Source organism: Leptothoe sp. EHU-05/26/07-4 (assembly GCF_043421015.1).
GTDB classification, from domain to species: Bacteria; Cyanobacteriota; Cyanobacteriia; order Phormidesmidales; family Phormidesmidaceae; genus Leptothoe; species Leptothoe turfae.
This window is the reverse complement of the sequence record NZ_JAXSQV010000005.1, coordinates 460,666-518,336: the sequence shown is the minus strand read 5'-3', so window position 1 is coordinate 518,336 and position 57,671 is coordinate 460,666. Positions and strand designations below refer to the sequence as shown.

Below are 57,671 nucleotides of genomic sequence, written 5' to 3'. Positions count from 1 at the left end.
GCACATGGGCAAGCTACCAGACACCTGCATATGCTGCACATCTAGCAAAGGAACAGTATCCCAGTCAGGGCGCTGCCGTGCGATCGCAGCTGGAAAAATTGCATCCAAATCAGACGTCACTGAAAACGTAACGCTAATCATAGAATCAGGTGTAATTGGATTTTTGGCTTCCAAGGCGTCGAGTAGTTCAGTGACTGCATTCGCGATCTCAGCTATTGAATTCTCAGGTACGGTAGTCGCACCTCGAATGGCACGCACTCGCCAGTCACCTATCTCTCCTTGCTGCATGTTGCCTATCCCTTGTACATTGCATGGCTGGCTCGCACCATCCCCTTAGATAGAGTAGCCTTTTCTAGGTCTGCTAGAAATCCATGCCCAGATTATCCACCAAACGGACCAGGCAATGTATTGCCTGGCGATTGATAGAGCCATAGGGGGACCCCTTGATAGGCAAGTTCAAACTCTAACCATCCCTGCATCCGAGGACTCATCCAAGGAAGCATCGCCTGACTATTACCCGGCAATAGCTTATTCCAAAACGGCTTACGCTCTTCAATGTTATAAATTTCAACCTTCTCTGGGTCCAAATCAGCGAGTTCAGCGGCCCACTGCTTGGCGTCAGCTTCTGTACCCACCCGATCGACTACACCTAATTCCAGCGCCTGGGCACCGGTGAAAATACGTCCATCTGCAAAACCGCGAACGACATCTTCATCTAAGTTACGTGCAGTTGCTACGGTCGACACAAACTGTCCATAACTGACATCAATCAGCTCTTGTAAAATTTTCTGCTCAGGCTGAGTCAGCTCTCGATCAAAGGACAAAATATCTTTGTAGGGGCCAGACTTGATCACCTTGAATGACACCCCAACCTTATCGAGCAAGCGCTCCAAGTTATTTCCCCGTAGAATAACGCCAATACTGCCAGTAATTGTGCCGGGATTCGTCACAATATGCTGAGCACCCATGCCAATGTAGACACCCCCAGAAGCAGAAATATTGCCAAAACTAGCGACAATTTTGACGGTTTCCTGGAGTTTTTTTAACGCACTATAAATCTCTTGAGAATCGCCCACCGTGCCGCCTGGGCTATCGATACGCAGCAACAGTGCCGGAAATTTCTTCTCTTTGACCTCTTCAAGGGCCTCCAATACTCGCTTCCGAGTTCCACCTGCAATTGCTCCAGAAATTTCGATACGGGCAATCTGTTTACGGAAACGTGGCTTGAATGGCCAAATCATAGACATTGACTGAATAAACGACGAACGTTCAGATGATTACTATAACCCCCTGCCGTAGGCTATTACAGCTTGATAATATCGAAAAATTGCTCAACAGCTTTGCAGGGAACGCCATCAGAACTTAACATAACTTTATAGTAAGGAACGTAGTTTTTCAGTCTCACCCATTCTTTCCCCGCTGCATGGCATCCCCCTTCAACCAGGAAAATACACCAGCCCTAGTTTTGATTGCCCCCTTCTTTTTGTGGGGTACGGCCATGGTGGCAATGAAGGGGGTGATTGACACGACTAGTCCTTTATTTCTAGCCACATTACGATTAATGCCCGCCGGCATACTGGTCCTAATGGTGGCGGCTATTTTAGGACGTAAACAACCGCAAAGCTGGCAGGGATGGGCGTGGATAGGGGGCTTTGCATTAGTCGACGGCACCCTATTTCAAGGTTTTTTAGCCGAAGGATTACAGCACACAGGGGCCGGTCTTGGGTCGGTCATGATCGACTCTCAACCCATTGCAGTTGCCTTAATGGCTCGTTTCCTATTCAAAGAAATCGTTGGTCCTTTGGGATGGATCGGTTTGATATTAGGCATTCTTGGCATTAGCCTACTCGGCTTACCCGACGAATGGATTCTTCGTGCAGTCTCAGGCATGTCGACGGGTTTTACCACCGGTCACTGGCCCACCCAGACAGAGTTTTTTGGTAATCAGTTACCCATCGGTCAAGAGTTAATCACAATCCTGTTAGGGCATGGGGAGTGGTTAATGCTATTGGCAGCGTTGTCAATGGCGGTAGGGACAGTCATGATTGCCTATGTTTCTCGCCATGTAGACCCAGTAGTTGCCACTGGCTGGCATATGATCCTAGGTGGTATTCCCCTATTAGGCCTCTCTGCCTATACTGAAGTCAATCAGTGGCAAGGTATTACCATCACTGGGTGGTTAGCAATTCTTTATGCCACGGTGTTTGGTAGTGCCATTGCCTATGGCATCTTTTTCTACCTTGCCGCCAAGGGCAATCTCACAAGTCTGAGTGCCCTGACATTTCTAACCCCCGTATTTGCACTGACGTTTAGCACATCATTACTGTCAGAAAATCTCAGCACTGTTCAATGGACCGGGGTTGGATTTACGCTCATTAGTATCTATCTAGTTAATCAACGGGACGTCATTACTCAGGGACTAGTCAACATATTAACGGGGCCATCCGTCATCGGTTTGGCCAAAGCCATTAACCCTGAGCTAGCAAAATCCATGGAAGCCTGGCTCTACTCCCAAGGGGGTGTGGACCCGTCCTCGGATTAAGCATTATTACCATAGAGTGAAGCCCACAAGACCTTGACCACATCTGGTCTTCACATAGGTTGACCACATACTAAGAACTCTTGATAAATCAGCTCTTAGATTACTTAGTTATTTAGGTTAGTATTGGCTGCAAGCTGTCGAAACCTGTTGCGATCGCAAATGTCTCACATCAGTTGAGGTTTTTGCGACTCGATTGCTCTATTTTCTGGGGCTTTGGGGATTTTATATCATGTTGACGGGGCCAGAGCGAATGCTCTGACGACTGCAAGCTCAGCCAAAATTTTTAGGAACTTGGGCACATTTAAGCCATGGACTTGAACATGGCAATCCAAAATTTGGGTAAAGTTAGGAGAAAGCGCGGTGCTATTGCCGTTGGCTAGAGCGGTAATTTAATTCTTACAGGCTTCTACATGGCGATGCCATGGTGTTTTAATCACTGGTTAAGAAGCCCTTTCAAGATCAGAACGACCTGGTTGTGATATGGATTCAGCAGGAATCTGCCATTCAAAGCATTGAATAGTCGGTCTGTGCCGTGAACAGAGTGACGCAGGTACTGGATACTAAACTGATATGATTTGGCGCTCTACTCTAGTATTTTTAACAAGTCTGACAGCTTTCACGCTATCTGTGACAAGTCTGCAAGCCAAAGGTAGTCCCTCACTGATAGCGCAGTCTCCGAGCGTTAACCCAGATGCGGCGGTCAACACAGGTGAGCAAACTCCTGATTTTCGCAATAACTCCTCCAACTCTCCATTAGAAGGTGCTACTTCTGAGGAGCAGAAAGAGGAAATCAAGGCTTTACAGCAGGAGCTTAAAGAGCGCGGCTATTACAATGGGCCTATTGACGGTATTTATGGCCCCGTTACCGCTGCAGCTATTGAAAAATTACGTGGGCAGCAAAGTGAACAATCTGATGCTGCACCGCGCCTATTTTCACAATCTGATGTAATTGAAGCACCTGCCGACCCTGAAGCATCGGATGCGGCTGATCCAGATGCTGAAGATGGCGCTGTAGGCACTCCAGAAGGCGAAGCAAATTCTGTGCGCATCAACGCAGAGAACGCAACGGTAGACGGAGAAGACATCAATATCGGTGATGAAGTTTCACCGGAAACAGGCATCAACAGTGGGGCTCCGAATACGCCTCCTGTAACATCTGCCCCTACTGCGACTACTCAGCCTGAGCCATCACCAGGATTGGGTAGGCTATTGTGGCCGGGCTTAGCGCTCATTGCAGCCCTCGGCAGCTTTGGCATCGGTTTTGTTCTGTCTAATCGGACCCAATCCACTGGTGACGATGAGCAAGATGCCCCCTGGGGAGCCGTCCCTAAAGAAGTCTCCCAGCCGACAACAGCTAATACGTCTTTGAATGGGCATACGACGGCTAATGGGACTGGCTCTGCGGCAGATGTAAATCATCTCGTTACGCCACAGCCTCCTAGTGGAGTCAACAATAGCTTGCCGATCGTATCTAGCCCCGTGAGCGCGACTACTCGCCTGGCAAAAGTCGATGTAATTGATGAGCTCGTGGCCAATTTGCAGGTGGCCGATCCAAGCAAGCGTCGCAAGGCCATTTGGGAATTGGGTCAGCGAGGCAATTCCTCTGCTGTGCAACACCTGGTAAATAGCATGGTGGATGCGGACTCCAAAGAAAAGAGTCTGATTCTGGCAGCACTTTCAGAAATTGGCATTCGTTCTTTGAAACCAATGAATCGCGCCCTTGCGATCGCACTACAGGACGATAATCCGGATGTGCGCAAGAATGCGATTCGCGATTTAACTCGTGTCTACGATTTGGTCACTCAGATTAGCCAAATGTTGGGCCATGCCACCGAAGATGAAGATGCAGAAGTCCGTCGCACAGCAGAGTGGGCTTTAGAGCAGCTAAATCGTATTCGTGAAGCTCCTAAGATGCAATCCTCCTTAAATACGCTGGAAGCTTCGCGGGCCACTCCAGAACTGCTGCCCGATGAAGTGGAAAATATAACTAATTAGGCAGGCAGGAGCCAATTGGTTTGCATTGAAGCCTAGCTATATAGGCAAATCTATATTGTATCCAGCTCAAAATCTATCCACAAATGCTAGAAGTCAGTGAGTTGATCAAGCAGCACCCATAGTAGGGTCATAGGGCTGAGTTGATGCGGTTACATGGCACGGTGCTTAAGATTACTCTTTGTATCCACTCCCGTAGGCCCCCTAGGTTCAGGTCTAGGAGGCGGTGTTGAGCTGACAATAGTCAATCTAGTCAAAGCCTTGACCCAGCAAGGTCATCATATTGCGATCGCAGCGCCCGACAATTCCCAGATCGAGGGGGCGCAGCTGATCCAAGTTCCTGGTGCCCTGCAGTCCACAGCCCACACCCAGGGGCGGGATACACCGACCATCATGGTAGAGAATGCGGTTTTAGCTAACCAATGGACCTATGCACGTCAAGTGCAGCAGAGCTACGACCTGATTGTGAACTTCGCCTACGATTGGCTACCTTTTTACCTGACGCCGTTTTTTGATACCCCCATTGCCCACTTTGTCAGCATGGGCTCCCTCAGCGGCATCATGGACCAGGCCGTGGTCGACATCAATACTAAATTTCCCGGCACATTGGGGGCCTACACCCAAACCCAAACCGATACCTTCCCTGGTGGCCTGACCTGGGAAATTCTTAGCAGTGCCATTGACCTACAGCAGTACAGCTATTGCGACACACCAGAGCCGGAGTTGGCATGGTTAGGGCGTATTTCACCAGAGAAAGGGCTGGAAGATGCCGTTGCCGCTGTCCAGGAAACGCAAACTCCCCTGAAAATTTTAGGTAAGCTGGAAAACCCAGAGTACTGGGATACCATTCAGCGGACCTATCCCAATGCACCGATTGACTACCTGGGCTTTGTCAACACTCAGCAGCTACAGTCAACTGTCCGTCGCTGTCGAGGGTTACTGATGACACCTCGCTGGGTAGAAGCCTTTGGTAATGTAGCTATTGAAGCCTTAGCGTGTGGCGTCCCTGTAGTTGCCTATCGTCGCGGCGGTCCTGCCGAAATTATCGACCATGGTCAAACGGGCTGGTTAGTCGAGCCTGATAATGTCGCAGGTCTAGTCAATGGTATCGAACAGCTTGACCACATCGACCGTCGCTACTGCCGCCAGCAAGCAGAAATGAAATATTCTTTAGCCGCCCTCGGCAAACGTTTTGAGCACTGGTTTGAAGCGATCATTAAGACAGCCTAACTTAGGACACCTTTATGGGGTCTAATACGTTTTTCTCCTTAGCTGGGGCAGATACCACCACGGACCTACGTATCTGTCTCGGCTCTACTACCTGCTCCTGTTGCTTACCCTTACCCGTTGCCCATGCTCTCAATCCCCTTAATCGAAATCACTCAACTGGTTGAACAATTGGCTGACTACCCTGAAGCCTTGCGATCGCTTCAAGAAATCGAAGACTGTGATGGCGATTTAAACGATGCCGCCCTATCATTAGCCCTTAGAGCTGGGTTAGAACCGACCGAAAACGACGGTTGGCTAGAAGGCTTTGCCAAACGCTATCGCCACATCGCTTGTTTGCCAGAATTTCGAGCTAATTTGACAAAGCAGCAGATCGTCGGTTTGATCCAACACCTCACCCACAATAGCCAGTGCCCCAATCTGTTAGCCGTGCCCGTCGTGTTATACATCAGCAAAACTGGGGTAGATCATTTTTGCCAGAGTTTTGACAATAGTCGAGTCTAAGCAGAGTATGGGGCCTTTTAGCCTGACCTATCGGTATTTTTCCTTAGAAAATGCTGGATCAGCGCACTATTGCACAAATTTTGTGTAAAGCAACTTTTATAAAAGCAAGGGAATTATATAGCAGACGATAAAATCAAGCCGTTGTCACAGAGGCCATGGGGCAGAGATACCTCACTGCCATGATTAAGACCACCTATGGTTTAACAGTCCATACAAAGTGACAACGGAATTTGATCTCTATCCTATGTAGGTATCAAAGGAACCGTCACTGCAATGGGTGACTGGACGCTTTTTCACCCATAGGCAAACTACTGTAATACTGTAATTTAATTACTTATCGGAGCTTTGGAATGACACGCTCAACTGCTCGTGCAACGAACATTACCCTGACTAATCTAGAGGGTGTACCGGGCAAGGAAATTATCGAGCACTATGGCCTAGTACAAGGCAGCACCATTCGCGCTAAGCATGTGGGCAAAGATATCCTTGCAGGATTCAAAAATATTGTTGGCGGCGAATTGAAAGCCTATACAGAGCTGCTACAAGAATCCCGACAAGAAGCCGTTAATCGGATGGTGATGCAGGCTGAACAGCTGGGTGCAAACGCCGTTATCAATGTCCGATTTGCCACTTCATCCGTTGCCCCTGGTGCAGCTGAGCTTTTTGCCTACGGGACTGCTGTCAAAGTTCAGTAACCCCCCTCAACATAGGCAAATATAGGTAACACCATGGATCTTCTTGTTTTTTTGATTTTGATAGGGGTGGGTTACTTCATCGGTAATCGCCGCGAGCGTAAACACTACGAAGACATTAAACGCCGCGAAAAGCAAAGCCTCCACGTACCGGTCATGAGCTGGGGAGCAAAACAAGACCTGCCCTATGCCCATGAATCCGAACTATTCGTAGGGAGTGTCGTTATTGCCAACGATTATTTCAAGACGGTTTCCGCTGCTTTACGCAACCTCGTAGGCGGTCGGGTCACCGTGTATGAAACCCTGATCGACCGAGGACGGCGAGAAGCCATGCTGCGCATGAAAGAATCCGCCATGGAGTGGGGAGCCTCTCAGGTACTTAATATCCGCTTTGAAACCTCTAACATCGCGGGTCAGAGTTCAGCCGGCATGGGAGCCGTTGAGATTATGGCTTACGGCACTGGCATTCGTTAACCCAGCAACCCAGCAACCATAACCCAGCAACCATGAAATATACCCCGCGCGAAATCGTCGATGAGGTCAATATTACGCCGGTTCATCCCCTCGTTAATTTTGGCTATCTCATGGGCACCGTCGTTACGGCGGGGGTAACTCTTTATGTAGGTCTTGGGATAGCTGGCGCTCAAATTGCGGCACGCATGGGTCCCAAGGCCGAAACTCAGGTGGGAAAAGTGGTTTTTGATAGCCTATTCACTGGAGTTTCTTTAATCCATGAGGGGCAACAGTTTGAGTATGTTGAGGACCTAGCAGAATCGTTACTCACTGACGAATTAAAACAGCGCCCCGAACTCCAGGTTCACATCATGGAGGAGTACAGCCCCAACGCCATGGTGATTCCTGGCGGTCATGTATTTGTCACCACAGGGCTGCTCGACGACATCGAAACGGAGAATGAGCTCGCATTTGTACTGGCCCATGAGCTTGGCCATTTTGAACATCGAGATACACTGCGGAGTCTGGGGCGCTCCCTCGTATTTTTAAGTTTGAATAGCCTGTTGGGTTTTAGCGGTGTACAGCTACCGCCGTTTCTAACTAGCTCCATTAGTCTGGCAGATTTACACTACAGCCGCGAGCAGGAAGAGCGGGCCGATATCTATGCCATTGAAATGATGCAAGAGCGCTATGGCCATGTAGACTATTCCCTTGACTTTTTTAAGCGATTAAATGAACAAGAATTAGACCTGGGTGTCGCTAACCGTTTACTGGAATGGCAGTCCACACATCCGCTGACGGAGTCACGGATTGAACAATTAGAGACCCTGGCCACTCAACGAGGTTGGGCTTTGGAGGGGGAACCAACCCCATTACCCAACCAATTAGATTAATCAGACACTAGTAGGTTTTCTCCCATAGCTAGCTTCAAGATAAAGACTTAAACCTCAACTACTCCCAAATAGGTTATTAGGGAGTGTAGGTTCGCCCGAGATGGCTGGTGCTTATAACTTCGTAGATGCTCAACTAATACTGACTTGCTAACACTGGCAAACCATGGTCGCAAAAGCTGGGCAATCTGGGTGCTGATAAACAGCCCCTGCACCAATGTCGTAACATTGGCCGGGCGTCGCTCCAAACTAGTCTTATTAAAATCTATGAGTACCGGTTTTTGAGAACACATCAGGGCATGGGCTGTAATGCAGCGCAGATCGCCATGATCTATCCCAGCCTGATCTAAGCGGTAGGCCTGATCAATAAGCTGTGACACCAGGCTACGAATGTCCTCAGCCGGCTGTGGGGTTTGTAGCCAATCCACCAGCATAGGACCGTCGATGAAGTCCATTAGCAAGAAGTGATCGCTATGGGCAAGATACTTTGGGCCAACATCCACTGCATTAGCCCGTTGCAACATATCGGCTTCTGTACGTAAATTGGTTTGTGGGGCGGGCGCTCGCAGAATTTTTAGCACGCGATCGCATCCTTGATGGCGCACCCGCAACACCACGCCACAGTAGCCCGAGCCTAGAATTGCAAAGTCCGCTAAGGTCTCTGGGCCATAGGAATATATCGCATCAATCCCGCAGGTCTGTAGCTCAGCCCAGCGGTGGCTCAGCATCTCCTGATTACCGCTGGGATAGGCCAACAGCTGTCGAGCTGGACTATCCCAAAATTGCCCGAGGCTGAGGGCAGTCGTCACAGACACCTAAGCGCACAGCTGACGGGCTACGTCCACGGTGAAGTAGGTTGAATCACCGGCGCTGCCAGCTAATACATTGAAAGGAGTATCGGGGGTACCCAAATCGCTGAGCACCAGCTGAGCGCCAGTAAAATCTTGCGCTTTCGTATATTCATTGACGGTGACGACGGTTTTCAGTCCCGTCGGCGTAGCCGAAAGCAAACCGTTGTTGGTATCCTCAAATGCCAAACAGTTTTCTGCAGGCAAGTCGATATGTTCTAGGGCATATTCGTAAACATCGGGGGCAGGCTTTTTCTTGGGCACCATGTCGCCTGCGGCAATCACGTCAAACCAGTTTAGGCTATCGGCACCGAGGGTATTTTCGAGTAATGCCTGGACATTGGCTGGAGTGGTGGTGGTTGCGATCGCAAGTCTCACCCCTTCACTGCGCGCCTCATTGAGAAAACGTTCTACACCAGGGCGTAGGGGAATTTTGCCCGCTGCCGCATACTGCTTGTAATAGGTTGTTTTAGTCGCATGCAGATGCTTGATCATGGCATCTAAATCGCTAAACTCTGAGGGTAACTGGAAATCACCGAGATAGTCCTGCACATAGGCACGAATACGCTCTTTGCCGCCTGATACCTTGAGCAGTTTGCCGTAGAGTTCCGGTGTCCAATCCCAATCTAGACCTATATCTGTAAATGCTTGGTTAAAGGCGGGCCGATGGCCATCCCGCTCAGTTTCCGCCAAGGTGCCATCCACATCAAAAATCAAGGCCTTTAACTCTGCCACAGATTTCTCCTATCCACTAAAATCTCCAAACCTGATTTTACCGTCATTGGGAAACGGCCCATAGAACGCAAATAACATCCCAAGGGCTACAAATTTTCAACTCGTAGATTTTGCTACAAACTTGCAGCCAACCTGCTTGATATGTTGTATCTGAATGATGTGATCAGTGCAGGCCAATACACAGTTGGAGCTGCATTTCGATTCAACTATCGTTCACATACTCATGTGCCTATTCAGGCATTTCTCGAAGCGTTTCAACAAGAGACTCAACCACTTGGTTGGGCTCTTTTTTTATTTTATTTTCTCTATCAAAAAGATAAAGATGCAGAGAGCATGATGAGACCAGGCAGTATTAATATCCACGTCGAATATCCACCTGATTTAGCAATGGTTGTTTCTGTTGCATCCGTCGATAGTTTTCAACGATCTGTGGAGCTACAGAAACAGGATGGGTCAAGCTAGCAACGTGGGGAGTTATCGTAATTTTTGGATGACTCCAAAAGGGATGATCCTGGGCTAAGGGTTCTTGACGAAACACATCCAGGCAAGCGCCAGAAAGATGATTTTCATTTAGCAGTGAGAGTAACTCTCCCTCAACTAAATGATGACCTCGGGCCACGTTAATAAGGTAGGCTCCCTTGGGAAGCTGGGCCAATGTCTCTGTATTGAGAATATTTTCAGTTTCAGTGGTCAACGGCAATAAACAAACAAGAATTTCACTAGCTGCTAAAAAGTCCGATAGCTGTTGTTGCCCAGCAAAGACTTGCACATTGGCAATGGACTTGGGGCGACGTGACCAGCCGACCACCTGAAACCCTACCTGGACCAGGCGAGTGGCTACAGTGCTCCCAATTTGCCCAAGGCCCATGACACCAACGGTGACGTCATCTACATTACGTGGTGGTAGGGGCTGCCACTGCTGCTGTTGTTGATGTTGAGCATAGTCAGGAAACTGACGCACATGGTTGAGGGTGGCCGCTAAAACGTAGTCTCCCATCTGGCTCACCAGCCTTGGATCAACCATGCGCACTACGATCATCTGCGACGAAATGGAACCATCCTGCAACAGATTATCCACCCCTGCTCCCATGGAAGAAATCACCTTGAGGTTGGGATATTGGGAAAAAATGCCCTGGGGTTGAGCCCAAACGAGGGCAAATGTGACATCAGCTTTATCCCCATCGTCAGGCCACACCCGCAGATCTATCTTTAGATCGATCGCTTGAATAGCAGCCACCCAAAGTGCAGGATCTTTAGTTGGACAAATCAGACTCAGAGTCATGGCAGCCTTGCTATTGGTCTACATTATCGTTAACGATTAATTGTAGAAGCGCAAACGATGCCACCCTCCTAAAAAGATTAGCCAGATGGCTACAACTATCCAATGCAATCCCACCACAGTCCACAGAGAACCGGTATTTACATAAAGCGCCACACAGCTCAGCCCCAACAGAGCAGTTAATCCAATAAACAGGGGTCGACTAAATAAGGCCACTAGATGACTTCTAAACAAGATTGCCTGAAGGGGATGACTAATGCTAAAGAGTGCCATGCTTAACACCGCCCACAAAAGTAATGTGGTGGATAAGACCCCTTCAGTAGGATGGGGTAACAGTAATACTCGAAACAGTAGTTCTTCTATGAGGGCAGGGACAACAAGAGCGCGTAGCAGCCGTAAAACTAGTTGCCCAGGGGGCACACGACCCAAAATGTTTTGCAACGACAACAGTTTGCCCCATAGCCCCAGCGGGATAGCGATCGCACCATAACCAACAGCTACAGCTAATGTCATCAACCAATCACTGAAACTAGGCACTCTTAGAGCTTCAATCAGGCGAGAAAATGCTGTCGGGATAAAAAAGTATTGACCAAATAATTCCGTAGGAGCTAAGGGCAGAATTGTTGGATCGTTGCCTCCAATCTGATTGGTTCTCAGAAACCGTAGTGTGGCCCCTTGCTCATAAAAGATGATGGCCAGATGATCGTAGGCCACCCGAGGGATAATCGTACGCCAACTAAGCAGCTGAGTGATTAGATTATTTTTGCGATCGAGGGACTGATCGCGTGTACCGGCTAAAACTTCAGAATTCTGCTGCCAGTCCGGTCGCACAATGCCGACGGGCACCAGCGCATTTTCTAACCGTTTCCCTAAAACGGCCAGTGGTTGCAGCTGTTGGGGATCAACCGGCGGTTGATGGCGCACCTGGGTTTCAATTTGCTTAATGGTTTTATAGAGAGCCTGGCTAGAATCTTGAATACAGGATTGGGCAGGCGTCACCACGGCAGCGCCGGTCCCATCCCCAACTCGATAGCGGGCAGTCATAATCTGTAGTTGCTGCGCCAGCATCGCCAAAGGCTGAATGCTGGCCCCTGCCTGGCCATAATCCTGGGTTAATGTATCAAGCCTGACGATGACATCAGAAACAGGACGTGTGCCCATCCAGCCCCGTTGGAGATTGCCCATGTACTCTTCCCAGCTGAGTTTGCCAGACACAATCCCATTGGGGTTATGGGCATAGACCTGATGATAATGAATGTTAAATCGTAGCTTTTGCGTGATGGCATCACGCACCACGGTGGCAATGCCGTAGGAGAAATGTCCCGTTACTGTACCCACCACCGGAGGCTTTTCTGCTCGCTCGCCACCAATACCGCCAAAAATATGCAGCACTAAGCCCTGATCGCCCTCCTGCCAATCGGTTTGGCCTAGTTGTACAGTTTCGATGGTGCCTTTGCGATCGCGAGTCCGTCGCCAGTTACCAAAGTTGATATAGTTCAGTCCATCATCAGGGGCCGTAATTGTGGCATCGGGCTCCAACTCAAACAGGGCACGGGGAGCCAGGGCCTGCACCATAAATTGCCCTTGCCCGTTGGGGCTGCCATAAACATACCAACCACGTTCACCCGCAGGTGATTGTTCTAGCTGTTTCAGGCTAAACTGCCGTACCCCATTAACAGCCGGAACCTCTGGCAAATAAATAGCGTCTAACGCCCCATCGAATTCCTGGGAATCTGGATTATAGTGGTGTACCTGAAACTGCCGACAGACTGCGGGGCATGTGGTTTTCACCGCCGCAGTGGATGCTATTTTGACTAAACCATAAAATCGCTCAGCTATTTGAGTTGGCTCTTGAGCAATAGTGAGACCATCTTCCTTTCGCCTGACGCCTGCTAGAGACACCATTACATCATCCTGAGGGCGGGCCCCTGCTAAGGACTGCAATGGTCCCACAGTTTGCCAACCATCAAGCCTTTGGGGATGTACGTTACCCGCTTGCTGGCTTTCATCGGCCTCAGCGCCAAAGCGGAGATCCCGACTGACCAAGTTGACAGAGGCAGCCAGACTGGCATCAGCTTGCCAGGTTAAGGCAACGGTTTGTCCGACCAAGTCCTGATCAGACGATGGCGTGTGAAGTAACTCTATCCAGGCCCAGTCTCCAGGTTTGGCTTCAACTTCGTCTAATTGGGGCAAAACCAAGCGCCCTATCCAGTCAGCCACTGGCTGATAACGCTCGGGGGGGTTAACCACCTCTATGGAACTGGGGAGAGCGTTGATCAGAATGTCATAGTTAGACAGCCGCTGCACGGTCTCTGCTCTAGTACAACCTGAGACACCCAGCAAAAGAATCAGGGCCATGCTGAGCCCTAGGCTCCATGACCCTACCCAAAGATTCGATAGTCCTCGCCAAAACCGTAAATTTACAGGCACATTTGGGCTCCCGTACACTGTTGCCTAGGAGTACATAACTATAGAACGCCTTTCCTTACGATTTCTAGGTTTAGGCTGACCAGAACTAGCCTGCCATGCTCTGTACCGCTCTCTGCGGTGCATCTGCATCGCAAATCTGCATCGCAGTCTGCACCGCTCTAGCATGCTTATAAGGACCCCTAGTACAACAAGCAGGCAGTGGGGAAAATCAGGTATTCGATAAACAATAATTTCCAGATGAATTGGTAATACTCTCTGTGACTCATATAGGCACCGCTAGCATTACCAGACTCTAGCTGCACTTGACGGCTCAGATACCAGAAATAACCCAGTGCCAAGCCATGGGTGACCGCTAAAAATTCAGTATTGATGGCCAAAATCAATGGCGCGGTCAGAATGAGGCTAATGTAACAAACCGTGAGCAGCCACCAGACACTCCGCAATATCTTGGCTATTCTCCAATCGTCGATAACGTAGGATGCGTCTTGCAATTTTTTTAGTAGTGCGATCGCACTACTAAACAGCAACACCACCAGCGTCAACACCCATACCCGACCAGGTACCTGGGGCAGCAATCCCAGCTGGCTTGCCACATGCAAATAGATCCCTAAATTCACCACTGCCCCCCTCACCAACAGGGTGCAAAATGAAGCCAGCAGAGGGAATCGTTTTAATCGCAGCGGTGGCAGTGAATAGGCTGTACCAATCGCTAGACTGAGCCAAACAGTAACCATTAAATAAAGGCTCTGGGATAACACTGCCAGCAAGATAGCACCACTACAGGCAATGCCCACTAGCATCTTGGCCTGGGCAGACGAAAACTCTCCTGTTGCGATGGGCAGATAAGGTTTCTCGACATGATCAGCGGCAACATCTTCAATCTGATTGAGACCAACAATGTAAATATTGGTACACATACAGACCAACCAAGTCAGCCAGAGAGCACTGATCCCCTGCCACACATCAAATGTCCCAGGTGATAGCCCTGCCGGGTGGCGAGTCGCCCAGGCAATGCCAAACAACCCCAATACGCTCAGGCTAGTGCCCACAATCGTATGGGGTCGAGAAAACTTCCAAAACGCCCGCAACCATGGGATAGGGCTTTGCAATAGATTTAGAGATGGAGGACTAAGTGCAGATTTAGTCATCGGCATTATGGGGAACCTCTCAAATCACCATGCCGAGTTTTCCCGAGACCGTCAACAGATTCCGAGCATTGTTGAAATGCTTAATAGATCTGCTAAACATTTGTATCTTCCTAGGCAGAGGGCTCTCATTTTTATTGTTTGCAGGAGCGTTCCATAGAATGCCTCTAAAACATTCCGTTACGTCGACCGCCCTTTCAGTTCATCCACATCCAATAGGCTCACAATCACCCCAGCAATAGGAATTGCCAGAAACACCCCCAGTAACCCCGCTACTCGTACGCCAACAATCAGGGCAAAAAACATGACCACCGGATTAATATTCAGAGAGTCTCGCATCACATGGGGTAACAACATATTCTCTTCGACTTGTTGTAACAAAATACACACCACAATGGATTGCACAGCCATACCCAATCCTTGTGACAACAACAACAATCCTATTAATCCCACCCCCAATGTGGCACCAATGCCAGGTATCAGGTCAAAAAGCCCCGCAATAACGGCTAAAACCAGAGCATAGGGAATCTTCAGCAGCAAAAAAACAACAAATGTAGACACTGCAAAAAAGATGGACAACAGCAGTCGTCCCCAAAAAAATCCAAGAAGATTTTGCTGAATGGTTAAGGTTAATCGCTTCTGTTGATTGGCAGGGATCGCCTTTAAAATCCATCGCCATAGGCGGGGGCCATCTAGCATCATAAAAAAAGTCACCACAGCAATAAGAATTGCATTGATGAAATTTTCCAGCAGTGTCTGCACCAACCCCAAGCCAGATCCCAAGAGGTTAGTTGCCTGCTGCTGTAGCTGTTCTCCCAGGGCTTGCAGATCTACCTGCACATTCCACTGCCGTAGTGCAGTTTCAACAAATTCTATGATCGGCAGCAAAGCATTGAGAAAATCAGTGCCATTGTCTAGCAAATTTTGGCCTTGAGCAATCACAGCTAACGCCAGTGTGGTTGCCATACCACCAACCAATATCAAAGCCACCATAAACACCCCAAAGACTGCCATGCCATGGGGTAAAAATCGGCGACACCATCGCACTGGATAACTGAGCAAAAACGCTAAAATCGTGGAAATCACAAAAATGACCACCACGATTTCAAAATACGTCAATAGCTGCAATACGCCCCAGCCACTCGCTAAAAGCAGGAGAAATCGCACAAGCACCGAATTGTCTAGCTGAGCTAAAACGGTCCGTACTGTCTCCAGCGAGGGCTTTGTCTGCGGGTTAAGTCGAGGAGCCACTATTACTATTGGTGTCCGCTACTTGCAAAATCTCTTGGACTAAAACATAGGGCTGAACAATGAGAGACTGCAATCGATTGGGAGGGCCATCCACACCCCAAGTCTGTAGTTGCTCCCTGGAAGGTTTGGTAATTAGCTGCTCACCAATCCAGCGTTGCACAAACTGTACATTGTCATTGGTCAAGGCCATGCCCACTTCCACTAGATCAAGCTGAGGATCTACAAAGACAACCGTATCACGGGCAATGTGAGGTTTTAGCCAATTCCACTCGGTAGGACCCACCATATTCGCTAGATCTTGTCTTAAGTTTTGGGTCATTTTCTGGCTCCGCTGGACAGTGGTAGGTCAAAAAACTATCACTCTGATTGAAGAATTATTGTAACCTTTGCATCACCGCCCAAGATCGTGCATGGCATGGATGCGATCGCAACAATAGTCGGTCAAAGTCCGTAGCGCCGCCTTATCCTTGGTAGACTCTGGCGGTGCAATGGACGGGCCAATGCGCACAGTCACCGGTAAAGGCTTGGGAAATTTGCCCCCCCGGGGCAAAATGCGATGGGTTCCCCATAGACTGACGGGCACTAACGGCACTTGAGCCTTAGCAGCAATCATTGCCGCCCCCAGTTTTGGCTCCGGGATACGGCCATCACGGGTGCGGGTTCCCTGTAGAAATACACCCACGGCCCACCCTTTTTCCAGCTGTTGCAAGGCCGCCTGAATCGCCCCACGAGCTGACCCACCACGCTTTACTGGATAAGCCCCATAGGCACGAATTGCAGGTGATAAAACCGGCACCTTAAACAACTCTTGCTTCGCCATATACGAAACGGGACGGCGCACGCAGGAGGACACAATCGGTGGATCAAAGTCACTGGCATGGTTAGCCACCACCAGCACCGGGCCTGTTTTGGGCATATTTTCTGCACCATAGATGCGTCCACGAAAATAGCCCCTAAACATTGGATTAACCACCGACCACTTAAACAGGTAGTAAAGCAGCAAGCTGAGTCTAGGTTCCCGCTGTCGTGGGTGATGATTCACTGGCTTCAAAACGCTTCAACCTGCTCTAAAGTGGCGATGTTTTTCAGCCCTAAGCTGCGGCAAGTACGCTTGATCAAGCCGGTAAGGACTTTCCCTGGCCCCACTTCAACAACAGTGTCTATGCCCTGGTCAGGCAGACTCAGAGAGATTTCACGCCACCGTACTGAGCCCGTCATCTGCTGCATCAGACGCTTTTTCAATATATCTCCATCGGTGGTTGGTGTGGGATCCACATTGGAGAGCACGGGAACACTGGCATCTTTGAAGGGCACATCAGCCAGTATCTGATCAAACTCATGGGCAGCAGGGGCCATCAACGGAGAATGAAAGGCTCCCCCCACATTAAGCTTGACGGCCCGCTTCACCTTAATGCCATGCATAATGGCTTCAACTGCCTGGGGACTGCCTGAGATCACCACCTGGCCAGGATTATTATCATTGGCCAATACCACGCCTTCAGTCAGCGCTAGTTTCTCCTCCAGTTCCTGGCGCTGAAACCCCATCAGAGCGGCCATCGCTCCATCATCAGCCTGGGCCATCAATTCTGAGCGCCGCTTAACCAGACAGAGACCGGTAATAAAATCAAACACCCCAGCTGCGTAAAGGGCAGAATACTCTCCCAGACTATGGCCAGCTGTCATGTCAGGGTGATGGCCTTTTTCCCCCAACAGGTCTACTAAAATGCATTCAATCACATAAAGACAGGGTTGGGTATACAGGGTGTTGGCCTGCTGAAATTCCTCACTTTGCGATTGGCCCAATACTGACCAACCCAAAACATCTTCAGCCTCTGCCAATCTGTCTTTGGCCACATCGACCAAATCATCACCCATACCTACAGACTGGGACCCTTGCCCCGGAAATACCCACACGGTCTTTGTCATTGTTATTAGCGTATTCGTCCGTTCTTCAATGTCTCAGTAAATGACGCATTCGAAAAGGGTAGGCAAGCAGCCGATAACGCAGGGTGGGCATCGTCTGCCGCACCTTGCAAATCTTATAGCCCCCATTCCAGCAAGGCTGCACCCCAGGTTAAACCTGCGCCAAAACCAGATATCGCAATTTTGTGGCCAGGCTTGACATTACCGGTGCGCACCCATTCATCTAACGCAATGGGAATCGAGGCAGCAGATGTATTGCCGTGCTTGGCCATATTGCTAACCACCCGATCGTTCGGCAGCTTTAGTCGTTTCGCAACGGCATCTAAAATACGCTGGTTGGCCTGGTGTAAGATCAGCCAGTCAATGTCGTCAGCCGCTAGACCTGCATGGAATAGGGTCTTTTCTAAAACCTCTGGCACTCGACTAACGGCAAAACGGTAGACCTCACGGCCATTCATTGTAATGGTCTTAAATGTCCCCTGTTGGCTGGTAACACCATCCATTAGAGCGTTCGATTCAGGCTGATAGGCGAGGCGCAAACAACCGTTCATCGAGCCATCGCTGTGCATTTCAAAGCCCAGTAAACGGTCGCGATCGCACGCCTGCATCACAACGGCTCCGGCTCCATCGCCAAACAGTACACAGGTAGTCCGATCTTGCCAGTCGACCCAACGGCTCAACAAGTCAGCACCAATAACCACAACATTTTGGTAAGTACCGGTGCGAATAAACTGAGCGGCGGTGACGATACCAAACACAAACCCTGAACAAGCTGCCGTCAGGTCAAAGGCAACGGCACGATTTGCTCCAATGGCCGCCTGTACCTGACAGGCAGTACCAAACAAATCGTCAGGGGTGGAGGTGGCCAGGATGATTAAATCAATGTCGTCAGGGGCGAGATTAGCGGCTGAGATCGCAGCTTGAGCAGCTTGAGCAGCCAACTCAGTCAGCGACTCGTTCATGCTAGCCAGATGACGCTGGCGAATGCCTGTGCGGGTAGAAATCCACTCGTCAGAGGTTTCAACCATTTGACTGAGCATATCGTTACTCAGCACTGTCTCAACCTGAGCACTACCGCTGCCAATAAAGGCCACACCGGCCTCACCTTTTATCATTAGTTTCTAGTCTCCGTTGGTCACTGATGCAGCAACCTTTTGGTACTGCCCCTGGATATGCCCAATCACACCGTTATCGACAGCCTCTTTAGACAGACGAATAGCATTAAATATGGAAGGTGCGTTAGAGCTACCATGACTAATTACAGCCACACCGTTAACCCCTAACAACAAAGCACCACCATGCTCAGCGTGATCAAGACGTTGTTTAATACGCTTGAGATTGCCTTTGAGAATCAGCACTCCCAGCTTTCCTAAAATACCGCGTGGTAGTTCCTCTCGGAGAATATTGACAGCAACCTCACCAACGGCCTCAGCAAATTTCAGTAATACATTGCCAACAAAACCATCGCAGACAATCACATCAAAATTGCCTGAAAGGACGTCTCGCCCTTCGGCATTGCCCACAAAATTGATAGTCGTTGAATCGAGCAGGGCCTGATGCACTTGCACAGCAACATCGTTACCCTTACTGGGCTCTTCACCAATATTGAGCAAACCAACCCGAGGATTTTTCGCCCCAAAGGCATACTCGGAGTAAACACTACCCATAAGAGCAAATTGCTCTAAAAATTTGGGTCGACAGTCAACATTGGCACCCACATCCAAAATTAAAACCGGCTTGCCAGCCACCACCGTGGGAAAGACTGCACCAATAGCAGGTCTGTCAATCCCCTTAATCCGACCTAGACGCAAAAGGGCAGCTGCCATAGCTGCCCCAGAATGACCTGCTGACACAACAGCATCAGCACGACCTTTCTTCACCATATCCATGGCGACATTGATCGATGCATTACGCTTTTTGCGTAGAGCGCTAAGTGGCTCCTCATGCATCTCAATCGTGCCCTCAGATGGCACAATCTCAATCCGACTTAAGCTGTCGGGGTTAGCCACAGAAGCCCTAATTTGGTCAGGATTACCGACAAGCAAGATTTCAACATCTAGCTCTTCCCTTGCCCTAATAGCTCCAGCAACGATTTCGGCAGGTGCATAATCGCCCCCCATTGCATCAACTGCGATCCGCGCTTGAGTTAAGCCCATCGAATTGAATCTATAGAAACTTTAAGAAATTCTATCAGACTGAAACCGAGTGAAAATCCACAACTACAGTTTTCTGACAAAAGCTCAACCCCAAGCTTCCAAATATTCGGGCATTAACCCCATATACAGATACATCCCCAGAGACACAAATCATTTCAGCCAATTAGCTGATCTGATGGAGACTACTCTTCGCCAGGCTCAACAATTCGCTGGAAAAGGTACCCCGTTCCCCGTGCTGTCAAAATCAACTCAGGATTGCTGGGGTCATCTTCCAACTTCGCCCGCAATCTGGAGATATGGACATCCACCACACGGGTATCCACATGACGCTCAGGCGTATAGCCCCAAACTTCTTGCAAAATCTCAGAGCGAGAAAAGGGCTCACCAGAACGACTAACTAAGAGCTCCAGCAAACTAAATTCCATACCCGTTAGCCGGATACGCTCATCACCTTTGTATACCTGACGCTTATTGGTATCAATTCGAATATTGTTGATGGTGATCACACCAGAACTGGGGATACCAGAGGTGCCAGTTTTCTCAACCCGGCGCAATACAGAACGGATTCTAGCCTCCAACTCTTTGGGGGAGAAAGGTTTCACCACATAGTCATCAGCACCCAATTCTAAGCCAGTAATACGATCCGCCACATCCCCCAGCGCCGTCAACATAATGATTGGGATATCAGATTCCTTGCGTAACTCTTGACAAACGCCATAGCCATCGAGCTTGGGCATCATCACATCAAGAACAACTAGATCAGGAATTTCATGCCGGAAAGTGTCTAACGCTTCTTCGCCATCCGCCGCAGTTACGACATCGTAGCCAATCATCGAAAGGCGGGTTTCCAGGATACGACGAATACTGGCTTCGTCATCGACAACCAAGATTTTCTCTTTTACGCTTTCCAAAGTTTCTTGAACTCCTACATAACGGCGACGGCAGAAGACTTCGACCGTTGAAGGGCAGAGCATATGGCTCAAACCCTTGAAAAACCGACAAATTCATCAACTGTTAGGTGTCTCAAAAAAGATCGAAACCCCATCAGTAATTGAAGGACTCCTGATTAAAGCTTTAATTAGAGCTTATTTAAGATACCTAACATTGTATTGCGTTTTTCAAGCCATCACCTTTTGTTGCTGAGGTTTTCAACGTTTCTTAAGGTTGTTCTCCAACAGTCAAAATTTGTAGAGTATATTATCGGTGATTTTTTCGTTAACAAGTTTTGCACAGATTTACTTAAAGTTGTTCGTCCGTCTCTAAGCATCTATCCCCTGGGTCCATTGGGTTTTTAGCCCCTGCCAATGTTTACCATATATCTATAGTTCATTTGTTTCAATAACAGGCATGGCTAAAACTCGCTCGATTTACGTATGCAATGAATGCGGCGCAGAATCGCGGCAGTATTTTGGCAAATGTGCCGTGTGTGGCAGCTGGAATTCCCTGGTGGAACAGGTAGTAGAGCCTGCATCTAGCAAAAGCCGCCCAGGGCATCGCAGTACCACCAGCAAACGAGGAGAGACTAAACCTCGTCTCTCTAAAACGTTTAACCAAATTGCCGATCACCCTCAAACGCGTATTACCTCTGGCTATGGCGAGCTTGACCGGGTGTTAGGGGGGGGCATTGTGCCGGGTTCTTTGGTACTGGTGGGTGGCGACCCTGGCATCGGTAAATCTACACTGTTATTGCAAACTGCCAATCAATTGTCAGCGCGGACGGCGGTCTTATATGTATGTGCTGAGGAATCGGGGCAGCAGGTGAAGTTGAGATCGCAACGCCTCGGCATCGCGGCTAATCAGGGAAAAACATCGGATAAAGTGGGCAGTGTCCAGCCGACAACTCAAAATTCCCCAGAATCGCTATATCTCCTGCCAGAAACTGATTTGGACACCATCCTTTCAGAACTGGAATCCCTACGGCCTCGGGTTGCCGTCATCGATAGTATTCAGGCATTGTTCTACAACCAACTCACCTCTGCACCGGGGTCAGTATCCCAGGTACGGGAATGTACTTCGGCGCTGATGCAGCTGGCCAAACGAGAAAATATCACGCTGTTTATCGTCGGTCATGTCACCAAAGAAGGGGCAATTGCTGGCCCTAAGGTGCTAGAGCACCTGGTAGACACAGTGTTGTACTTTGAAGGCGATCGGTTTGCAAGCCATCGACTGCTGCGGTCGGTCAAAAACCGCTTTGGGGCTACCCATGAGCTGGGGGTCTTTGAAATGGTCTCCCAGGGGTTAGAGGAAGTTCCCAACCCATCTGCTCTATTTATGGGAAATCGAGATGAACAGGTGCCAGGAATTTCCACAATTGTGGCCTGTGAGGGTTCACGGCCTCTAGTGGTGGAGCTTCAGTCCCTGGTAAGTCCCACCAGCTATAGCTCACCCCGGCGTTCGACCACCGGGATTGAATACAATCGCTTGCTACAGATTCTAGCCGTGCTAGAGAAACGGGTGGGGATTCCACTGTCTAAGCTGGATGCCTATGTGGCTTCGTCAGGTGGGTTGAGTGTCGGAGAACCGGCGGCAGATTTGGGAATTGCCATTGCCGTTGCTGCTAGTTTTCGCGATCGCATCGTCGATCCGGAGTTAGTCCTCATTGGAGAAGTGGGTCTTGGCGGTCAAGTACGCCCCGTTGCCCAAATGGAATTACGCCTCAAAGAAGCCGCCAAACTAGGATTTAAACGGGCATTAGTCCCTAAAGGCCAGAAAATACCAGGGTTGAACATGGAGATCACTGAAGTGGGCAGAGTAGTAGATGCGATCGCCACTGCCCTCGCATTTCAAGTTGATACAGACGAGTGAGCCATTGATCTCTGCCCCATGGATTTATTTTCAGATTTTCTTCAGCGGCTTAGCCAACTGTTCAACACCAAGCTAGTGGTGTTAGGCAACACCACCATCACACCCAAGCTAATCGTCAGCCTCTGCATTTGGCTAACCGTGATTTTCTTCACCATTGGGTTAGTCAAACGTGTCCTCAAACGGCATCTATTAGCAGGCATTGACGCCAATAACCGCGAGGCAATCGCCACCTTAGTGAGCTATGCAGTCGGTGTCATCGCCATTTTCATCGCCATTCAATACACGGGCATCAACTTAAGCTCCCTGGGCATTATTCTGGGCGGCTTAGGCGTTGGTATTGGGTTTGGTCTACAGCACATTGCGGATGACTTTATCAGCGGTCTGATCATGCTGTTTGAGCGCACCCTAAAGGTCAATGATCTCATTGAACTCGATGACCACCGCTTTCAAGGTTTAGTGGGTCGCATTATTGAAGTCAATCTTCGATCCACCATTATTCGCACCCTCGATGATGGCGATGTCGTCATTCCCAATAACCAGCTGATCAAAAATCGAGTTCTAAATTGGAGCTACAACACCTCCATTGCCCGTCTCAAAATTCCAGTAGGGGTGTCCTACGACAGCGACCCTATCTTGGTGACTGAACTGTTGCTAAAATCCGCCCACATGGAGCCGGCAGTGTGCAGTAAACCGATGCCCAAAGCCATGTTTCTATCCTTTGGCGAAGATGCCCTCGAATTTGAGTTATGGGTTTGGGTGGATGTGAATAAGCGATTCAACGTGCAAAGCTCGCTCCATTTCACCATTGAATATAATTTACGCCAGCACAATGTTGAAATTGCCTTCCCCCAGCGAGATGTATGGATTCGAAACTTAGCCCCCCAAAACAATGGGGATAGCAAGCCGCCCTTCTTTAATCGACAAATTGCCCTAGAGCATCGCCCTGTTGTCTCACCCACCCCCATCACCCTAAAAGACATGCTGCGCCAGGTGAGCTACTTTGCTAACTTTAACGACCTAGAAATTCGACAACTCATTGAGATTGGCCATCGTCAGCGCAGCCATGCCGGTACCACTCTGTTTCATGAAGGAGATTCTGGCAATTCGTTTTACATTTTGCTGGAGGGCAAAGTCGACATCTTAGCTGAAAAACTCAACCGTCATCTCGCCACCCTTGGACCAGGACAATTTTTTGGTGAAGTTGCATTGCTGTTGGGGGTACCCCGCACCGCCATGGCACGAGTTTCTGAAGACGCCCTGCTATTCGTTATTAATCAGCCTAGTTTCTCTGATTTACTGCGGCGATATCCCGACCTCTCAAACCAAGTGGTGCAAGCCATGGCACACCATCGAGACGAACTTGCAAAACGCCAACGGGAAATGCGATCGCTCAACTTAGTTGACTCCAGCGAGGACGATGCTAATCCCGTAATCTGGGCTAGAAAGCGTTTGAAACGAATGTTTGATTTGTAGTCAATCTCCCATCAGCGACTTAATTTAATTTTTGCTGTCACATACCAGGGCCACTGATAATGTTCAGCAATTAGCCACAGCACAATAGTGGCATGAGCCAACAGGGTAATTACCGTCCAAACAATAGAAAACTGATTCAGCCCAGCACCATCAATCGGTGGAAACATATAGTTCGACACCATTATCAGCAAGGCGGGCAAACAAGCAATAGCCAGGGCAAAACTCCAGACAACAGCTGTCACATGGCCATCAGAGTGACGGTTATGACGCCATCGATCCCCCGTCCAAAACCAAACCATAGGCTGAACGTTGTCCACCATTTGAACAGACTGAGCTTCTAAGTTAGCCGAGAAAATATGTCGACAAAAGTTACAGGCAAATGCTTCTGTCAATGTCAGCTCTGACAATTCACCATGACCACAAACCGGGCATTTGTAGGTGTCATGATAGTTTAGTGTACGCAGCGAGTTGTCAGACGGTGGGTTGAAAGTTGACAAAGGATAGCGCTGGTAGCTCATGAAATGCATACGAATGGATCAACATTTCCCTAACGTATGCGTTTTCGACGAGGTCCGAATCGAATGCGCTGCTTTTCTTAACACAGCACCCATCGTCTAAGCAATATGCCTTAACACGATGGCCCTAATGAACAGCTATTGACCCAAGCATTAGCCCTGAGCACCGCCCCAAATCAACGATGGGCATATCGCTAAAATTACTGGCAGCCCATAGCTTTGAGCTGTAATAGCAAAGCATCTGCCTCGGCTTGTAAGTGCAAGATTTCAACCTGAATGTCCGGCTGATACGGGTAAGATTTTAATTCAGCGAGGTAGATTTTTTTATCGTCAGACGCTGGCTGAGTCTCGCGGGTAGAAGCGCTTTTACTCGGCACAGACTCAGAAATCGCCTTGGTTTTAGAAACAGTTTTCATAATTATGTCGCTAGTAAGAACTACTCAGCGAAGTAGCATCGGAATTTTAACCCAAAAGTTCCCACCATAACTTAATCAAAAGATACCAATATTTAATCTATCCCTTGATATTTCCTATGCATAACGCATTGGCTAGACCTTAAGTCACCCAGTAAAAGCCTGAGTATCCTTTTACACAAAGGGTTATGGGCTTTGGGGACTATGAAGCTAAAAATTCCACACCAAGAAATATTATGGTCATCCAGGTTTTAGTGTGGGTTGACCACAGCTGCACATTGCCCCCAAGAACATCCACCGTATCGCTAATGGGCTTTCTAGGGCGGCTCCAGACACGGCTGTGGCTGCGCTAGCAGGCCCGTTATGCAGGACCGATATTAGCACCCGAGGTAAAGGGATAAATCTGAGCTAGGCCAAATACGCCTGCACATGCCAGAGGGATCATTAAACCGATGGTTGTCGAGGATGACAGGACCAGAATTCAGCAAGCATCCCACAAAGACAACACTGAACTACGGTATGGCTAAATTCTTTTGAGGTTGACTCTGTAGGGACATAGAGTCAATCTTCTGTTTTAAACAGATGAACGACAGGTTAATACGTTTTGAACTACTCTGTAGAATCTAACGATTCATCGCTCTGGGACGTTTGATCTTTAGCTAACAAATCAATGGTATCTCCAAGGGCTGTGGTCAAGCTTTGGCGAGTTTCTTCGTGGGCTACCTGCTCAGCTTTAAGGGTACTGGACAGCTGAGCACATCGGGTCAGAGCCTGAGTTAACTGCGATCTCAACTCATCTACCGACTCCAGATGTTCAACCTGGGCCAAAGCCTTTTGCAAATCACGAGAGACTTCACCGTCAGCAGGTGACTGTTTTAAATTTTCTAATTCATTGGCCAATACCCGAATCCGTGTTTGACTTCTCTCAGCATCGTTACGACGCTGCTCGGATTCTGACTCATACAACCTTCGCCAGTTAGCTGCACTAGCATAGGCCTGATCACGCTCTTGATTTAGAACATTCAATTGCTGCTGTAATGTCTGAATCTCCGCTAGCCACTGAGATACTTCGTTGACCATGGGCTCTGTCCGAGACAATTGGTTTACAGGATATAGCCTTTTTCTAAAAAATGTACAGGGTTCCTTAAATCTTGAATATAGAGGCAGGATCGTGCCATGGAACGCCCCTGCCAAGCAAAAAAAAGGCAGTGCTGCGCACTGCCAGTACATATGGGGTTAAATCTAAGAGCAACTCAATTGGATGACTGCTTATCCTAACGCAGCAGCACCCCCAACCACCTCAAGGATCTCTTGGGTAATGGCCGCCTGACGAGCTTTGTTATAGTCCAGAGTTAACGTCTTAACTAACTCACTAGCATTGTCACTGGCGTTGTTCATTGCAGTCATTCGAGCCGCAAGCTCACTCGCTGCGGACTCTTGCAGAGCTCGCAAGATCTGGTTATTCAGATACAGCGGTAACAGTGCATCCAAGATTTGAACCGGATCCTGTTCAAAGATCATATCTTGGGGTAACTGCACTTGCTGGGTCTCAACCGGTTCACGCTCTACCTTAAACTGTCCACCGCGAGTCGTTAGGCGAAAGATCTCATCTTCCTTATCCAGACCTTCGGGGTCCAGAGGCAATAACGTCTGAGTGACAGGACGAGAACTAACCAAGGATACAAACCTTGTATAAATCAACTCTACTCGGTCTACCTCTTCAGATAAGAACAGCGACAAAGCCTTATCGGCAATACTAGAGGCCTCTTCCGCTGTCGGAATCTGCTCCAGGCCATCGAAAGTTGAATCAATGGGGTAATCACGATTCTGAAAATACTGAATCGCCTTACGACCAATCAACACCATCTGATAACCAATACCTGCAGCCTTGAGTTCCTTGGCACGGGTCTCAGCACGACGAATAATATTGGCATTGTAGCCACCGCAAAGACCACGATCGGCAGACACAACAACCAAAGCAACATTGCGAACGTCTCTAATTTGCAACAGGGGCAAGTTAGCATCTTCAAACTTTAATCGAGTCTGAAGGCCGTAAAACACCTGAGCTAAGCGATCGGCAAAAGGGCGGGTTGCTTCAACCTGTTCCTGGGCACGACGCACCTTCGCGGCGGCCACCAGGCGCATCGCTTCGGTAATTTTACGAGTGTTTTTGACCGATTTAATCCGGTCACGAATCAGTTTGAGATTAGGCATATACGTTGTTCTCAGCCTAATGTCCCTGGTTGACTGAATCAGTCAACCAGGGACAGGCCAACCTCCTCCTATGCTGCCATGAAGGATTGCTTGCACTCAGCAATCGCTTCACTTGCCAATTCCTTAACCTTGTCAGTTAGTTTCTTACCTTCGTTGATTTCCTTAACCAACTCAGGCTTGCTGGTATTGATGTAGTTGCATAGCTCAGCAACTAAAGGAGCAACCTTCTCCACCGGTACATCATCAAACAGACCATTAATGCCGCCATAGACGACGGTTACCTGCTCGTGCAAGGACCGAGGAGCGTATTGAGACTGTTTTAGAAGTTCTCTTAGACGTACACCACGGGCTAGCTGAGCTTGGGTAGCTGCATCTAAGTCAGACGCAAACTGGGCAAAGGCCTGTAGCTCGTCAAACTGAGCTAGCTCAAGCTTGAGCTTACCGGCGACTTTCTTCATTACCTTGGTCTGGGCCGCACCCCCGACTCGGGAGACTGAAATACCTGCATTAATGGCAGGACGTAGACCCGAGTTAAACAGGTCAGATGACAAGAAAATCTGACCGTCGGTAATGGAAATGACGTTGGTGGGAATGTAGGCGGAAACGTCACCTGCCTGGGTTTCGATAATGGGCAGGGCTGTCATGCTACCTTCACCTAGCTCAGGGCTGAGCTTAGCTGCACGCTCTAGCAAACGAGAGTGGATGAAGAATACGTCTCCAGGATAGGCTTCACGACCGGGTGGACGACGTAGTAGCAAGGACATTTGACGATAGGCCTGGGCTTGCTTAGTCAGGTCATCGTAGATAATCAATGTCGCTTTACCCTGGTACATAAAGTACTCAGCTAGGGCTGCACCAGTGTAGGGAGCTAAGAACTGCAGAGGGGCAGGGTCGTTAGCATTGGCGGAAACAACAATGGTGTAATCCATAGCGCCACGCTCTTCGAGCACGCCAACTACCTGGGCGACAGAAGCTGCCTTCTGGCCAATGGCAACGTAGATACAAATAACGTCTTGGTCCGCCTGGTTAAGGATGGTGTCGATTGCGATCGCAGTCTTACCAGTCTGACGGTCACCAATAATAAGCTCACGCTGACCACGCCCCACAGGAATCATGGCGTCAATTGCGGTAATACCGGTTTGCATAGGCTCATAAACCGACTTCCGCGCAATGATGCCAGGTGCAGGTGCCTCTAGCAGACGGCTATCCGTGGTAGCGATATCACCCTTACCATCAATAGGACGGGCCAGGGCATCCACTACGCGACCTAGCATCGCATCGCCCACTGGGACCTCAGCAATCTTGCCAGTTGACTTAACAGTGCTGCCTTCACTTAGGTTGCGACCGTCACCCATCAAAACCGCACCAACGTTGTCCTCTTCAAGGTTAAGGGCAATACCGACAGTGCCATCCTCAAACTCAAGCAGCTCACTCGCCATTGCTTGGTCCAGGCCGTAAATTCGGGCAATACCGTCACCTACCTGCAGCACAGTACCGACATTGGATACCTTGACATCCTGGTCATACTGCTCAATCTGCTGCTTAATAATGCTACTGATTTCGTCAGGTCTGATGCTTACCATTGGAGTTGCTCTACTAACTCAGATATCAACAAAAAATCATCTAAACAATGTTCGATATAAGATTGGTGCTAAAAACAAGCATTCTCAACCAAATCGAACTCTAACACTTGATAAACGCTCAAGTGCCAAACACCCTAGCGAGAAGAAGCGCTACTCAACTGAATGCTGATACGCCGCAGCTGACCCCGCAAACTGGCATCTATCACCTGGGAACCAACCTTGATAATCACCCCCCCTAACAGCTCTGGATCCAGAGCTGTCTTAAGCTCGACAGAACGAGCACCGGTCATAGCAATCACCTTCTGGCGAATCGAATCTTTCTGGGAATCAGAGAGCTCAATAGCAGAGGTAGCTTCAGCTAGAACAGTCTGATTAATTTCCCGCACTAATTCTTGATATCGCTCACAAATACGTCCTAAAAATGCGATGCGTCCCCGATCAACCAGCAACATAATAAAGTTCAGCATCGTCGGATGCAGTTGCTCTGATGCCACTTGGCGCAAAACATTCTTTTTAATATCAGGATTGATAATCGGATTCTCAAGTAGCTGGCTTAGTTCAGAAGATGCCGACAACAACTCAGTCAACGCATAAGAGTCCTGACTAAAGCGATCAACCAAATCACCGTCTTGTGCAACAGACAACAATGCCTGAGCGTAAGGAGCAACCAAGCCCTCAATCACTACACTATCTTTCACAAGCTACCCCCCAAAAGACCAATACTCTGATCAATTAGCCTTTGCTGAAGCCCGTCATCCACCTGGGAGCGTAATTGCGACTCCACCTTCTCAACAGCAAGGGCCGAGATGCGCTGACGCAACTCAAGCACCACACGATCCCTTTGGGAAGAAAGGTCTCGAGCAGCCTCATCCTTCATTCGCTGAACATCCTTGGACGCCTGAGCTAGGATATTATCTTTGGCTACCTTAGCGGCGGCCTCACCATCAGATTTAATCTGAACAGCCGTTGCCTGAGCCTCGGCCAAATTTTTCTGCTGCTCACCCAGCGCCTTAGAAGCTTCCTTCAACCGTTTTTCAGCATCTTGAATGGCCGCCTCAATGCTGGAGCGACGCTCAGCCATGATGGAGCCTAAAAAGCTTCGTCCGAAGTAAACAATTAGGGCAATCAGAATAGAAAGATTAACAAGGTTGGTTTCTAAAATATCGAAATTTAAACCAAACCCACTCTCTTCTGTCGCCAGTAGCCAAAAATTTTCAACCATAGCTATCACTGCGCGCCAATAATCCCTTTATAAATGCAGCTTCTCAAACTCAAGCGAGTCAGAAGGACAAAATAATTTAGCCTAAGCAGCCGAAGCACCCAAAAGCTTGCCTAAAATCTGTTGACTCAGAGAATCAACTTGCCCCTCAAGAGCCTGCAAAGCCTCCTGTTTCTGCTGATCCAACTCCCTCTGAACCTGCTCACGCTGCTGCTGCGCATCTGCCTGAGCCTGAGCGATCTGTTTATCAACAGTCTCTTTTGCTTCTGCCTGGGCCTGAGCAATTAACTGCTGAGCCTGTCTCCTACTGTCGGCCAACTCCTGATCGTATTGCTTAGCAAGCTTTTCAGCTGCCTCTAAATACTCTGCAGCAGAGGACTTACTAGTTCGAATATAGCCATCACGATCATCAAGCGTCTTTGAAATCGGCTTGAAAAAAACTGCGTTCAGAAGAAACGTGAGTAACACAAATTGCAAAGCCATCAAAGGCAGCGTTGCGTCAAAATCAAACATTTTTCGATTTCCCTAAACCTGAGAACCCATCAACATTCAAAAAAGTTGAAGAAACAAATAGTTATTGGCCCAACTCAGGTGTAATCCAACACAATGTAGTTACTAGGGCGTTACCTGCAAAGGGTTCAATCCCTATGCGGACCATGAACACAGATAACGCCCCTAAAGCCAACCTTCTTTAAGCAAGGGGGTTTGCAAACAGAAGTACCAGAGAAATAACCAGACCGTAGATGGTAAGAGACTCCATAAATGCAAGAGTCAGCAGCAAAGTACCGCGAATTTTACCTTCTGCTTCGGGCTGACGAGCAATACCTTCGACAGCTTTACCAGAAGCATTACCCTGACCAATACCAGGGCCAATTGCGGCTAGGCCAACTGCTAGAGAAGCGGCGATAACTGAAGCAGAAGCAACTAACGGATCCATAATGTATTTCCTTTTCGGTATATACGAAACAAACAAGACTGAGAGTCAGTAAAAGCAAGTAAACAAAGCCACTTGCAGGTTAGAAGCGCTCTAGCAATAGGGGCTAAGCATGCTCCTCGTGACCTTCGTCACCATGCCCTTCCAAAGCCTCGTGAATATAGGCTGCCGCTAAAGTAGCAAACACCAATGCCTGGATGGCACTAGTAAACAGCCCCAACATCATAACGGGCAGGGGGACAAACAAAGGGACCAATAGCACCAGAACGGCAACTACAAGTTCATCTGCCAAGATATTTCCAAAGAGACGGAAGCTCAGTGAAAGTGGCTTGGTGAAGTCTTCAAGAATTGCGATCGGTAGCAAAATTGGAGTTGGCTCAATGTATTTCGCGAAATATCCTAAACCTCGCTTTTTAAATCCTGCATAAAAATATGCTAAGGACGTCAGTAAAGCCAGAGCAACCGTTGTATTGATATCACCGGTTGGAGCAGCAAGCTCTCCTTCAGGAATTTCAATTACATGCCAAGGGAGAAGTGCCCCCGACCAATTAGACACAAAGATAAACAGAAACAATGTGCCTACAAACGGCAGCCAAGGACGATATTCCTTTTCGCCGAGCTGATTCTTCGCAATGTCTCTGACAAACTCAAAGACATACTCCATCAGGTTCTGCATACCCTGAGGCACCCTTTGCATATTTCGGGTAGCCAGAACAGAAGCTATAAGAAGCAGTCCAATCACAAACCAAGAGGTCAAAAAGACCTGGCCATGGAGTTTAAGTCCTCCCAGATGCCAATAGAAGTGATGACCTACCTCTAGCTCCGCTAACGGCAACACATCAAAGTGCAGCAAACTTAGCATCTTAATTCAGGTTAGGTTGACCAAAAAGACAGTAGGCCAAATGATTAGCGGCTAATTCAGCCAGGGCAAAATCACAGACTGTTTAGGTCGTTGACAATGACTTGAGCATGTATGCGATGAGGGCAGCTTTGTAGGTTAGGAAACCTAAAAAAATTGGGACGATTTGCAATTGATCCACCTGGGATGCAACTACTATTAACCCAATAAAAAGAGCAAGCTGATTCTTGCCCACTTTAGATTTTTCTCTACCAAGTTTCTCAACGCTTTTAGCCAGTAACTTCAAGTAAACCACGCCCGAACATGCCCCAATTAAGTAATTTAGGGCTGTGTTGAGGGAGTAGGCCATCCAAACCGAAATGAAGGTTACCAACATCAGCAAGAGTGTCCACAAAAACAACTCGTTTTGAAGTTGGTAGTACTCTTCCATAGAAGAGTGAGGCTCTGGAGAAACTTCTCCAGTCACCAAGGCTTCGGAATTAACATCCGTTGCACCATCATTTTCATCCATAGATGAGTCTCTAAGAGGTTCGTCTGGCAAATTCACAGAAATCACTCAAACTAGCCTAGGCAAACTTGCAATAGGGGCCGAAGCCCTTCCTGCAAGCCGAGGTCAATCATATCATTTAAAGCTAACAATACTTAATACGAATCCCCTGGCGTACCACAGGTAAGCATTTTTTTACCACTCATATATAAAAATAATATTTAGCAAAAGCGATACTTGACTCAACTAGTTGAGTCAAGTATCGGCGTTCCTATCCTGATGCTATTCGGATGGTTCTAGCAGAATCAGTTGTCGTGATTGTAATGAGCGCACTTCCGACAGCTCTAAGGGGGATTTTGCCAACACATCGGCTACGGTTTCTTTTTTGCCCGCACTTGCTTCACAAGCCTGCAAAAATTCATATTCGCTATCACTGACTTGAATCAGCTGATAATCGGCATTAAAAAATGACCGGCTGGGCCAACCAGACAGACAGGGGGTCAGCGTTGGATAAGCAGCTAGCAGGCGCTGATCATCGGACCAGTCCATACAAAGGAGGGGGGGACGAGCCAGGAAAAATTCATAGTGGGTAAGTTCAGGATCAAGCAGCTCAATCAATCGATATTGGGCTCGCCGATCTAACTTTTGAGCACGTTCCATCACGTCAGGAGCTTTAGCAATCAGACGTTCTAGGCTCCAATATTGAGGGTTAGAGAATCCCACAAACTCTAATCCAGAAGCATCGATCAATTCAAATAGAGTATCGATGGTATAGTCCACCTCCTGGGGATGGACATACATATCAGCAAAGCATTCGTCCTGATGATTTTCTAAGGCCCAGCGCTCTTTGTCACGTTTGACGATGCGGTTGTTTTCAGGCAACGCCTCAAAGAGTTGACGGCCAACAGATACGCCATCACGATAATCGCCACGGTTTTCGCCCTGAAGCATGGCGATCGCTTCTTGCATCAAGGAGATTTCCCATCGCCCTAACGCTGCATAGACAAAAATATGCAGTAAACCGCCTGGCGCAACCTTAGCAGCTAACGACTGAATGCCCTTAATCGGATCGGGCATGTGGTGGAGCACACCTACACAGTTGATCAGATCAAATTGTCCTGCAATCTGGTCAACATCATAGATGCTGAGATTTTGAAACGTTACTCGATCAGCCCCTGAACGCTGGCAACGCTCACGAGCCACTTTCAACGTGCCGGCACTCAGATCAATTCCGGTAACCTGAGCCTGAGGGTTTAGGTGAACCAAATATTCAGTACCTACACCAGAACCACAGCCTGCATCTAGAATCCTGACCTGCTCAGTTTCAGGTAATCGGCCGGTGCAAAAGTTGTAAGCCGTGGGCCAATACCATCGCCAGTTATAACCAGGAGGGGGTTCATCAATCAGGGGTTCGGGTGGAAATGGGTATGTGTCATACAGCTTGGCAACCGCTGCACTAACAGCAGCTTCGTTTTCGGAAGTCATGGGAGACATAGTTTAGGATTCTCAGTTTCGAGTTTTGAATGCGTCAAACTCCATAGCTCTACCCAGCCATGTTTCCTCACCGCAAATACCTAGAGTTCAAACCTAGGCACGCAAAACTCAAAACTCTAACCCTTTAAGGGTGCCACTTTTCGAGAAATGCTTCGTAAATTCAAGTAACAAAACTTATCTTTCTTCTCATCCACTGACACGCCTTCTTTTATGATGACTCAGTGGGCTAATAACAAGATGTTACACAGTCTTTAGACAGGCATCTTAGTGTCCGCAATCGATTTAATCTGGAACTGTCACAAGAGCCTATCGGCCCATCGCGCTGCCTGATGGTATTAACCAATGCTCTGGATCATTTTTAAGATCTGGAGTTGCTCGGCGCTGAGGGAGGGGTCTGATGCAATCACCTATTGCAATCAAATTTTAGAAGGGAGCCTTTGAAAAGGAATGACTGTAACTGCTAGTGGTGGAAGCTCCTTAGTGCGGCCACAACTTTATCAAACCTTGCCGGTTACCGCGATTACTCAGGCCGAGCAGCAAGACCGCTACATGGAGCGGGGTGAGTTATCTGAACTATCTGACTTCTTTAAGTCGGGTCGGAAGCGTATTGCGATCGCACAGATTATTACTCAATATTCCGAGCTGATCGTTTCTCAAGCCGCCAACCGTATCTTTACTGGGGGCTCCCCCCTGTCTTACCTGGAGAGAGTTGCACCTGAGCCGGTCGACATGGCTATGGCAGCTCAAGGCGATTCAGGTACAGAAACCTACATTGAAAAGGGGGACAGTGGTGGTCTGTTTTCTGGATTAAGGGGCTTGGTTAGTAGTGCTGGCGACCTTGGTCCAATTCCCCCTGGATTTCGCCCCATCAACGTAGGTCGCTACGGTCCCAGCAACATGCAAAAGTCCCTACGAGACATGAGCTGGTTCCTGCGCTACCTGACCTATGCCATCGTTGCTGGCGACCCTAACATCATTGCGGTTAACGTTCGTGGATTGCGGGAAATCATCGAAGACGCCTGTTCTTCCGCAGCTACCTTGGTCGCTCTCCAAACTATGCGCGCGGCAAGCATCGGCTACTTCAGAGGGGACACCGAAGCCCAAGAGCTGATTCGGTCCTATTTCAATCTGTTGATTGATGAATTTAAGGCTCCCGCCCCCTCCAATAAGCTACGTCAGCGTCCATCCAAGGATCTGCAAGGTCTGCAACTACCCCAAATCTATTTCAATGCGGCTGAGCGTCGCCCCAAGTTCGTAATGAAGCCGGGCCTCTCAACTGCTGAAAAAAATACAGTGGTGAAAGCGGCCTATCGTCAGGTCTTTGAGCGCGATATTAAGCGAGCCTATTCCTTAGACATTTCTAATCTGGAATCTCAGGTTAAAAATGGCGAAATCGCGATGAAAGAGTTTATTCGTCGCCTAGCGAAGTCGCCTTTATACCGCAAGAACTTCTTTGAGCCTTACATCAACAGTCGTGCTCTAGAATTAGCATTTCGTCACATTTTGGGCCGTGGTCCCGGCTCCCGTGAAGAAGTTCAGAAATATTTCTCCATCGTTTCTGAAGGCGGTCTCCCCAAACTCGTAGATGCTCTGATCGACTCTGATGAGTACGGCGACTACTTTGGGGAAGAGACGGTACCGTATCTCCGGGGTTTGGGCCAGGAAGCGCAGGAATGTCGCAACTGGGGACCTCAGCAAAACTTGCTGAACTACAGTGCACCTTTCCGCAAAAACCCTGAGTTTTTGACGACGTTTGCCTCCTATGATCAGCCCTTACCCGATCAGCACCCTTATGGCTCTGGTAACGACCCGCTAGAAATTCAGTTTGGTGCGATCTTTCCTAAGGAAACTCGTAATCCCAGCAGCAGCCCTGCTCCCTTCAGCAAAGATACCCGTCGTATCCTAATTCGTCGGGGTGCCGGTATTGATAGTCAGGTGAGCAATCCTGGTGCTCGTCCTAAATCTCCAGGGAGCTTAGGACCCAAGGTATTCAAATTAGACCAGATACCAGCGGGTAATGGGGCCAATATCAAGTTTGCTGAAAGCTCCACCCAAACAATCATTCGAGCCGCTTATCGTCAGGTATTTGGTCGAGATGTTTATGCGGGTCAAGAGCTTAAGTCCGCTGAGAATCGCCTCGAAAATGGTGACATCTGTATGCGCGACTTTGTGCGTGCGATCTCAAAATCAGAAGCCTTCCGCAAGACCTACTGGTCTTCTCTCTATGTTATGAAGGCTGTTGAATACATTCATCGTCGTTTGTTAGGCCGCCCCACCTACGGTCGTCAAGAAACCAACAAGTACTTCGACATTTGTGCTAGGCAAGGATTCTATGCCCTGGTGGATACGCTGATTGATAGCCCGGAGTACACCGAGGTCTTCGGAGATGACACCATTCCCTACGAGCGTTACGTGACTCCAGCGGGTCAATCCCTCAGGTCCTTCCGTACTGGGACCGTTGATGCTACTGGTCTTAAGCCTGTATCTAAGCCCCAGGTTCCCCGCTTTGTTGAACTGGGTGCCGTTAACTCCTCTCGAGGCGATATCGAAGTTCACAAGCGCATGGGCCAAGGCGTTAATTTACGTCGTGTTCAGTCCAAAGTCTTCAAGCTCACTAGTCTGTATGACAAGGCCAATATCAAGCTGGTCACTCAGGCAGCCTACCGTCAGGTCTTTGAGCGTGACATTTCTCCCTATGTCATCAAGACCGAGTTCACCTCCCTTGAGAGTCAGCTGAGCAACGGCGAGATCAACATGAAGGAGTTTATTGAAGGCCTAGGCTGCTCTGATCTCTATCAGAAAGAGTTCTATGCCCCCTATCCCAACACTAAAGTGATTGAGCTAGGCACCAAGCACTTCCTAGGACGTGCTCCTCTAAATCAGATAGAGATTCGGAAATACAACCAGATTTTGGCAACCCAGGGCATCCGTGGCTTTATTCAAACCATGGTCGAAACGCCTGAATATGCTGAATTCTTTGGCGAAGATACGGTCCCCTATCGTCGCTTCCCAACATTGCCAGCAGCTAATTTCCCCAACACTGAGCGCTTATATCAGCAGCTCACTCGTCAAAATGATGATGTTGTCGTTCCCAGCTTTGCGCCTTCAGTCTCACCAACAGCATCTATTGACACCTAGTTAGTTTGTGCGTAGGTCCCATTAAGCAGCGTCTAAGAACACCCAACAATAGCTAAGCCGATTTAAAGCTTGGCTATTGACAGGTGTCATATTAGTTTTAGATAGCTTGATGTTAGATAACATAGAGCAATTCTGAGGGATACTATTACAAAATATTACGCACTCCCTAAGAAGGTCAGCCGAATACCGGAAAATACTCTCGGAAGGTAGCTAAGCTGATAAAAGATTTCTCGAAATCTAAGCTGATATTTGGCATGCTTCAATCGTCGAATTAAGCATTGAATCGGCCCATAGGTTGCCTGCTTGATTTGATTTAGAGTGGAAATGAGACTGCTGTTACTTTTTAAAAAGGTGATATCAGTTTTTTCAAGGTGAACAGTGATAGTTTCACCTGAATATATTCTTTCGGAGGAATCCATAGATGAGTATTGTCACGAAATCAATCGTGAATGCCGATGCTGAGGCCCGTTACCTTAGCCCTGGTGAATTGGATCGAATCAAGGGATTCGTTACTTCTGGTGAGCGTCGTCTCCGCATTGCTCAGGTTCTAACTGAGTCCCGTGAGCGCATCATCAAGCAGGCTGGTGATCAGCTTTTCCAAAAGCGTCCTGACGTTGTTTCTCCCGGTGGTAACGCCTACGGTGAAGAAATGACCGCAACTTGTCTACGTGACATGGACTACTACCTACGTCTTATCACCTACGGTATTGTTGCTGGTGATGTGACTCCCATTGAGGAGATTGGTCTAGTAGGTGCTAAGGAGATGTACAACTCTCTAGGTACATCCATTCCTGCTGTAGCTGATTCAGTTCGCTTTATGAAGGGTGTTTCATCTTCTCTGCTATCTGGTGATGATGCTGCTGAAGCCGCTTCTTACTTCGATTACGTTGTTGGCGCGATGTTGGGTTAAGCGACTCGGTTTTCCCATTACGCTATTTAGCCACATCGTCAAATTTCACTAAGGAATTCAAATCATGCAAGACGCGATTACTTCTGTAATTAATTCTTCGGACGTTCAGGGTAAGTACCTTGATCAGTCTTCCATGGATAAGCTGGCTGCTTACTTCCAGACTGGTGAGCTGCGTGTTCGTGCAGCTACTGCAATCGGTGCAAATGCTTCCGAAATCGTTAAGGATGCTGTAGCAAAGGCTCTACTGTACTCTGACATCACTCGCCCTGGTGGCAATATGTACACCACTCGTCGCTATGCTGCTTGCATCCGCGACTTGGACTACTATCTACGCTATTCCACCTACGCTATGTTGGCTGGTGATCCTTCCATCCTGGATGAGCGTGTGCTTAACGGTTTGAAGGAGACTTACAACTCTCTAGGTGTACCCGTAGGTGCCACTGTCCAAGCTATTCAGGCTATGAAAGAAGTAACTGCTAGCCTTGTTGGCGCTGACGCTGGTAAGGAAATGGGTATTTACTTTGACTACATCTGCTCTGGCCTTAGCTAGGTCAAGCTCATGTGGTTTAGATTGGTAAAGCCAATCTAGCGCTATTTCGGAAGTCTGAAGCGAGTGTTAGCTGATCACAATCTGTCTATGCTGAGGGATTATGACAGCTGGTCATTGGTTATCGGACTTCCGAATTTTTAACTCTATGGTTAGCATTTGGGTTCTTGTTACAAACATCCTAAGGACTAAGTCATAGACACATCCATCTATTTGGGCAGTTTGAGACTGAACACCTAGCAACGTTAAGCAGTGCTAGTTTGACTCTCACTCAGCTGATAGTTAGCCCAATTAATCTAAAGCAAAATAAACATTGCTCCAGTTAATGGGCCTTTCGCAATTGATTTGAAAAATTAGTTTTTGTTTAAGAGTAGGAGACATCTCTGCTATGCGTATGTTTCGGATTACTGCCTGTGTGCCGAGTCAATCTCGCATTCGCACCCAGCGCGAGCTACAGAATACTTTTTTTACTAAGCTCGTTCCCTACGACAGCTGGTTTCGCGAGCAGCAGCGAATTCAAAAGATGGGCGGCAAGATTGTCAAGGTAGAACTGGCAACTGGTAAGCCTGGAGCTAATACTGGTTTAGCCTAAGGTCATACACCCAACAGCTTCTATTACTAACTAAAAAGGGAGCAACTTAAGTTGCTCCCTTTTTAGTTAGTAATGTTTACGTAAGCGGTCGGGAAGCTCTTGTGAAATCTTATCTGGGGTTACCGGAATCGTTTGATAGTTACGAGTATCTTATAGGAAACTTCCCCTTCTGCTGAAAAAGCAATGACATCCATTTTTCTGAAATCCTTTTCAGGTGTTTTAGCCTGCACCCTGGGTCTAAGTGTTCTTGGAAACACACCGTTTACCTTGCACCAAGGGATTCCTGCAGCACAGGCTCAAGGATTTAATGAAGAAACGAATGTCCGGGTATATCAACAAGCTAGTCCCGCAGTCGTGGCTATTGATGCAGGCAACAGTACTGGCAGTGGCAGCATTATCACCCAAGACGGTTTAGTACTTACAAACGCCCATGTGGTTGGCACTGCCAGCCAAGTTACTGTCAGCCTGGCAGATGGGCGTCAGTTTCCAGGTCGGGTAATTGGATATGCTGATGAGAATTTGGACTTGGCCGCTATTCAAATTGACGTTGAAAATACAACATTTCCCACTATTCCTTTAGCTAATAGCAATGCTCAAGTAGGACAGCAAGCGTTTGCAATTGGGAATCCCTTTGGGCTACAAGGAACGTTTACAGTGGGCATCGTCAGCCGTATCGACGCAGAGCGCGGATTAATTCAAACAGATGCGGCCATTAATCCCGGTAACTCAGGTGGCCCTTTACTCAATCGCAACGGCGAACTCATTGGCGTCAATACATCTATTTTTACAACGGGGGAAAACGCAGGCAGTATTGGTATTGGTTTTGCGATCGCAACACCCCAAATCACCCCTTTCATTGCGGCTGTTAGAAATGGCACGGCTAACACAACTGCATCTCGCCAAAATCGAACGATGCAAGAGCCCTCACCCATTGCCATTGACGGCAGGGCGGTGCTAGGTCGCCTTGATAGCAACAGTAATCTTTTACCGGACAATAGCTATTTCAATGCCCATACGTTTGAGGGCACAGCCGGTCAGCGCATTAGCATCGCCATGAGTAGCAATCAGGTTGACGCTTACCTGTTACTCTATGGCCCAAATCAAGAATTTTTAGGCGAAAACGACGACGCTGGCAATAGTCGTAACGCCCGTTTAGATATTACCCTCCCCGCCAATGGCACCTATTTTGTATTCGCCAATTCTTATGGAGCCAGTGAGCAAGGAGACTATCAGTTAAGCATTAGCAATCTGACAAATAATGGAACCAGCCATAGCAATACCTATCTATTGAGCGAGAATGGGAGCTTAAGCACGCAGGATGATCGGCTGACGGACAACAGTCTCTATGATGAATACTATTTCAATGGTCAACAGGGACAAGATGTGACCATTACCCTCACAAGTCAAGATTTTGATGCATATTTACTACTCATTGACGAGCAGGGTAACAAAATCGCTGAGAATGACGACACGGCACAAAACAACAGCGATGCAGCGATTCAGATAAAACTACCCTATACCGGTGAGTATCGAATAATTGTTAATGCTTATGACCAAACTGGACAGGGGCAATATCAAATGAGAGTTCAGTAGACTCTAAGGCAACCCTATCCAGGTAAAAAAATCTTGGCGTGTAAATAACTCCAGCAACAATAGGGCCAAAAAACCCACCATTGCAAAACGACCATTAACACGTTCAGCATAAGCAGTCCAACCAAAACCGGGCGCATCGGCGGATGTCTCTGGAGTCGATTGTGACGTATCGGGCTCTAGTGGTTTAGACATATCACAATCAGAAAAATAAAAAACAAACAAAAGGCCAATGCTACAAATCTAGAAAACATTGGTCAAAAAGCTTCACCATTCTATCGAAATGATAGCCAATTCCATAGCACCCAGTAACTATCACTAGTGTAGCTACAAATCAATTACCTTTGTAGGGTAGAGAAATTAGTTGCTGAACTATTAACAGCTAGCACATTATTACAGTTGATAGGCTTCGTTTATATCTTTAATAAAATCCAATCAACCTCTTAGCAAAAATTAGATTAAAGCTTTTTAGCCAAAATTAGACATAGCCAAACTAGTTTTTTTCTAGATAGAATAAATACGTTTTAGAACAACACAGTTAAAAAATTCACGTCAAGAACCTATCAGAGGTAAGATGCAAAGAATATACAATGACAATAATTTGTTAGTATCACTAGAGTTTGCATATTAGATGCAACTGTAGTCAGAACTGTAGTTTTTTGTAGAGAAAACTCAGAGTTTCAATTTAGATGGAGCTTGGGGTTTAAGTACTCCTAGATAAACAGGTTTTACGTCTGTTATAATCAGGTCCTCTCACTAATAATGAGATCTACACAACTCGAATATTGAGAGTTATATAGTTCTAATCCCATTAATTCACCGACATCGCCTCTTTCTAGATCTAACCATTAATTCTTCAAATCCGATGGCTGATACTAAAACCACGCCACTGACAGGGAAAGCGCTGCTTCAGAAAATGAAGGAAATCACCCATCTACCAAAGCGAGAGAAAGCTAAGGAGTGCGGGTACTACAGCATTACTAAGGACAATCAAGTCAGGGTAAATCTGACTGATTTTTATGATGCTTTACTAGCTGCTAGAGGGATTCCTCTAGGACCAGAAAGTACTAAGGATGGTCGCGGACGTGAACCGACTTATCGAGTGAGTGTACACAAAAATGGTCAAATTGTTATTGGGTCTACTTACACCCAAGAAATGGGGTTAAAGCCAGGAGACGAGTTTGAAATCAAGCTGGGTTATAAGCATATCCACTTGATTCAGTTGGGTGATAATAAGGATGAAAATGATGAGGATGAGGATTAAGCATTGAGCATAGGTTTAAATTAGAATCTAGGCGTGTATTCAGTGTTATTCGTATCCGACCGCATACACCTGTTTAACAGTTTGCAAAATATTTAGCAAAAGAAACGGAGTAATTAGCTAATTACTCCGTTTCTTTTATTAGGATTACAAGCACAAAAAACATTTCTACAGATTTTGAGACCAGATGCTTGTTTTTATCTAAAAAGTTGAAATAGTCAAGATAAAATCATTACCCTGCACAAACTATTACACCCGTCATAGCTGCTTGCCATAGCTGGGAAAGGGGTATTCAATCAGCTCAATGACTGCTGTTCTTACCGTCTGCTGTTGCGATCAGGGACGGTTTAAGCCAAGACTTCAAGATGAGCAATCAACGGCTCGTCAAGGGTTTGTACCTTATTAACCAGTAAGCGATTGACGTAAGCACGCAGCTGTTCAGCTTGCACTTCATTAGGAATATACATCTGCCCACCTGACTCAGTAACAGTTTTACTAAATAGCGGAGTTTGTAGCAGTGCACGATAGGTAGGTAAATCAGCAGTGCGATCGCAAATCAACCCTCGATCTGCCGCTGTCGGCACCAACCCAGGAGGCAAGTGGCCTTCTAACAGGGCCAAGATATGCAAGTGACAGGCTTGGGTATTGATACCGCGCTGTTCTAGCAAATGCATAATGGCTCCGACAGGCAACGGCTGCTGTGGAAAGACCCGTAGCAATTCCATAAGCAAAAAGTAATCGCTGTACTGCTGGCGCGTGACATTGAGCACCTGGGGATAGCGAGCCAGATTCACCAAGCCATAGGCAACACGGCTACAGCTATGGGGAAGCTCACTGGCATAGGTATCTTGAATGATCGTGGCATTGGGGAATTTTTGTCGCAGCCAACGGGCAATGGCTGGCAAAGATGCTGAACCACCAGTGCAAATCACCTGTTTAATGCCTTGGCTATCAACACTATGATGACTCAATAAAACATTCAGATAGCGATTAATGCGCTGAATGTAAGGCAAAAAGATGAGGTTCTCAAGATGACGGCGTTTAATTAACCAGTGCTTCCCAGCCAGGGTTATTTGCATTTGGTTTTGCTGCTGTAGGGTCAGCTTGAGATGACGTGCCGCCGCTAGCAAACTCTGGCCTAAACTAGAGCCTAACAAACGCTGCTGTAAGCTATAGCGCTGAGCCCAATCAACATGTCCCACCGCCGGTAGCGTTAGATTGTCGAACTGCTGCCAGTCCGCATCCTCTGCCAGATGGCCCTGCCAATCCCAGGCAATGGTTGCATCGGCTTCAGACAAAGGTTGCCAACGCTCTTCTGGCAATAGAAGCTGACAGACAATATCTTGGTCCAGGGCATCCCCTGCATAGGCAAAACCGCGCAGAGCAAAATCAGCATAGTTGAGATGAGTCAGATCCTTAGGTAGGCTAACTAAGCCTAATTCGGTCATAACGGCTCCGCCGCTGATGACCACGGTACCTTCCTGCCACTTACAGTTGTACAGGCTAGGTTGGCGCGACAGCGAAACTGTTTCTGTTAAGGATATTTCCTTGGGGTCTGGCAGGCCAGAAAGAATGGTTGCGATCGCATCCTCAACAAACACAATCTGCTCAGGTTGGTCAATCAACCCAGCGGCCAACACAGCTTCTCGTAGATTAAAGCTGTAAGTATCCGGCCAATTGGTAGGGTAACCAACGATGACTCCCTGCAATTTTTGCCAAATCTGCGCGAGACCCTCATCCTCTAAACCGACAGCCTGGCCTTGATCCACAACATATTTCAGGAGCGCCACCATCGCCTGTAAAACCTGCAGCATAGGTAACTCAACCGTATCGGACCAGCGTAACCAAGGATCAGAATTAGGGAGAGTTTGACCATGGCCTACGGCCACCTTGAGCAATGGCTTGAGACGATTAAGACCCACCAATTCTGCACCAGATTGATTGAGCAACCCCTCCAAATCTCCCAAGGCGTTATAGCCCACAGCCACGGTTTCCTGAGCTGCCGTCACAACCGCCATGGCGGGCAACCGAAAATGCTTAGTCTCTGGATCAGCGCCTTGGGCCTGCCAATAAATGGGATAAACCTGACCAGTTTGACGGTTCATGAGCACCGCAGACAGACCGGTTGAGCCCACATCCAGTCCCAAGAACCAATGCCCTTCCAGATCCATTGCAGACACTGGCTCGGGAGGCATAGTGATGGGTGCCTCTGGCATCTCAACCGCCTCTGACGTCTCAATGGTCGAGTCAGCAATGGGGTCAATCGTCATGCCCACATCTAAAAGTTCTGGCACTTCTGGTATCAGACCCTCAGGGGATACATCAGGGGATGTCTCAGGAGATATATCCGCATCTAGACCCAATGCCGCTAATGGGTCAACCGTCGTCTCCTCCTCTTCGCTCCCCGGCATGGCTTGATCAAGCGCTTCTAACTCGGGCACCGACTCTCCAAACAGCTCATCTAAGCCACCTAAATCAAGACTTTCCTCTGCCACCATTTCCTGACTTGGCAGAGGAAACTCCTCATCTAGTCTGAGTAAGCCATCTAAATCATCCACAGAAGATATCGAAGCAGCATCCAACGGCATATCAGTCACATCAGCCGCTTCCTCAGGTTCATCCAACATTTCTTCAATGTCTGCATCCGATACCTCCGGACCAGCCACTTGAGCCGCCAAGGATTGAGGGCGCTCCTCGTCAGCCATAGTCTGCCAAAAGGCTTCCTGTTCCTCTTGTAAAAAGTCATCGTCAACCGGTGGCACCGCATCTAGATCGTCATCATCCAAAGAATCCGGAGGTAAATCTGGCATAGAAGCTGAATCTAGATGCGGCTCCGTGGAATCTACAGTAGGCACGATTAAGGGGTCATCTGGCTGAATGACAGGCTCTTCCAAATCTGAGAGGATTTGATTAACCACCTCATCCGTAATCGGTTCTTGGGATAAAGCATTAGAGCGTTCGCTAAGACCACCCAGCTCATCAGCAAGAGAGTCAGTTAATCCATCATCAAAATCGTCAAAATCACTCAAATCATCGGTCATGGGCTCTGCCATTAGCCCCAAGAGATCTAAATCTTGAGAATTAGCTTCAGAACCTGTGGCTGTAGATGAGGTGATGGCAGCTACATCTAGCTCATTGGCCGATGGATCGTCAACATCATCATCTGTGGCAAACCCCTCAAATAGGTCAAACCCTGACCTTTCGTCACTGGGTGGTTGCACCAGCGAGGCAGCCGCTTCATCAACACTTTCAGCATCAGGTAGACTGGATGCTGAAAGCTCTGACGCCTCTATATCTATTGAAGCTACTGGCTCATCTTCGCCACCAGCCTCGGAGTCAGCATCAAAATCTAAATCCTCTAAATTTAGATCTCGAACAATGGTTTCTAACGTTGCTTGATCTAAGGGTTCAAGAGAGTCATCTTCCTCTACACCATAGTCATTGGCAAAGTTATCCCCTGCCAGTTTCTGTAGATCCTCATCCAGCTGCTCCACTAGTTTGCCATCATCAAAATCGATTAATAGGCGCTGCTCAGCCCCCGACTCCACCAGGTTGATTAAATCTTCATCCGCTGAGGCCGCAATATATACATCATCTGGAACATTCTCTGGGAACTCTTCAACAGCGCCTGAGGGTTGCTCATCGGGCAATAGATCGAACAAGGAAGCAACCGTATTGTCATCAGGCCCTTCGTCGTTCAGATCATTTTCATCATCAACCAGGCTATCGCCAAATATCGTTTCGACAGTTACCTCAGGAGTAGCTTCTTGGCTATCTTCCATGGGCCTGGTCATCGCTGATTCATCGCTACTTAGGTTATCCAATAGCTCCGAAGGTATTGCAGCACTATCGTCTCCTTCAGTCGAGGAACCCTCAGGTGAGGGGCGGGCAAATAGCCAATCATCAACTAACTGACCGGCAGCCGACATATCTGTCTCAGATGAGGGAGGCTCCGGAATAGCAATGGTCGTTGGGTCAAAGGTAGGTACATCATCGAAGGCCTCAGACCCTGAAACATCGTCAACGCCGACTGACTCCTCTGGGAATAGTGCTGCTGCCAAGCGATCAACAGTCTCCTCTTCTGAGGCTTCATCCACAACTACGTCAGATTCAACTGGTTCTTCTGGAAACAAGGCCGCTGCCAAGCGATCAACAGTCTCGGCTTCGGCCTCCTCTTCGTCGGTTTCCAAGCCTAAGTCGAGGTCTGTATCAAAATCAAAACTAAAGAGTTCGTTTTCAGCCTCTGCAGCCGCCAATCCGTCTTGATTGAGTTCATCACTGGCTTTGTCGCTGTCTATTAGTTCGCCACTGTCTGCGCCTAAAGCTAACAGTCTAAGATTTTCATCAATATCACCTAGGGGCAAGTCCAGGTTCAGTGAGTCAGAGCCGATGTCTACCCCTGCATCGTCAGAGGCCGCTGCAGGCGTTGCTTCTGTAGATGTTGAATCCTCGCTTAGCTCTATAACGTCGTCACTATCGACAAATGTGGCTTCAGGGGCCTCTTCGGAAGATGAGATTGCCTGCTCTAGAAATCCTAGCTCAGAGGTTTCGTCATCTTGAATCAGCGTGATTTCCTCATCCAGATCAACCTGAATATCTGCAACCAATTCGTTATCGGCTTGGATAACGGTAATATCCTCGTCAATATCCCCATGAAAGGCCATAGCCTCCTCCAACAAGGCTTGCTCAGACAAGGTATCGGTTTGGATCAACGTAATGTCGTCGTCAAAGTCGTCTGCTGCTTCAGATGCGATCGCATCCTCAGGTAACACCAAGTCAGGATCAAGTTCCAGGGGAACAGTCACTGCATCCTCGGCAATGCTTTCCTCTAGTGACAAATTCTCTAAAGCCTGATCCAACTCATCTAGCTGGACAGCATCTAAATCAACCTCAGTTGTTACAGAGTCCTCTGGGTCTTGCAACATTCCTTGGCGTTCAGCATCGGCGATATCACCAGCCAGGTAAGACGACGCATCCTGCCCCAGCTGTTGAGCCAGATGATTCACAAAGGCATGGAAAATCACTTCACCCTGCCGACCTAACCCATGCATTTGATCCAGACCATCTTCCAGGGACTCACGGTAGCTATCAACGCTCTTTTGCAGAGAATCAAATACCGCTGTCAAAGTACTATCTAGCTTTAGTAGCAGCTGATCCGATTGCGCCTGTAGCAATCGCACCTGTTCCAGCCGCTGCCCTGTTAATAAGGGTGCTGGTTCATCCGTTGTTGCTAATTGCTCCAAGGTCGCCGCTTCCATAGCAGCAAAGCTCTGCACCATCTGCGCTGATAGCTGCTCCTGTAGACGCTGCATTAAGGTCTCTAAAAATGCAGCAATCTGCTCCTCGGACTGTAATGGAGTCGTAACCCGTTGCGCTTCTAAAACGTTAATCTCTGCCTGCAAACTATCCCGCTTCTGCTGAAGTGTCTCTAACTCCTGACGCATAGGTTTCAGAGAGTTGTCTCTGAGATAGCGCATCTCCAGCAGGAGTCCTTGCAACACTTGGGACGCAGACTCCTCCACATCTGAGGAGCCAGCCTGTGGCGAGACAAACTGACCGGTTTCTGGGTCAATTGGCCCCCACCCCCCTGGCGAATCAAAGGTCTGCTGCAGGGATTGTAAGTAGCTGAACAACTTACTCAGAAGCTGGCGCTGCCGCTCAGCTTCTCCTGACAAACCCAACGGCAAACGGGAAGCTGGTTTGGCCAGGGTAGCTTCAATTTCAGTAATAAGACGTTGGATTTGATCCTTTTGAGAAGTCACAGTGCGGCCTTTCAACAACAAACTCTGCAGGGTGGAGAATATTCAGTTCGAATACGAACAGAACCGCTTCTACCAACGGAATGCCCAAAGTGTAAAGCAGGCTGGCTTAAAAATCACAATTTCCTCCTATCTACAGACTTATAGGGAAAAATCCTGACGAAGCCATCGTGGCTTATGTATATCAAAATGGCTGTAACACCTACAGATGGATGCCATCCTAATCGATGCACCCAGACCTAACGCCCCAGTTGTGAAGTTACGTTAACCGTTTTTTGACGTTAGGGGGATGGTGCATTCGTGCTGTACCCTAATTTAGGCAAACCAGAGTCAAATTAAAAACAAACTAATCCTGCATGTTTCGGTAAGGTAACGTTTTAACGATTAAGCTATGTAAGCTATGGGTTGATATAAAGAGCCTAAAACTTTAGCGTCTGGGATCGTAGCCTCTAGTGTTTACTGAATATTCCCAGATATCATTGAGGTCTTGCGGGTTTTAGCCATTCTCTTAGCAAGCTAAGAATTTCCAAAGCCTGCAACTAACTGGTCTATAGCCAGAAAACTAGCCTCTACCGTTGATTTTTTATCGTCATAATTGAGTCCACCCAACCGTGGCTTCTCCCCCTATGGATAGTAGATACGGTGCCCGAGATAATTCAGCTAGCGAAAGTCTGATTGTAGCGGCCCCCTTTTTCAAGGACTTACCTGAAGCTACGGTTAAACAAGCAACCGCCCAGATCGTGACGCGCCGCCACCCTGCGGGCCAAGTGTTGCTGTTGGAAAATGACTGGGGCAACTCGGTTTATTTCATTTTGGATGGATGGGTCAAAATTCGCACTTATAACCTTGATGGGAAAGAAGTCACCTTAAACATTTTGGGTAAAGGTGAATTATTTGGTGAAATGGCTCCCTTAGAAGAAGTGCCACGATCGACAGATGTTATTACGCTGGCAACCACGATGATTGGCAGCATGCCAGCCCAAGATTTTGTTAGCCTACTTAACACTGAGCCTCAAGCAGGCATTCGGCTAGCGAAGTTAATGGCACGACGGTTACGTCAGGTGAACCGTCGACTGCGATTGCGAGAATCCGATAGCCAATCCCGCGTTGCCGATGTTTTACTGTTTCTGGCAGACGGACAGGGGACCCTCGGCTCCCAGGGGGTAGAAATTCCTAACCTGCCCCATCGTGAGCTCAGCAGCTTGAGCGGATTAGCGAGGGAAACTGTAACTCGTGTGCTCAGCAAACTTGAAAAGAAGGGGCTGATTAATCGGGAACGGGACGTGATTCGTATCCCTTCGATCGATGCCCTAGACCGCCTACTTGTCTAGCCATCCTGCTTATCTAACGATTAAAATTTTGGTTAGGAGTTCATTCTCAACACTATGGGGCAGCCAGAGGATTATCAGGCAGAGGCACAATCGCCGGATTTGCCTGAAAACAGCAACTCCACAAACTTTGACGACATTGATCTAGATAGCCCTTGGATAGAAGATGAGGATGAACCCCGTGTTCCTCCTATCATGCGGAAAGCCATGACGCCCCCTAGTGATAAAGGGCCTGTTGCCATGGTTGAAACTGCTTTTTTGGCAAGTGCTGCCAGCCTGATGTGGTTGATCAATCTCTATTTTCCACCCGGTCCATTGCTGCGCATTTTATTTCCGGTGCCGATTGCCATCGTATACCTGCGTCAGAATTGTCGCTCTGCATGGATGACAACCTTGGTATCCGGTTTGCTACTCGCGATTTTGCTTGGGCCGCCCCGCAGTCTTTTATACGTTATTCCTTATGGTTTACTAGGTGTGCAGCTGGGGTATCACTGGCGACATCAAACCTCATGGTTAATTTCACTACCCATAGGAGCATTCATCGTTACGTTAGGTATTTTCTTTCGGATCTGGCTGCTGTCATGGATGGCCGGTGAGGACCTTTGGGGATATCTTGTTGCTCAGGTCATCCAGCTGACTGACTGGATTACTAATCGCTTACTAGATTTTGGCCTGCTAGGATTTGGAGCTAGCGGCCAACTAAGCCCAGGCATTATTCAAATTGTGGCCATATCTATGGTGTTCTTTAGTAGCATTGTCTATCTCTTCACCGTGCATTTGACCGCATGGCTTTTGCTAGAGCGGATGGGGATCGCCATACCCTCACCTCCCCAATGGGTACAGCAAATTCTTGAGGAGTAGATTTACACTCCTACCATGCCGCTTGATTCGTACCATTCTTACCCCCTAATTGCCCACCACAGCAACACTGGAATTACCCAGCAGTGGCAACGGCGATATCAAGGACAAAGGCCCTGCTATATATGTGTTTTAGGATTTACTGAAACAGCATTAGTTACGGGCATTTCAGCAGCGGGTAATAGCCCTCAAGCACGGATGATGACAGCGGTAGCTGATGCTGAATTTATCTATGAAGGACCGAGTTCAGTTCCCCAGTATCCGCTACCTCCGCTGACGGCAGGCGTATCGCCAGCCTTACTCACACGGGCAGTGATCACAGGTCAGACCCTACCTGTGTATTTATTTAATGCGGGGCTGCCCCATACTCCCAGCGTTCCTCACATAGATTTAGGATGTGGAGCTATTGCTCGCTGTGTTAGTTCTGGGCAGGCCCTCCCACCTGATAGTGTCAGGTCACTCTTTAATGCGGGGCTGAAATGGGGTGAAACCTTGGGACGTCGCTTTGCCCATAGTTATCTCATCATTGGCGAATGCGTTGTGGCAGGCACCACAACCGCCCAAGCCGTGTTAACAGCACTCGGGTTTAATGTTGCTGGATTGATGGGGAGCAGCCACCTGACCTGTAATCACGATCAAAAAGCTGCACTGATTAAAACAGGCTTGATGGCAAAACCTCTGGACAGTGAGCAGTGGAGTATATGGGATGCGATCGCAGCTGTCGGCGATCCAATGCAGCCATTTGTCTTGGGAATGACCATAGCCGCCAGCCACCACAGCGGTGTGCTGCTCGCTGGCGGCAGCCAAATGATTGCTATTTACACAATGCTACAAAAGCTAGGCCATCAATACCCATGGAACTTAAACAATGTCGTTATCGGGACAACTCAGTGGATCGTGAAAGATGCGACTAGTAAATTTCTGACACTAGCCCATACTGTTCCAACACCCCCCATCATGAGTAGTCAGTTTTCTTTCAAACAATCACGTTACCAGCAATTCAACTTGTTTGAACAAGGGTATGTCAAGGAAGGTGTAGGAGCAGGGGGCTGTCTGATTGCAGGACATTTATATCAATCCTGGCAACAAGCTCAGACCTTAAACGCTATGGAAGCATTGCTAGAAAGCTGCCTTCAAATATCCGCACCACCACCCACGACTCAGTGATGCGATCTCATTCAACCTAGCAACTTCCAAACTACCCATAGCATTCACTACGATTTAATGTGCCCGATAGGCTAACAGCTGTTCCTCTAACGCAGCAATACGGTTATAAGCAGCCGTTAACTGAGCCGTCAGCCGCTGAACTTGAATCTCGGGAGATAGCGACTGATTACCAGTCAACTGATCAAGACCGAAGTGGGGTTCATCATTCAAAATGTCCTTATGGTCAAAGGCTTCGTCTAAGCCGTTAGCCACCATCCGCGCAGGAGGACTAACACCAAATTTAGGCCGACTACTGCCATCGCTAACCGCATCCTGGTGCACTAGCAGGTTAGACACTTTGCAGTCTATTTGCTCAAGGAGCTGATGCAAGGTATCTACCCGATTTGATAAATGCACTACTTTTTCTGGAGCAATATCCATGAGCTAGCAAATCCTCAAATAACCCCTTCATCCTAAGAACGCCTAACCAATGAAGAGAGCTTATTACTTATTGATTTAACCTTTTGTTGTCAAGTTTGAAATCATAAAGAGATGAAATAAAAATCTTAGATTTTCATCTATTGTTCTTTACACTTTCCCCACAATGTCAGGCGATCTATATAAAAACGGGGAGATTCCATGAAACCGTGCCATACTGTAGCGAAAGTACACTTCCCAGGTGCATTTCTTCCTGATATTAAGGTTGTCACCAGCTATATAGCTTTTAGACGGTTATCAGGTACTTAATAAAGTACTTAATAATTAGATTTCAATTACGTTTTTATCGAATTCATAGGCTATACTACCCATGCCACAATGTACATTGAAGCGTACATTTCCAGTCGGTGGATTTGATCAGGGGTGTTGCATTACTAAACGCATTTGAGAAAACCATTTTCGAATAAAGGTTTTCCTTTAATCGCGTGCGGTAGTATAGGTAGACCTTGACACCATAGCCTAGATAACCTCTATGGGTGTAGGGTCGTCCAGCAAGATGTTTGAACGTCGTCCAGAAAGATGTTTAAACACGGAAATAGACCGCAAACGTTAGTTTTAACCGATGCCGTAGGCCGTGACAGAGCTCAATAATAGTCGTGAACTGTCGGGGGCAGTTGTTAATTAATGTCACCCAAATCATCTATGACTGATACCACTGCGTTCGTTGCTGGGTGTGCAACGACCGGGGTAGCCGTTTTAGTATTGCTATTAGCACGAGTTGGGTTTCAGACATCCTCTCCCGAAGCACAATCCAGCTCCACGACGTTAGAGGACGTGGTTCCGGTCCCTCAGTCACCGATACAGACAGTTAATGAGGGTCTCAATGAAGACATTAAAGAAGAGCTAGATCGACAGCGCGACTTAACCGCCAAGCTAGAGAACCAGCTAGTACAGCAAGAAATGCTAGCTCGCAACTTAGAGAATCAACTCAAGCAGCAGCAGGAAGAAACACGGGCAGTTCTGTCACAGCTCAGGGAATATCAGCGTTCGGTCGATACCCTTTCTTTCCAAAATGGTCAGCTAGCTGCGGCCCAGTCTGAGCGAAACACATCCAATAGTAGTAATAATATTCAAACCACCCTGTTATGGATTGGTGGTGGCCTATTACTAGTAATGGTTGCAGGCGGGGGCGTCATTATCCTCTGCATGATTTTAATTTCGGGACGTCGCCGTGAGGAACGCACCGTTCCAGTGGTATACCCTTTCCAAATGCCCGTTCCCCCCGCTGGCTATCGGTACTACGAGCAAGAGTTTCTACCACCGCCCGTTCGTCCCAAACGAGCTAATGCCACCTATTACGACGTGGACTAGGCTAGTTATATGAGTTTTGAATCGTTAAAGGCGGCACCCAGATTCGAACTGGGGATAAAGGATTTGCAATCCTCTGCCTTACCACTTGGCCATGCCGCCGAATTGCCGAACTTAAATATATCAAATTCTCGTCGCGTTCTAACCTAGATTCGCCATTAAAGGCTACTTTTCTTTTACAACAAGAAAAGTAGGTCCACAAATATCACCTCACTTTAACAAGCAGCTGTTGAATCATCCGGTTGGCTTGCGATGCATAACCACCGCCAAATAGATTGAAGTGATTGAGTATGTGATAAAGGTTATAAAGAATTTTACGCGTGGGATAGCCCTCTGACAGCGGATAAACTACCTCATAGGCATCGTAAAAGTCCCTTGGGAAACTGCCAAACAGCTCTGTCATTGCCAGATCGACTTCGCGATCGCCATAGTACGTAGCCGGGTCAAAAATCACCGGTTCACCTGCCGTTGTAATCGCCGCATTCCCAGACCACAAATCTCCATGCACCAGCGATGGCATGGGATCATGACCAGCCAACAGCTCAGGCAAAGCCGCTAGCAGCGCATCCTGCTGAGGAAAAGCCCCCCCCCGTCGTTGAGCCAGACGAAACTGATACCCCAACCGCTGATCTCGCCAGAACACTAGCCAGCTTTCCTGCCAGTCATTGGGTTGATGAGTTTCACCAATGGTATTGATACGGTGCCAGCCAAACCCCAAGTCGCTAGATATGCGATGCATGGCTGCCAAATGTTGCCCCATGGTTGCCCAGGCTGCGCCACGACTCCCCAGATCTAACCATTCCATTGCAATGTAGGAATTTGCTCCGGCCAATCCACAACAAACTGGCTGCGGTACCCGAATAGTCTGGCTGTTATACATTTCCTTGAGGCCATCCAGCTCAGCCTCAAACATGGCCAGTTTGCTAGCCTGATTCAACTTTACAAAAAATGTAGTTTGGCCATCGCTTAAACCATAGGCCTGGTTGATACACCCTCCGCCAACAGATCGTGTCCGCTCTACCCGAAAGGACTGACCAGTCACGCGACTAATCTGAGCCGCAATCTCAGACCACACCTCAGCCATACCCTCTATCTCGAAACACTACAATTATTCTCCACCCAAGCAAATGGTTAAGGTCAGCCCCCTCACTCCCTAACCTCCCCCAAGACAATACCCAGTGAATGTCCTACTCCCTGGCGCAGCGGACGCACTTATTAACGCATTTATTATCTAATTAGCCTCTGGATACAACCTCAACACGCCATAGGCATCAATGGGCAAATAGCGCTGTACGGCAGCTTGAACGGTCTCTGCATTAATTGTTTTGATAGCCGTTGGATAGTTCAGTGCATTTTCAATATCGCCTGTCATTGCGTGGTAATAGCCATACATGCTGGCGCGATCGCTAGAGGTTTCATTACCAAACACATAACGATTAGCTACCTGGGTCCGCACTCGGCTGAGCTCAGCCCCACTGACTGGTTCCTCATGAAGACGCTGAATATGTTCTAAAACTGCCGCTTCAACCGTATCTAGCTGCTCAATCGCCAAATTAGCAGAGATATAAAACACCCCCTGCTCACCATAGGTAATGTTACTGGTGGAAATACTATTCACTAAGGCTCGAGTTTCCCGTAAATCCTGAACCAAGCGAGTGGTGCGCCCCTGACCCAAGATTGAGGCTAGAACATCTAATGCATAGGTTTCAGACAGTTGTCGTAACCCGGGTACGCGCCAGCTCAGTACTAAGCGAGCCTGCTGTAGCGTTGCGTCGGCGTAATCAACCCGCGCAATCGATTCAAAGGGAGATTCAGGCGTACTGGCTGGCACACCTTCCAAGGGGCCTGTCAAAGCTTGTTGACGACGATTCGCTAAAGCCTGCTCAAAACTCTGTTCCACAATAGAAATTAGCTGATCGGTGGGCAAATCGCCCACAACCACAGCCGTCATATTTTGAGGTTGATACCAACGCTGGTGGAAATCTCGCATCTGCTCAGCAGATAGCTGCTCAATCACTGATGCTGGCCCTAAAACAGTGCGCCGATAAGGAAGCTGCTCAAAATTTAAGGCCATGGAGTGCTGGAATACACGCCGCCTGGGATTATCTTCTGAGCGACGGATTTCTTCTAAGATGACAGGCCGCTCACGTTCAAAATCGCCGTCATGCAGCTTGGCATTGAGCAAAAGTTCCACCTGGAGCGGAGCTAGCTTCGCAAAATCCTTGGGAGCCGTCGTAATGTAGTAATGAGTATAGTCCTGACTGGTGGCAGCATTGGTAATTGCCCCACGCTCCTCAATCAAGCGCTCAAATTCTCCACATTGAAGTTGAGGCGTACCCTTGAAAATCATGTGCTCCAGAAAATGAGCCATACCATTGATGGCATCAGACTCTACCCGAGAACCTACCCCCAGCCAAATATTCAGGTTGACAGCAGCCGTCGGCATTTGCTCAGCAATAATCGTTAGACCATTAGCTAAGCGTTTTACAACGGGTTGATTAGTAATTTCAGAGAAAACCGACGTTGTAACCATGGGCAAGCTAAAATTTCGTGATATTTCTATTTTTTTATTCTAGTCATCTAGATACAGTAAAGTCTGGGTAAAAACAACCAAGGGAAACTTTTATGGGCACTTGGATCAAGGAAACGGATAAGGCTATCTATCTGATGCAGGGGGGGTACTACATCTCCAAAATCTCCAAATATCCTTCTAAGTCAAACCCTAACGAAAAAGTGCTCAATATTAGTGGCATGAAATCGTGGTTTAGACGAGCTGATTCCCCCCGAGGAATGACAGTTTCCCAAACTGGACCGGAGCCTAAGCCCATGCCAAGGCAAGTGGTTCCCCCCACCAGTCCCCCCACCAGTGGCGGCGGTAGCAGCACAAGACAAACGAATGCCAGCGGTGTAGGTTTGATCAAATCGTTTGAAGGGTTAAGGCTCAAGGCCTATCAAGATGCCGTTGGCGTATGGACCATTGGCTATGGCACCACCCGAGGTGTAAAACCAGGGCAGGAAATTACTGAGGCACAAGCCGAGGCATTACTTAAAACTGATTTAGACAGATTTGAGAAAGCCGTTAATCAAGCCGTCCGCGTATCAATTAATGACAATCAGTTTGCAGCCATTGTATCGTTTACCTATAACGTGGGCTCTGGCGCTCTGCGTAGCTCTACCTTGCTGAAGAAGCTTAATCGTCGTGATATCTATGGAGCTGCTAACGAGTTCCCTCGTTGGAATCGTGCTGGTGGTAGAGTATTGGCTGGTTTAACTCGGCGGCGGAATGCTGAGAGGGCCCTATTTTTAGGACAAGACTATCGACGTTTTCTATAAGACTAAGTGCAGCGTCCGTTTCCCCGTTGGTTTATTCCCTATGCGTTTTTAACACCAGCGTTACTGGTGCTCGGTTTGACTGTCTTTTGGCCAGCGTTACAGGCGTTTTACTTAAGTTTTACCGAGTATGGATACGACATTACCCAGCCTCCGCGATGGGTCGGGTGGGCTAATTTTGTGCGCCTATGGCAGGATGAAACGTTTTGGCAAACCCTGGGTAATACATTGGTTTATCTGATGGGCGTAGTGCCCATACTTGCGATCGCACCCCTGATCCTAGCCATTCTAGTCAACCAGAAACTCAAGGGCATGAATTGGTTTCGCGTAGCCTATTACACCCCAGTCGTCATCTCTATGGTGGTCGCTGGCATCGCTTGGCGCTGGCTCTATGCCGAAACCGGACTATTTAATCAGGTACTGTCCAGCTTAATCGGGCAGACTATCCGCATTCCCTGGTTGACCAGCCCTAATCTGGCACTATTTAGCGTCATGGCAGTCACCATTTGGAAGGGATTAGGTTACTACATGGTGATCTACCTGGCCGGCCTACAGGGCATTCCAGTAGATCTCTACGAAGCTGCTGCCATCGACGGTTCTGACCGCTGGCAAAAACACTGGGATATCACTCTGCCGCTAATGAGTCCCTACATGTTTCTTGTGGCAGTGATTTCCGCTATATCAGCGACTAAGGTATTCGAAGAAATTTACATCATGACCCAAGGGGGACCCCGTAGTAGCTCGAAAACCGTCGTTTACTACGTCTATGAGCAAGCATTTGTAGACCTCGAGATGAGCTATGCCTGCACTATTGGCTTGGTACTTTTCATCCTAATCTTGACCCTGTCTCTTATCCGACTTCGCATCGCTCCCGAACAAGATACAAAGACATTACTTTAAAACTCTACAACGCTTCAGAAAAAGCAACACCTCTGGTTTCTACCGCATCCACACCATCGACAGAGAGGGCTAAGTCAACAATTTTACTGAGCTTATACGGAGAGCCTAGTTGACCACTTAAAACCACAACGCGCCCACGCTGGCGGACTTTCAAGCGTTCTACAGAATTATCCACATAGTTGCTTAGACAGTGGGACACTCGCTTAGATAAACCATAATAATCAAACTCCCCATGCAAACCGATCCGTTCTGGTGGAATAGAAGAGAACCAACGACATCGACCAACTTCACTATCAGATAGCTCGCAGGTCCTATATCCGCCACCTAGAGTAGTTACAACAGCCACGCCATTCATAAGCCACCTTGACACCCTACTTGGTTACCATCAAATACGTTGCATCCGCTTTTCTTATGCACCTCGATCACCAGGCTATTAATGAAAA

General features: G+C 48.1%; 53 protein-coding genes, 1 tRNA gene and 1 pseudogene (1 of these 55 running past the window's edge). 21 read left to right on the top strand and 34 right to left on the bottom strand.

The window, feature by feature from the left end; all coding sequences use genetic code 11:
* On the bottom strand, positions 1-288 hold the 5' portion of the coding sequence (gene aroH, locus U2F10_RS20915) for a chorismate mutase (protein WP_163662381.1). Its footprint begins 126 nt before the window's first position; only the first 288 of its 414 coding nucleotides appear in the window; it begins with the start codon at positions 286-288; its stop codon lies off the left edge, out of view.
* Between the two features lie 92 nt (positions 289-380).
* Entirely contained in the window at positions 381-1,241 is an 861-nt protein-coding gene (gene sppA / locus U2F10_RS20910; protein ID WP_163702793.1) for a signal peptide peptidase SppA, read from the bottom strand.
* 182 nt (positions 1,242-1,423) lie between these two features.
* On the opposite strand from sppA, the gene U2F10_RS20905 reads away from it, so the two are divergent.
* From U2F10_RS20905 to U2F10_RS20875, 7 genes are all read left to right on the top strand, one after another.
* On the top strand, positions 1,424-2,542 hold the full coding sequence (locus U2F10_RS20905) for a DMT family transporter (RefSeq protein ID WP_499873174.1): 1,119 nt from the start codon (positions 1,424-1,426) through the stop codon (positions 2,540-2,542).
* A 627-nt stretch (positions 2,543-3,169) separates the two neighbouring features.
* Positions 3,170-4,537: a HEAT repeat domain-containing protein gene (locus U2F10_RS20900; protein WP_499873173.1), complete on the top strand. Its 1,368-nt coding sequence runs from the start codon at positions 3,170-3,172 to the stop codon at positions 4,535-4,537.
* Between the two features lie 153 nt (positions 4,538-4,690).
* Positions 4,691-5,764, top strand: a complete 1,074-nt coding sequence (locus tag U2F10_RS20895; RefSeq protein WP_163702792.1) for a glycosyltransferase family 4 protein — start codon at positions 4,691-4,693, stop codon at positions 5,762-5,764.
* A 123-nt stretch (positions 5,765-5,887) separates the two neighbouring features.
* Positions 5,888-6,265, top strand: coding sequence for a hypothetical protein (locus U2F10_RS20890; protein WP_499867584.1), 378 nt, complete (start codon positions 5,888-5,890; stop codon positions 6,263-6,265).
* A gap of 350 nt (positions 6,266-6,615) precedes the next feature.
* A complete protein-coding gene (locus tag U2F10_RS20885) occupies positions 6,616-6,960 on the top strand; it encodes a YbjQ family protein (RefSeq protein ID WP_006516189.1) in 345 nt (114 codons plus the stop codon).
* 33 nt (positions 6,961-6,993) lie between these two features.
* A complete protein-coding gene (locus U2F10_RS20880) occupies positions 6,994-7,431 on the top strand; it encodes a YbjQ family protein (RefSeq protein WP_499873172.1) in 438 nt (145 codons plus the stop codon).
* Positions 7,432-7,463: 32 nt separating this feature from the next.
* The gene (locus tag U2F10_RS20875) at positions 7,464-8,303 is read left to right on the top strand and encodes a M48 family metallopeptidase (protein WP_499873171.1); all 840 of its coding nucleotides are present in this window, start codon (positions 7,464-7,466) and stop codon (positions 8,301-8,303) included.
* A gap of 47 nt (positions 8,304-8,350) precedes the next feature.
* Here the strand turns inward: U2F10_RS20875 and U2F10_RS20870 are convergent, their stop codons facing one another.
* The 12 genes from U2F10_RS20870 to rpaB all read right to left on the bottom strand — a co-directional run bounded on the left by U2F10_RS20870 (position 8,351) and on the right by rpaB (position 20,978).
* On the bottom strand, positions 8,351-9,109 hold the full coding sequence (locus tag U2F10_RS20870; protein ID WP_499867585.1) for an RIO1 family regulatory kinase/ATPase domain-containing protein: 759 nt from the start codon (positions 9,107-9,109) through the stop codon (positions 8,351-8,353).
* Between the two features lie 6 nt (positions 9,110-9,115).
* Positions 9,116-9,883 (bottom strand): HAD-IA family hydrolase, encoded by a 768-nt coding sequence (locus U2F10_RS20865; RefSeq protein ID WP_163702788.1) that lies wholly within the window; start codon positions 9,881-9,883, stop codon positions 9,116-9,118.
* Between the two features lie 352 nt (positions 9,884-10,235).
* A complete protein-coding gene (locus U2F10_RS20860; protein ID WP_499873170.1) occupies positions 10,236-11,165 on the bottom strand; it encodes a 2-hydroxyacid dehydrogenase in 930 nt (309 codons plus the stop codon).
* A gap of 36 nt (positions 11,166-11,201) precedes the next feature.
* Positions 11,202-13,520, bottom strand: a complete 2,319-nt coding sequence (locus U2F10_RS20855) for a CPBP family glutamic-type intramembrane protease (protein ID WP_499873169.1) — start codon at positions 13,518-13,520, stop codon at positions 11,202-11,204.
* A gap of 251 nt (positions 13,521-13,771) precedes the next feature.
* Positions 13,772-14,746 carry a homogentisate phytyltransferase gene (locus U2F10_RS20850; protein WP_499873168.1) on the bottom strand — a complete coding sequence of 325 codons (975 nt, stop codon included), beginning with the start codon at positions 14,744-14,746 and terminating at the stop codon, positions 13,772-13,774.
* Positions 14,747-14,917: 171 nt separating this feature from the next.
* A complete protein-coding gene (locus U2F10_RS20845; RefSeq protein ID WP_348917910.1) occupies positions 14,918-15,988 on the bottom strand; it encodes an AI-2E family transporter in 1,071 nt (356 codons plus the stop codon).
* Complete coding sequence (locus U2F10_RS20840; RefSeq protein ID WP_163662412.1) at positions 15,972-16,307, bottom strand: DUF2288 domain-containing protein; 336 nt, start codon at positions 16,305-16,307, stop codon at positions 15,972-15,974. Before U2F10_RS20840 ends, U2F10_RS20845 begins: the two co-directional genes overlap by 17 nt.
* A gap of 72 nt (positions 16,308-16,379) precedes the next feature.
* Positions 16,380-17,030: a 1-acylglycerol-3-phosphate O-acyltransferase gene (locus tag U2F10_RS20835; RefSeq protein WP_163662415.1), complete on the bottom strand. Its 651-nt coding sequence runs from the start codon at positions 17,028-17,030 to the stop codon at positions 16,380-16,382.
* A 5-nt stretch (positions 17,031-17,035) separates the two neighbouring features.
* A complete protein-coding gene (gene fabD / locus U2F10_RS20830; protein WP_163662417.1) occupies positions 17,036-17,914 on the bottom strand; it encodes an ACP S-malonyltransferase in 879 nt (292 codons plus the stop codon).
* 113 nt (positions 17,915-18,027) lie between these two features.
* The gene (locus U2F10_RS20825; RefSeq protein ID WP_163662419.1) at positions 18,028-19,026 is read right to left on the bottom strand and encodes a beta-ketoacyl-ACP synthase III; all 999 of its coding nucleotides are present in this window, start codon (positions 19,024-19,026) and stop codon (positions 18,028-18,030) included.
* Positions 19,027-19,032: 6 nt separating this feature from the next.
* A complete protein-coding gene (gene plsX, locus U2F10_RS20820) occupies positions 19,033-20,067 on the bottom strand; it encodes a phosphate acyltransferase PlsX (RefSeq protein ID WP_163662420.1) in 1,035 nt (344 codons plus the stop codon).
* Between the two features lie 182 nt (positions 20,068-20,249).
* Positions 20,250-20,978, bottom strand: coding sequence for a response regulator transcription factor RpaB (gene rpaB / locus U2F10_RS20815; RefSeq protein ID WP_031294240.1), 729 nt, complete (start codon positions 20,976-20,978; stop codon positions 20,250-20,252).
* Positions 20,979-21,414: 436 nt separating this feature from the next.
* Here rpaB and radA point away from each other — a divergent pair, with 436 nt between their 5' ends.
* Positions 21,415-22,872, top strand: a complete 1,458-nt coding sequence (gene radA / locus U2F10_RS20810; RefSeq protein ID WP_163662422.1) for a DNA repair protein RadA — start codon at positions 21,415-21,417, stop codon at positions 22,870-22,872.
* 18 nt (positions 22,873-22,890) lie between these two features.
* Complete coding sequence (locus tag U2F10_RS20805) at positions 22,891-24,345, top strand: cyclic nucleotide-binding domain-containing protein (protein WP_163702598.1); 1,455 nt, start codon at positions 22,891-22,893, stop codon at positions 24,343-24,345.
* Positions 24,346-24,356: 11 nt separating this feature from the next.
* On the opposite strand, the gene U2F10_RS20800 is transcribed toward U2F10_RS20805, so the two are convergent.
* From U2F10_RS20800 to U2F10_RS20740, 13 genes and pseudogenes are all read right to left on the bottom strand, one after another.
* Positions 24,357-24,863 carry a hypothetical protein gene (locus U2F10_RS20800; protein ID WP_163662426.1) on the bottom strand — a complete coding sequence of 169 codons (507 nt, stop codon included), beginning with the start codon at positions 24,861-24,863 and terminating at the stop codon, positions 24,357-24,359.
* 197 nt (positions 24,864-25,060) lie between these two features.
* Positions 25,061-25,276, bottom strand: coding sequence for a hypothetical protein (locus U2F10_RS20795; protein ID WP_163662428.1), 216 nt, complete (start codon positions 25,274-25,276; stop codon positions 25,061-25,063).
* 312 nt (positions 25,277-25,588) lie between these two features.
* Positions 25,589-25,754 (bottom strand): annotated as a pseudogene (locus tag U2F10_RS20790) (Na/Pi cotransporter family protein); the annotation flags it as partial.
* Positions 25,755-25,882: 128 nt separating this feature from the next.
* Positions 25,883-26,353, bottom strand: coding sequence for a hypothetical protein (locus tag U2F10_RS20785; RefSeq protein ID WP_163662430.1), 471 nt, complete (start codon positions 26,351-26,353; stop codon positions 25,883-25,885).
* Positions 26,354-26,542: 189 nt separating this feature from the next.
* Positions 26,543-27,487 carry a F0F1 ATP synthase subunit gamma gene (locus tag U2F10_RS20780; RefSeq protein WP_163662432.1) on the bottom strand — a complete coding sequence of 315 codons (945 nt, stop codon included), beginning with the start codon at positions 27,485-27,487 and terminating at the stop codon, positions 26,543-26,545.
* A gap of 68 nt (positions 27,488-27,555) precedes the next feature.
* Complete coding sequence (atpA, locus tag U2F10_RS20775; protein ID WP_163662434.1) at positions 27,556-29,070, bottom strand: F0F1 ATP synthase subunit alpha; 1,515 nt, start codon at positions 29,068-29,070, stop codon at positions 27,556-27,558.
* Positions 29,071-29,204: 134 nt separating this feature from the next.
* Entirely contained in the window at positions 29,205-29,768 is a 564-nt protein-coding gene (gene atpH / locus U2F10_RS20770) for an ATP synthase F1 subunit delta (RefSeq protein ID WP_499873167.1), read from the bottom strand.
* Positions 29,765-30,292, bottom strand: a complete 528-nt coding sequence (locus U2F10_RS20765) for a F0F1 ATP synthase subunit B (protein WP_163662438.1) — start codon at positions 30,290-30,292, stop codon at positions 29,765-29,767. The genes atpH and U2F10_RS20765 overlap by 4 nt, the downstream gene beginning before the upstream one ends.
* An 81-nt stretch (positions 30,293-30,373) precedes the next feature.
* A complete protein-coding gene (locus U2F10_RS20760) occupies positions 30,374-30,802 on the bottom strand; it encodes a F0F1 ATP synthase subunit B' (protein WP_163662439.1) in 429 nt (142 codons plus the stop codon).
* A 178-nt stretch (positions 30,803-30,980) separates the two neighbouring features.
* Positions 30,981-31,226 (bottom strand): ATP synthase F0 subunit C, encoded by a 246-nt coding sequence (atpE, locus tag U2F10_RS20755; RefSeq protein WP_006516215.1) that lies wholly within the window; start codon positions 31,224-31,226, stop codon positions 30,981-30,983.
* Positions 31,227-31,329: 103 nt separating this feature from the next.
* Entirely contained in the window at positions 31,330-32,091 is a 762-nt protein-coding gene (gene atpB, locus U2F10_RS20750; RefSeq protein ID WP_172642684.1) for a F0F1 ATP synthase subunit A, read from the bottom strand.
* Positions 32,092-32,167: 76 nt separating this feature from the next.
* Positions 32,168-32,593, bottom strand: a complete 426-nt coding sequence (locus U2F10_RS20745; protein ID WP_163662442.1) for an ATP synthase subunit I — start codon at positions 32,591-32,593, stop codon at positions 32,168-32,170.
* 258 nt (positions 32,594-32,851) lie between these two features.
* On the bottom strand, positions 32,852-34,063 hold the full coding sequence (locus U2F10_RS20740; RefSeq protein ID WP_006516218.1) for a class I SAM-dependent methyltransferase: 1,212 nt from the start codon (positions 34,061-34,063) through the stop codon (positions 32,852-32,854).
* A gap of 447 nt (positions 34,064-34,510) precedes the next feature.
* Between U2F10_RS20740 and U2F10_RS20735 the strand changes: the two genes are divergently transcribed.
* From U2F10_RS20735 to U2F10_RS20715, 5 genes are all read left to right on the top strand, one after another.
* On the top strand, positions 34,511-37,201 hold the full coding sequence (locus tag U2F10_RS20735; RefSeq protein ID WP_499873166.1) for a phycobilisome rod-core linker polypeptide: 2,691 nt from the start codon (positions 34,511-34,513) through the stop codon (positions 37,199-37,201).
* A gap of 421 nt (positions 37,202-37,622) precedes the next feature.
* A complete protein-coding gene (gene apcA, locus U2F10_RS20730) occupies positions 37,623-38,111 on the top strand; it encodes an allophycocyanin subunit alpha (protein ID WP_006516220.1) in 489 nt (162 codons plus the stop codon).
* 64 nt (positions 38,112-38,175) lie between these two features.
* Positions 38,176-38,661 carry an allophycocyanin subunit beta gene (apcB, locus tag U2F10_RS20725; RefSeq protein ID WP_006516221.1) on the top strand — a complete coding sequence of 162 codons (486 nt, stop codon included), beginning with the start codon at positions 38,176-38,178 and terminating at the stop codon, positions 38,659-38,661.
* A 385-nt stretch (positions 38,662-39,046) separates the two neighbouring features.
* A complete protein-coding gene (locus U2F10_RS20720) occupies positions 39,047-39,250 on the top strand; it encodes a phycobilisome linker polypeptide (protein ID WP_006516222.1) in 204 nt (67 codons plus the stop codon).
* A gap of 183 nt (positions 39,251-39,433) precedes the next feature.
* Positions 39,434-40,843, top strand: coding sequence for a trypsin-like peptidase domain-containing protein (locus tag U2F10_RS20715; protein WP_163702593.1), 1,410 nt, complete (start codon positions 39,434-39,436; stop codon positions 40,841-40,843).
* A 3-nt stretch (positions 40,844-40,846) separates the two neighbouring features.
* On the opposite strand, the gene U2F10_RS20710 is transcribed toward U2F10_RS20715, so the two are convergent.
* Positions 40,847-41,035, bottom strand: coding sequence for a CAB/ELIP/HLIP family chlorophyll-binding protein (locus tag U2F10_RS20710; RefSeq protein ID WP_163662447.1), 189 nt, complete (start codon positions 41,033-41,035; stop codon positions 40,847-40,849).
* A gap of 670 nt (positions 41,036-41,705) precedes the next feature.
* Here U2F10_RS20710 and U2F10_RS20705 point away from each other — a divergent pair.
* A complete protein-coding gene (locus U2F10_RS20705; protein ID WP_006516225.1) occupies positions 41,706-42,104 on the top strand; it encodes an AbrB family transcriptional regulator in 399 nt (132 codons plus the stop codon).
* Between the two features lie 344 nt (positions 42,105-42,448).
* Here the strand turns inward: U2F10_RS20705 and U2F10_RS20700 are convergent, their stop codons facing one another.
* Entirely contained in the window at positions 42,449-47,863 is a 5,415-nt protein-coding gene (locus tag U2F10_RS20700; RefSeq protein ID WP_499873165.1) for a hypothetical protein, read from the bottom strand.
* A 623-nt stretch (positions 47,864-48,486) separates the two neighbouring features.
* Between U2F10_RS20700 and U2F10_RS20695 the strand changes: the two genes are divergently transcribed.
* Genes U2F10_RS20695 through cobT form a run of 3 tightly spaced genes read left to right on the top strand, consistent with a single transcriptional unit; the run spans position 48,487 to position 51,213 of the window.
* A complete protein-coding gene (locus tag U2F10_RS20695) occupies positions 48,487-49,191 on the top strand; it encodes a Crp/Fnr family transcriptional regulator (protein ID WP_006516227.1) in 705 nt (234 codons plus the stop codon).
* 54 nt (positions 49,192-49,245) lie between these two features.
* The gene (locus tag U2F10_RS20690) at positions 49,246-50,049 is read left to right on the top strand and encodes a DUF2232 domain-containing protein (RefSeq protein WP_163662453.1); all 804 of its coding nucleotides are present in this window, start codon (positions 49,246-49,248) and stop codon (positions 50,047-50,049) included.
* A 15-nt stretch (positions 50,050-50,064) separates the two neighbouring features.
* The gene (cobT, locus tag U2F10_RS20685; protein ID WP_499873164.1) at positions 50,065-51,213 is read left to right on the top strand and encodes a nicotinate mononucleotide-dependent phosphoribosyltransferase CobT; all 1,149 of its coding nucleotides are present in this window, start codon (positions 50,065-50,067) and stop codon (positions 51,211-51,213) included.
* Positions 51,214-51,267: 54 nt separating this feature from the next.
* On the opposite strand, the gene U2F10_RS20680 is transcribed toward cobT, so the two are convergent.
* Positions 51,268-51,633, bottom strand: a complete 366-nt coding sequence (locus U2F10_RS20680) for a hypothetical protein (RefSeq protein ID WP_163662457.1) — start codon at positions 51,631-51,633, stop codon at positions 51,268-51,270.
* Positions 51,634-52,332: 699 nt separating this feature from the next.
* Here U2F10_RS20680 and U2F10_RS20675 point away from each other — a divergent pair.
* Positions 52,333-53,001, top strand: coding sequence for a hypothetical protein (locus U2F10_RS20675; RefSeq protein WP_163662459.1), 669 nt, complete (start codon positions 52,333-52,335; stop codon positions 52,999-53,001).
* A 28-nt stretch (positions 53,002-53,029) separates the two neighbouring features.
* Here the strand turns inward: U2F10_RS20675 and U2F10_RS20670 are convergent.
* The 3 genes from U2F10_RS20670 to U2F10_RS20660 all read right to left on the bottom strand — a co-directional run bounded on the left by U2F10_RS20670 (position 53,030) and on the right by U2F10_RS20660 (position 55,531).
* Positions 53,030-53,100, bottom strand: a tRNA-Cys gene (locus U2F10_RS20670).
* 103 nt (positions 53,101-53,203) lie between these two features.
* Positions 53,204-54,082, bottom strand: a complete 879-nt coding sequence (locus U2F10_RS20665) for a fructosamine kinase family protein (RefSeq protein ID WP_250564875.1) — start codon at positions 54,080-54,082, stop codon at positions 53,204-53,206.
* 147 nt (positions 54,083-54,229) lie between these two features.
* Complete coding sequence (locus U2F10_RS20660) at positions 54,230-55,531, bottom strand: M16 family metallopeptidase (RefSeq protein WP_499873163.1); 1,302 nt, start codon at positions 55,529-55,531, stop codon at positions 54,230-54,232.
* Positions 55,532-55,623: 92 nt separating this feature from the next.
* Here U2F10_RS20660 and U2F10_RS20655 point away from each other — a divergent pair, with 92 nt between their 5' ends.
* Together U2F10_RS20655 and U2F10_RS20650 are read left to right on the top strand one after the other, a co-directional pair.
* Positions 55,624-56,331, top strand: a complete 708-nt coding sequence (locus tag U2F10_RS20655; RefSeq protein WP_499873162.1) for a lysozyme — start codon at positions 55,624-55,626, stop codon at positions 56,329-56,331.
* A 6-nt stretch (positions 56,332-56,337) separates the two neighbouring features.
* Positions 56,338-57,228, top strand: a complete 891-nt coding sequence (locus U2F10_RS20650) for a carbohydrate ABC transporter permease (protein WP_499867600.1) — start codon at positions 56,338-56,340, stop codon at positions 57,226-57,228.
* Between the two features lie 4 nt (positions 57,229-57,232).
* Here the strand turns inward: U2F10_RS20650 and U2F10_RS20645 are convergent, their stop codons facing one another.
* Positions 57,233-57,574, bottom strand: a complete 342-nt coding sequence (locus U2F10_RS20645; protein WP_163662466.1) for a BON domain-containing protein — start codon at positions 57,572-57,574, stop codon at positions 57,233-57,235.
* Between the last annotated feature and the right edge of the window lie 97 nt (positions 57,575-57,671).

Bases quoted from the DNA above. Each gene is read 5' to 3' on its own strand.
- sppA (WP_163702793.1), bottom strand. From the start codon at position 1,241: ATGATTTGGCCATTCAAGCCACGTTTCCGTAAACAGATTGCCCGTATC.
- U2F10_RS20905 (WP_499873174.1), top strand. From the start codon at position 1,424: ATGGCATCCCCCTTCAACCAGGAAAATACACCAGCCCTAGTTTTGATT.
- U2F10_RS20895 (WP_163702792.1), top strand. From the start codon at position 4,691: ATGGCACGGTGCTTAAGATTACTCTTTGTATCCACTCCCGTAGGCCCC.
- U2F10_RS20890 (WP_499867584.1), top strand. From the start codon at position 5,888: ATGCTCTCAATCCCCTTAATCGAAATCACTCAACTGGTTGAACAATTG.
- U2F10_RS20885 (WP_006516189.1), top strand. From the start codon at position 6,616: ATGACACGCTCAACTGCTCGTGCAACGAACATTACCCTGACTAATCTA.
- U2F10_RS20880 (WP_499873172.1), top strand. From the start codon at position 6,994: ATGGATCTTCTTGTTTTTTTGATTTTGATAGGGGTGGGTTACTTCATC.
- U2F10_RS20875 (WP_499873171.1), top strand. From the start codon at position 7,464: ATGAAATATACCCCGCGCGAAATCGTCGATGAGGTCAATATTACGCCG.
- U2F10_RS20860 (WP_499873170.1), bottom strand. From the start codon at position 11,165: ATGACTCTGAGTCTGATTTGTCCAACTAAAGATCCTGCACTTTGGGTG.
- U2F10_RS20855 (WP_499873169.1), bottom strand. From the start codon at position 13,520: ATGGCCCTGATTCTTTTGCTGGGTGTCTCAGGTTGTACTAGAGCAGAG.
- U2F10_RS20850 (WP_499873168.1), bottom strand. From the start codon at position 14,746: ATGCCGATGACTAAATCTGCACTTAGTCCTCCATCTCTAAATCTATTG.
- U2F10_RS20840 (WP_163662412.1), bottom strand. From the start codon at position 16,307: ATGACCCAAAACTTAAGACAAGATCTAGCGAATATGGTGGGTCCTACC.
- fabD (WP_163662417.1), bottom strand. From the start codon at position 17,914: ATGACAAAGACCGTGTGGGTATTTCCGGGGCAAGGGTCCCAGTCTGTA.
- U2F10_RS20825 (WP_163662419.1), bottom strand. From the start codon at position 19,026: ATGATAAAAGGTGAGGCCGGTGTGGCCTTTATTGGCAGCGGTAGTGCT.
- plsX (WP_163662420.1), bottom strand. From the start codon at position 20,067: ATGGGCTTAACTCAAGCGCGGATCGCAGTTGATGCAATGGGGGGCGAT.
- radA (WP_163662422.1), top strand. From the start codon at position 21,415: ATGGCTAAAACTCGCTCGATTTACGTATGCAATGAATGCGGCGCAGAA.
- U2F10_RS20805 (WP_163702598.1), top strand. From the start codon at position 22,891: ATGGATTTATTTTCAGATTTTCTTCAGCGGCTTAGCCAACTGTTCAAC.
- U2F10_RS20800 (WP_163662426.1), bottom strand. From the start codon at position 24,863: ATGAGCTACCAGCGCTATCCTTTGTCAACTTTCAACCCACCGTCTGAC.
- U2F10_RS20795 (WP_163662428.1), bottom strand. From the start codon at position 25,276: ATGAAAACTGTTTCTAAAACCAAGGCGATTTCTGAGTCTGTGCCGAGT.
- U2F10_RS20785 (WP_163662430.1), bottom strand. From the start codon at position 26,353: ATGGTCAACGAAGTATCTCAGTGGCTAGCGGAGATTCAGACATTACAG.
- U2F10_RS20780 (WP_163662432.1), bottom strand. From the start codon at position 27,487: ATGCCTAATCTCAAACTGATTCGTGACCGGATTAAATCGGTCAAAAAC.
- atpA (WP_163662434.1), bottom strand. From the start codon at position 29,070: ATGGTAAGCATCAGACCTGACGAAATCAGTAGCATTATTAAGCAGCAG.
- U2F10_RS20765 (WP_163662438.1), bottom strand. From the start codon at position 30,292: ATGGTTGAAAATTTTTGGCTACTGGCGACAGAAGAGAGTGGGTTTGGT.
- U2F10_RS20760 (WP_163662439.1), bottom strand. From the start codon at position 30,802: ATGTTTGATTTTGACGCAACGCTGCCTTTGATGGCTTTGCAATTTGTG.
- atpE (WP_006516215.1), bottom strand. From the start codon at position 31,226: ATGGATCCGTTAGTTGCTTCTGCTTCAGTTATCGCCGCTTCTCTAGCA.
- U2F10_RS20745 (WP_163662442.1), bottom strand. From the start codon at position 32,593: ATGGATGAAAATGATGGTGCAACGGATGTTAATTCCGAAGCCTTGGTG.
- U2F10_RS20740 (WP_006516218.1), bottom strand. From the start codon at position 34,063: ATGTCTCCCATGACTTCCGAAAACGAAGCTGCTGTTAGTGCAGCGGTT.
- U2F10_RS20735 (WP_499873166.1), top strand. From the start codon at position 34,511: ATGACTGTAACTGCTAGTGGTGGAAGCTCCTTAGTGCGGCCACAACTT.
- apcA (WP_006516220.1), top strand. From the start codon at position 37,623: ATGAGTATTGTCACGAAATCAATCGTGAATGCCGATGCTGAGGCCCGT.
- apcB (WP_006516221.1), top strand. From the start codon at position 38,176: ATGCAAGACGCGATTACTTCTGTAATTAATTCTTCGGACGTTCAGGGT.
- U2F10_RS20720 (WP_006516222.1), top strand. From the start codon at position 39,047: ATGCGTATGTTTCGGATTACTGCCTGTGTGCCGAGTCAATCTCGCATT.
- U2F10_RS20715 (WP_163702593.1), top strand. From the start codon at position 39,434: ATGACATCCATTTTTCTGAAATCCTTTTCAGGTGTTTTAGCCTGCACC.
- U2F10_RS20710 (WP_163662447.1), bottom strand. From the start codon at position 41,035: ATGTCTAAACCACTAGAGCCCGATACGTCACAATCGACTCCAGAGACA.
- U2F10_RS20705 (WP_006516225.1), top strand. From the start codon at position 41,706: ATGGCTGATACTAAAACCACGCCACTGACAGGGAAAGCGCTGCTTCAG.
- U2F10_RS20695 (WP_006516227.1), top strand. From the start codon at position 48,487: ATGGATAGTAGATACGGTGCCCGAGATAATTCAGCTAGCGAAAGTCTG.
- U2F10_RS20690 (WP_163662453.1), top strand. From the start codon at position 49,246: ATGGGGCAGCCAGAGGATTATCAGGCAGAGGCACAATCGCCGGATTTG.
- cobT (WP_499873164.1), top strand. From the start codon at position 50,065: ATGCCGCTTGATTCGTACCATTCTTACCCCCTAATTGCCCACCACAGC.
- U2F10_RS20680 (WP_163662457.1), bottom strand. From the start codon at position 51,633: ATGGATATTGCTCCAGAAAAAGTAGTGCATTTATCAAATCGGGTAGAT.
- U2F10_RS20675 (WP_163662459.1), top strand. From the start codon at position 52,333: ATGACTGATACCACTGCGTTCGTTGCTGGGTGTGCAACGACCGGGGTA.
- U2F10_RS20665 (WP_250564875.1), bottom strand. From the start codon at position 54,082: ATGGCTGAGGTGTGGTCTGAGATTGCGGCTCAGATTAGTCGCGTGACT.
- U2F10_RS20660 (WP_499873163.1), bottom strand. From the start codon at position 55,531: ATGGTTACAACGTCGGTTTTCTCTGAAATTACTAATCAACCCGTTGTA.
- U2F10_RS20655 (WP_499873162.1), top strand. From the start codon at position 55,624: ATGGGCACTTGGATCAAGGAAACGGATAAGGCTATCTATCTGATGCAG.